General features: G+C 41.9%; 46 protein-coding genes (2 of these 46 cut by a window edge). 22 read left to right on the top strand and 24 right to left on the bottom strand.

Annotation, left to right across the window (positions count from 1 at the left end; all coding sequences use genetic code 11):
• The 3 genes from rbsB to I1A42_RS22565 all read left to right on the top strand — a co-directional run.
• Positions 1-575 carry the 3' portion of a ribose ABC transporter substrate-binding protein RbsB gene (gene rbsB, locus I1A42_RS22575; RefSeq protein WP_196125158.1) on the top strand. The gene continues 304 nt to the left of window position 1, outside the view, so the window shows 575 of its 879 coding nt (coding positions 305-879); its start codon lies off the left edge, out of view; it ends in the stop codon at positions 573-575.
• Positions 576-724: 149 nt separating this feature from the next.
• Positions 725-1648, top strand: a complete 924-nt coding sequence (rbsK, locus tag I1A42_RS22570) for a ribokinase (RefSeq protein WP_196125156.1) — start codon at positions 725-727, stop codon at positions 1646-1648.
• Positions 1649-1663: 15 nt separating this feature from the next.
• Complete coding sequence (locus tag I1A42_RS22565) at positions 1664-2668, top strand: substrate-binding domain-containing protein (protein ID WP_196125154.1); 1005 nt, start codon at positions 1664-1666, stop codon at positions 2666-2668.
• 129 nt (positions 2669-2797) lie between these two features.
• On the opposite strand, the gene I1A42_RS22560 is transcribed toward I1A42_RS22565, so the two are convergent.
• Together I1A42_RS22560 and I1A42_RS22555 are read right to left on the bottom strand one after the other, a co-directional pair.
• A complete protein-coding gene (locus tag I1A42_RS22560; protein ID WP_196125152.1) occupies positions 2798-4690 on the bottom strand; it encodes a putative bifunctional diguanylate cyclase/phosphodiesterase in 1893 nt (630 codons plus the stop codon).
• Positions 4691-5063: 373 nt separating this feature from the next.
• The gene (locus I1A42_RS22555; protein WP_196125150.1) at positions 5064-5963 is read right to left on the bottom strand and encodes a LysR substrate-binding domain-containing protein; all 900 of its coding nucleotides are present in this window, start codon (positions 5961-5963) and stop codon (positions 5064-5066) included.
• A gap of 209 nt (positions 5964-6172) precedes the next feature.
• Here I1A42_RS22555 and xapA point away from each other — a divergent pair, with 209 nt between their 5' ends.
• Positions 6173-7000 (top strand): xanthosine phosphorylase, encoded by an 828-nt coding sequence (gene xapA, locus I1A42_RS22550; RefSeq protein WP_161153298.1) that lies wholly within the window; start codon positions 6173-6175, stop codon positions 6998-7000.
• A gap of 177 nt (positions 7001-7177) precedes the next feature.
• Here the strand turns inward: xapA and I1A42_RS22545 are convergent, their stop codons facing one another.
• Positions 7178-8512: a diguanylate cyclase domain-containing protein gene (locus tag I1A42_RS22545; RefSeq protein ID WP_196125148.1), complete on the bottom strand. Its 1335-nt coding sequence runs from the start codon at positions 8510-8512 to the stop codon at positions 7178-7180.
• Between the two features lie 406 nt (positions 8513-8918).
• On the opposite strand from I1A42_RS22545, the gene I1A42_RS22540 reads away from it, so the two are divergent.
• Entirely contained in the window at positions 8919-10460 is a 1542-nt protein-coding gene (locus tag I1A42_RS22540; protein ID WP_161153296.1) for a methyl-accepting chemotaxis protein, read from the top strand.
• 104 nt (positions 10461-10564) lie between these two features.
• Here the strand turns inward: I1A42_RS22540 and I1A42_RS22535 are convergent, their stop codons facing one another.
• From I1A42_RS22535 to I1A42_RS22525, 3 genes are all read right to left on the bottom strand, one after another.
• Positions 10565-10921: a DUF3316 domain-containing protein gene (locus I1A42_RS22535; RefSeq protein WP_161153295.1), complete on the bottom strand. Its 357-nt coding sequence runs from the start codon at positions 10919-10921 to the stop codon at positions 10565-10567.
• A 480-nt stretch (positions 10922-11401) separates the two neighbouring features.
• The gene (locus tag I1A42_RS22530; RefSeq protein WP_196125146.1) at positions 11402-13021 is read right to left on the bottom strand and encodes an ABC transporter ATP-binding protein; all 1620 of its coding nucleotides are present in this window, start codon (positions 13019-13021) and stop codon (positions 11402-11404) included.
• 13 nt (positions 13022-13034) lie between these two features.
• Positions 13035-13529, bottom strand: coding sequence for a hypothetical protein (locus I1A42_RS22525; protein WP_161153293.1), 495 nt, complete (start codon positions 13527-13529; stop codon positions 13035-13037).
• A gap of 203 nt (positions 13530-13732) precedes the next feature.
• Between I1A42_RS22525 and I1A42_RS22520 the strand changes: the two genes are divergently transcribed.
• Together I1A42_RS22520 and I1A42_RS22515 are read left to right on the top strand one after the other, a co-directional pair.
• Positions 13733-16093 (top strand): Lon protease family protein, encoded by a 2361-nt coding sequence (locus tag I1A42_RS22520; protein WP_161153292.1) that lies wholly within the window; start codon positions 13733-13735, stop codon positions 16091-16093.
• Positions 16094-16195: 102 nt separating this feature from the next.
• Complete coding sequence (locus tag I1A42_RS22515) at positions 16196-17458, top strand: MDR family MFS transporter (protein ID WP_161153291.1); 1263 nt, start codon at positions 16196-16198, stop codon at positions 17456-17458.
• Positions 17459-17537: 79 nt separating this feature from the next.
• Here the strand turns inward: I1A42_RS22515 and cfa are convergent, their stop codons facing one another.
• The 3 genes from cfa to I1A42_RS22500 form a co-directional block, all read right to left on the bottom strand.
• Positions 17538-18707, bottom strand: coding sequence for a cyclopropane fatty acyl phospholipid synthase (cfa, locus tag I1A42_RS22510; protein WP_161153290.1), 1170 nt, complete (start codon positions 18705-18707; stop codon positions 17538-17540).
• 289 nt (positions 18708-18996) lie between these two features.
• Complete coding sequence (alr, locus tag I1A42_RS22505; RefSeq protein ID WP_161153289.1) at positions 18997-20073, bottom strand: alanine racemase; 1077 nt, start codon at positions 20071-20073, stop codon at positions 18997-18999.
• 74 nt (positions 20074-20147) lie between these two features.
• Positions 20148-21530, bottom strand: coding sequence for an alanine/glycine:cation symporter family protein (locus I1A42_RS22500; RefSeq protein WP_161153288.1), 1383 nt, complete (start codon positions 21528-21530; stop codon positions 20148-20150).
• A gap of 901 nt (positions 21531-22431) precedes the next feature.
• On the opposite strand from I1A42_RS22500, the gene dgcN reads away from it, so the two are divergent.
• The 3 genes from dgcN to I1A42_RS22485 are packed head-to-tail and all read left to right on the top strand — an operon-like array spanning position 22432 to position 25278.
• The gene (gene dgcN / locus I1A42_RS22495; protein ID WP_161153287.1) at positions 22432-23436 is read left to right on the top strand and encodes an N-acetyltransferase DgcN; all 1005 of its coding nucleotides are present in this window, start codon (positions 22432-22434) and stop codon (positions 23434-23436) included.
• Positions 23436-24410, top strand: coding sequence for an N-acetyl-D-Glu racemase DgcA (gene dgcA / locus I1A42_RS22490; RefSeq protein WP_161153286.1), 975 nt, complete (start codon positions 23436-23438; stop codon positions 24408-24410). The genes dgcN and dgcA overlap by 1 nt, the downstream gene beginning before the upstream one ends.
• Positions 24411-24420: 10 nt before the next feature.
• Complete coding sequence (locus I1A42_RS22485; protein ID WP_196125144.1) at positions 24421-25278, top strand: D-amino-acid transaminase; 858 nt, start codon at positions 24421-24423, stop codon at positions 25276-25278.
• A gap of 63 nt (positions 25279-25341) precedes the next feature.
• Here the strand turns inward: I1A42_RS22485 and I1A42_RS22480 are convergent, their stop codons facing one another.
• Positions 25342-26442, bottom strand: coding sequence for a mechanosensitive ion channel family protein (locus tag I1A42_RS22480; protein ID WP_196125141.1), 1101 nt, complete (start codon positions 26440-26442; stop codon positions 25342-25344).
• A 299-nt stretch (positions 26443-26741) separates the two neighbouring features.
• Here I1A42_RS22480 and I1A42_RS22475 point away from each other — a divergent pair, with 299 nt between their 5' ends.
• Both I1A42_RS22475 and I1A42_RS22470 read left to right on the top strand, forming a co-directional pair.
• Positions 26742-27404 carry a potassium channel family protein gene (locus I1A42_RS22475; protein ID WP_161153283.1) on the top strand — a complete coding sequence of 221 codons (663 nt, stop codon included), beginning with the start codon at positions 26742-26744 and terminating at the stop codon, positions 27402-27404.
• A complete protein-coding gene (locus I1A42_RS22470; protein ID WP_196125139.1) occupies positions 27401-28768 on the top strand; it encodes a TrkH family potassium uptake protein in 1368 nt (455 codons plus the stop codon). Before I1A42_RS22475 ends, I1A42_RS22470 begins: the two co-directional genes overlap by 4 nt.
• A gap of 87 nt (positions 28769-28855) precedes the next feature.
• Here I1A42_RS22470 and I1A42_RS22465 read toward each other — a convergent pair whose 3' ends face one another.
• Positions 28856-29356: a DUF2850 domain-containing protein gene (locus I1A42_RS22465; RefSeq protein ID WP_196125137.1), complete on the bottom strand. Its 501-nt coding sequence runs from the start codon at positions 29354-29356 to the stop codon at positions 28856-28858.
• A 590-nt stretch (positions 29357-29946) separates the two neighbouring features.
• A complete protein-coding gene (locus I1A42_RS22460; protein WP_196125135.1) occupies positions 29947-30795 on the bottom strand; it encodes a pirin family protein in 849 nt (282 codons plus the stop codon).
• A 203-nt stretch (positions 30796-30998) separates the two neighbouring features.
• On the opposite strand from I1A42_RS22460, the gene I1A42_RS22455 reads away from it, so the two are divergent.
• Positions 30999-31298 carry a hypothetical protein gene (locus I1A42_RS22455; RefSeq protein ID WP_161153279.1) on the top strand — a complete coding sequence of 100 codons (300 nt, stop codon included), beginning with the start codon at positions 30999-31001 and terminating at the stop codon, positions 31296-31298.
• Between the two features lie 2 nt (positions 31299-31300).
• Here I1A42_RS22455 and I1A42_RS22450 read toward each other — a convergent pair whose 3' ends face one another.
• A complete protein-coding gene (locus I1A42_RS22450; RefSeq protein WP_161153278.1) occupies positions 31301-32194 on the bottom strand; it encodes a LysR substrate-binding domain-containing protein in 894 nt (297 codons plus the stop codon).
• Between the two features lie 93 nt (positions 32195-32287).
• Between I1A42_RS22450 and I1A42_RS22445 the strand changes: the two genes are divergently transcribed.
• Positions 32288-33205: a DMT family transporter gene (locus tag I1A42_RS22445; protein ID WP_196125133.1), complete on the top strand. Its 918-nt coding sequence runs from the start codon at positions 32288-32290 to the stop codon at positions 33203-33205.
• Positions 33206-33359: 154 nt separating this feature from the next.
• Here the strand turns inward: I1A42_RS22445 and I1A42_RS22440 are convergent, their stop codons facing one another.
• Together I1A42_RS22440 and I1A42_RS22435 are read right to left on the bottom strand one after the other, a co-directional pair.
• Positions 33360-33953, bottom strand: a complete 594-nt coding sequence (locus tag I1A42_RS22440; protein WP_196125131.1) for an alpha-ketoglutarate-dependent dioxygenase AlkB family protein — start codon at positions 33951-33953, stop codon at positions 33360-33362.
• 575 nt (positions 33954-34528) lie between these two features.
• Positions 34529-36049 carry a DUF3612 domain-containing protein gene (locus I1A42_RS22435; RefSeq protein ID WP_196125129.1) on the bottom strand — a complete coding sequence of 507 codons (1521 nt, stop codon included), beginning with the start codon at positions 36047-36049 and terminating at the stop codon, positions 34529-34531.
• Positions 36050-36249: 200 nt separating this feature from the next.
• On the opposite strand from I1A42_RS22435, the gene I1A42_RS22430 reads away from it, so the two are divergent.
• On the top strand, positions 36250-36807 hold the full coding sequence (locus tag I1A42_RS22430; protein ID WP_161153274.1) for an aldolase/citrate lyase/malate synthase family protein: 558 nt from the start codon (positions 36250-36252) through the stop codon (positions 36805-36807).
• Between the two features lie 91 nt (positions 36808-36898).
• Here the strand turns inward: I1A42_RS22430 and I1A42_RS22425 are convergent, their stop codons facing one another.
• A complete protein-coding gene (locus I1A42_RS22425) occupies positions 36899-37912 on the bottom strand; it encodes a GGDEF domain-containing protein (protein ID WP_161153273.1) in 1014 nt (337 codons plus the stop codon).
• 203 nt (positions 37913-38115) lie between these two features.
• Between I1A42_RS22425 and I1A42_RS22420 the strand changes: the two genes are divergently transcribed.
• Positions 38116-39666 (top strand): cryptochrome/photolyase family protein, encoded by a 1551-nt coding sequence (locus tag I1A42_RS22420; protein WP_196125127.1) that lies wholly within the window; start codon positions 38116-38118, stop codon positions 39664-39666.
• On the opposite strand, the gene I1A42_RS22415 is transcribed toward I1A42_RS22420, so the two are convergent.
• Positions 39663-40568: a DMT family transporter gene (locus tag I1A42_RS22415; protein WP_196125125.1), complete on the bottom strand. Its 906-nt coding sequence runs from the start codon at positions 40566-40568 to the stop codon at positions 39663-39665. The two genes, I1A42_RS22420 and I1A42_RS22415, sit on opposite strands and share 4 nt — an antisense overlap.
• 116 nt (positions 40569-40684) lie before the next feature.
• Here I1A42_RS22415 and I1A42_RS22410 point away from each other — a divergent pair, with 116 nt between their 5' ends.
• Positions 40685-41167, top strand: coding sequence for a MarR family transcriptional regulator (locus I1A42_RS22410; RefSeq protein WP_161153270.1), 483 nt, complete (start codon positions 40685-40687; stop codon positions 41165-41167).
• Positions 41168-41241: 74 nt separating this feature from the next.
• On the opposite strand, the gene I1A42_RS22405 is transcribed toward I1A42_RS22410, so the two are convergent.
• Positions 41242-42174 (bottom strand): chemotaxis protein, encoded by a 933-nt coding sequence (locus tag I1A42_RS22405; RefSeq protein WP_161153269.1) that lies wholly within the window; start codon positions 42172-42174, stop codon positions 41242-41244.
• Positions 42175-42600: 426 nt separating this feature from the next.
• Here I1A42_RS22405 and I1A42_RS22400 point away from each other — a divergent pair, with 426 nt between their 5' ends.
• Positions 42601-42879, top strand: a complete 279-nt coding sequence (locus tag I1A42_RS22400) for a peptidylprolyl isomerase (protein ID WP_161153268.1) — start codon at positions 42601-42603, stop codon at positions 42877-42879.
• A gap of 71 nt (positions 42880-42950) precedes the next feature.
• Here I1A42_RS22400 and I1A42_RS22395 read toward each other — a convergent pair whose 3' ends face one another.
• From I1A42_RS22395 to I1A42_RS22385, 3 genes are all read right to left on the bottom strand, one after another.
• Positions 42951-44114: an oligogalacturonate lyase family protein gene (locus I1A42_RS22395; RefSeq protein ID WP_196125123.1), complete on the bottom strand. Its 1164-nt coding sequence runs from the start codon at positions 44112-44114 to the stop codon at positions 42951-42953.
• Positions 44115-44251: 137 nt separating this feature from the next.
• Positions 44252-46018, bottom strand: coding sequence for a sodium:solute symporter family protein (locus I1A42_RS22390; RefSeq protein ID WP_161153266.1), 1767 nt, complete (start codon positions 46016-46018; stop codon positions 44252-44254).
• Positions 46019-46349: 331 nt separating this feature from the next.
• Positions 46350-47807, bottom strand: a complete 1458-nt coding sequence (locus tag I1A42_RS22385; protein ID WP_230389700.1) for an EmmdR/YeeO family multidrug/toxin efflux MATE transporter — start codon at positions 47805-47807, stop codon at positions 46350-46352.
• A 398-nt stretch (positions 47808-48205) separates the two neighbouring features.
• On the opposite strand from I1A42_RS22385, the gene I1A42_RS22380 reads away from it, so the two are divergent.
• The 3 genes from I1A42_RS22380 to I1A42_RS22370 all read left to right on the top strand — a co-directional run bounded on the left by I1A42_RS22380 (position 48206) and on the right by I1A42_RS22370 (position 53976).
• On the top strand, positions 48206-48949 hold the full coding sequence (locus tag I1A42_RS22380) for an oligogalacturonate-specific porin KdgM family protein (protein ID WP_196125121.1): 744 nt from the start codon (positions 48206-48208) through the stop codon (positions 48947-48949).
• A 99-nt stretch (positions 48950-49048) separates the two neighbouring features.
• Positions 49049-51280, top strand: coding sequence for a right-handed parallel beta-helix repeat-containing protein (locus I1A42_RS22375; RefSeq protein WP_196125119.1), 2232 nt, complete (start codon positions 49049-49051; stop codon positions 51278-51280).
• A gap of 110 nt (positions 51281-51390) precedes the next feature.
• Positions 51391-53976: a pectinesterase family protein gene (locus I1A42_RS22370; RefSeq protein ID WP_196125117.1), complete on the top strand. Its 2586-nt coding sequence runs from the start codon at positions 51391-51393 to the stop codon at positions 53974-53976.
• A gap of 288 nt (positions 53977-54264) precedes the next feature.
• Here the strand turns inward: I1A42_RS22370 and I1A42_RS22365 are convergent, their stop codons facing one another.
• Positions 54265-54888 (bottom strand): bifunctional 4-hydroxy-2-oxoglutarate aldolase/2-dehydro-3-deoxy-phosphogluconate aldolase, encoded by a 624-nt coding sequence (locus I1A42_RS22365; RefSeq protein ID WP_161153261.1) that lies wholly within the window; start codon positions 54886-54888, stop codon positions 54265-54267.
• A gap of 12 nt (positions 54889-54900) precedes the next feature.
• The gene (kdgK, locus tag I1A42_RS22360; protein WP_196125720.1) at positions 54901-55827 is read right to left on the bottom strand and encodes a 2-dehydro-3-deoxygluconokinase; all 927 of its coding nucleotides are present in this window, start codon (positions 55825-55827) and stop codon (positions 54901-54903) included.
• Positions 55828-56096: 269 nt separating this feature from the next.
• Here kdgK and I1A42_RS22355 point away from each other — a divergent pair, with 269 nt between their 5' ends.
• Positions 56097-57284 carry a sugar efflux transporter gene (locus tag I1A42_RS22355; RefSeq protein WP_196125115.1) on the top strand — a complete coding sequence of 396 codons (1188 nt, stop codon included), beginning with the start codon at positions 56097-56099 and terminating at the stop codon, positions 57282-57284.
• Between the two features lie 18 nt (positions 57285-57302).
• On the opposite strand, the gene I1A42_RS22350 is transcribed toward I1A42_RS22355, so the two are convergent.
• Positions 57303-57671, bottom strand: partial view of an alpha/beta hydrolase gene (locus I1A42_RS22350; protein ID WP_196125113.1) — the 3' end only. 546 nt of this gene lie beyond the right edge of the window; only the last 369 of its 915 coding nucleotides appear in the window; the start codon falls outside the window, past its right edge — the gene reads right to left on this strand; its stop codon occupies positions 57303-57305.

Genomic DNA, 57671 nt, shown 5'->3' with positions numbered 1-57671 from the left:
ATCGCTCTAATATCCCAGTACTGACGCTAGATCGCGGTGCTAGTCACGGCAAAGTTGTTTCACATATTGCTTCTGATAACGTCGCTGGTGGTGAAATGGCAGGAAAATTCATCATGGAGAAAATGGGTCAAAAAGCCAAAGTCATCCAACTTGAAGGTATTGCAGGAACATCTGCTGCTCGCGAACGTGGCAAAGGGTTTATGCAGTCAGTTAAAAACAGTTCGATGCAACTACTCGCAAGTCAACCTGCTGATTTTGACCGCACCAAAGGATTGAATGTGATGGAAAACCTGATCGCAGCTCATCCAGACGTCCAAGCTGTTTTCGCACAGAATGATGAAATGGCATTAGGTGCATTACGCGCTGTACAGGCATCGGGCAAGAAAGTCTTAATTGTGGGTTTTGATGGTACCAAAGACGGCATTGCGGCGGTAAAACGTGGCAAATTGGGCGCAACGATCGCTCAGCAGCCTGATCTAATTGGTGCGCTAGGTATCGAAACGGCAGATAAGGTATTAAAAGGTCAAAAAGTGCCGACTTCTATCCCTGTACCACTAAAAATTGTGACTAAGTAAAGGGATATTCTCTTCCAGCTTGGCTGGCACCGATTTCTCTTGAAATGGGTGTCTACCAAGCTGGAATGAAAGCTGTGAACTTTGACTGGTACATAGAGACTGATTCAGAGTTTAGAGCTTTCATTGAGCTACATACGAAGGATAAATTTATGAGCCAATTGGTCGTACTCGGTAGTGTCAATGCCGATCATGTCTTACAAATTCCCCGTTTTCCTAAACCAGGCGAAACTTTGCATGGCAAGATGTATCAAGTGATTCCGGGTGGTAAGGGAGCGAACCAAGCGGTTGCTGCTGCGCGTCTCAATGCTGATATTTCGTTTATTGCTTGTGTTGGTGATGATGCTTTTGGTCAACATATTCGTCAGCAATTTAACCAAGATGGGATGTCAATTGATGCGGTTCGTGTCGAACAAAATACGCCAACTGGGGTTGCGCTGATTCAAGTGTCTGCGCAAGGGGAAAATACGATTTGTATTTCACCAGAAGCCAACGCACATCTTACCGAGCAAGTGGTGGAAGAATACACCGCAACCATTCAACAAGCTCAGTATCTGCTAATGCAACTTGAAACACCGTTGGAAGGGGTGATTAAGGCGGCACACATTGCCAAACAAGCTGGCACTCAAGTGATTCTAAATCCTGCTCCAGCCCGCGCTCTGCCCGAAGAGTTATTAGCGAATATCGATATCATTACTCCTAATGAAACGGAAGCGCAGGAACTGACCGGAATTGCGGTTATTGATGAAGCAAGTGCAGCCGAAGCATCTGCAGCGTTACATGCAAAAGGCATTCAAACGGTTATGATCACTCTGGGCGCAAAAGGCGTGTGGGTGAGCCAGCAAGGTGAAATGGGATTCATTGTGCCCGGGTTTTCGGTCAGAGCAACGGATACGACTGCTGCTGGTGATACATTTAATGGTGCTTTTGTTACTGGTTTACTGGAACAAATGCCTTTAGAATCAGCGATCAAATTTGCGCATGCCGCCGCAGCAATCTCAGTAACTCGTTTCGGTGCGCAAACGTCGATCCCTTCAAGAGATGACGTTGAGGTGTTTCTCGCAGAACAGAAATAACAAGGAGTACGATCTGTGGCGACCATGAAAGATATCGCGAAGCTCGCTGGGGTTTCTACCTCAACAGTAAGCCATGTGATCAATAAAACTCGCTTTGTCAGTGAAGATATTTCAGCTCGGGTTAATGCAGCGGCTAAAGAGCTCAATTATGCGCCTTCTGCTTTAGCTCGTAGCTTAAAAATGAATCGGACTAAAACTATCGGTATGTTAGTGACCACCTCTACTAACCCATTCTTTGGTGAGGTAGTAAAAGGAGTTGAACGCAGCTGTTATCACCAAGGTTACAGTTTGATTTTATGTAATACGGAAGGGGATACGGAACGTATGCGAGCATCCATTGATACGTTATTACAAAAGCGTGTGGATGGTTTGATGTTAATGTGTACGACGATGGAAGGCGAACCGCTGACGGAATTTGAACGTTATCCCGATATACCTGTTGTCGTGATGGATTGGGGGCCGACTGTCAATGCGAGCGATAAAATCTTAGATAACTCTTATCAAGGTGGGTACATGGCAACCAAGCACCTGATTGATTTGGGACATACCGAGATTGGTTGTATCACAGGTCCACTCCATCAACATCAAGCGCAAAATCGATTCTCCGCCTTTAAACAAGCACTGGCAGACCACAAGATACCGTTGAATGACCAATGGGTGATTGAATCTAACTTCGAGTGTGAAGGTGGCTTTTCTGCGATGACACAGCTCATTGAAGCGAAGACAATGCCGAGTGCTTTATTCATCTGTAATGACATGATGGCTATGGGGGCGATTAATGCGGCGACAGAGCATGGCATCGGTGTACCTAACGATCTCTCAATCGTTGGCTACGATGATATTCGTATCGCTCAGTTTATGTCACCAGCACTGACGACAATCCATCAACCTAAGTATCGTTTAGGTAAGGCAGCTGTAGAAGCTCTGCTTGCTAAACTGCAAGGTTTAAATAATACACCACAAGTTATTCAGTTAGAGCCCACTTTAATGGCAAGAAAAAGCACTAAAGCCAAGCATTAGCCGACTAGGTTATTGATGAAGCTCTGGGTTCTGCATATTGAGGCCATTTGGGTATATTTAATTCAATATTTCTTAGGCAGCTAATATATTGCAATCATAATCATTAAATTTAGACTAATTAGTCTAAATTTAATGATTGTGTTGGTTGAGTAGGGCTAAAACTTGATCTTTTTTAACGGGTTTACTGAACAAGTAGCCTTGATATAAATCGATGTTGCTTTCTTTGAGTAAAGCAAGTTGATCGGGATATTCAACGCCTTCAACAATTACCTTACTATCGATAGAGTGTGCCATTTTTACTACAGCCGAAACAATACTGTGATCCTTTTCGTTGCTACAAATATTATCTACATATGATTTGTCGACTTTGATGTAATCGATACGAAGGTTTTTAAGCACCAAAATAGATGAGAATCCAGTTCCAAAGTCATCAACTGATATCATGACACCTATTTCTTTCACTTGTTTAATAATACGCGTCAATTTATCAAGATTGGTAATCATTGCTGTTTCTGTAATTTCTAAATGGATATTAGCCGGCTGAACAGCATATTGTGCAATAAGAAATTGTAAGTATTCGAGGAAGTTTTCATCTTCGAATTGAATTGCTGACACATTAATAGACATGGATACTCTAGGATTATCAACATTGATATCATGTAGGGTTTCAATGGCCATTTTAAGTACTAACTTGCCGATATCGATAATGAAACCATGCTCTTCGGCGATAGAGATAAACTCTTCTGGAGACACAAGTTCACCGTTAAGGTTCCAGCGTATAAGCGCTTCAAAAGAATGAACTTTATCTAGTTCACTATCGACAATAGGTTGGTAATTCATAAAGAAATCTTGCATTTCGAGCGCTTCTACCATCGCATGGCGTAGGTAAGATTTTCGTTCGTTACTTGCTTGTATTTTTTGGTCAAAGCAGCAAATATGTTGATTACTTCGTTTTCCCTCACTGACTGCTAAGTAGGAATTTTTAATGGCTTTATCTATTGGGTAATAGTTGTCTGTACAGTAGTAATAACCAATATGGTAAGACGGTGTTACTCGAATATTTTTTGATTGAATAGGCCGCGATAAATTACCAATAACTTGATTGATAAAATCATTAATCGCTCGTTCGGAGTGACAGCTTATATAGATGATAAATTCATCGCTTCCCCATCTAGAAGATACAGAGTTAAAAAATGTATCTATTTTAGATAATCTCTGACCGATTTCGTTTAACATATAATCGCCATACTCATGACCGTAAGTATTATTAATTATATGGAACTTCTCGATATCAATATGAATAAAGCTATCTATTGATTCTGATTTATTATTTTTTTCTTGGCGTAATATCTCAACTTTGGAAAAGAAACTATTTCGGTTAAATAAACCTGTCAGCATATCTTTCTGTTCTAATTTTAATATACGTTTAGTTCTTTTTTCTACTTCTGATTCTAAATTAATGACAAGTCTTTTTACTTTTGCCTGACTTGCGATTGAAGTAATAATAAATTTTGAACTACGAGTAGCACTTAAACATAGCGCAACAGCGTACCCGAGCCCCATGATTCCTATCGACCGTTCATCACCACCTCCACGAGTGATCATGACATAACAATACGGAATAACGGTAATCAAAGTAAATGCAAATGCAGAGCGCAGATCGGCAGAGAGCAGAGTAATGCTACCTCCAGACATACCACAGAAGATGATCAAACAAATCATCTCCTCTTTGATACTAAAGGTTTGCTGGAATAAGTATGGGTAACATGCCCATCCTATGCCCGCAAGAACGACGCCCCAAAAATGATAATCGAGCTTTCGAGGATTCTCTTCATTGATACAATAGTGGACAAGTAATCGAATACATGAAATAGCGTAGATGGTTAGTAGCCAAATTATTTTATTTGTATTTACTTTATCGTAGATACCACTGGCAACTAATATGGTTGAAATTCCAATATTAACACTAACCAAAAAGGGTAGGTTTGATGAAAAAACTTTTAGGCGCTCGGACTTGTACACGTAAAAACCTATAAGAATCAAATAGACCAAAGAGTCAATCAGAAACAAAAGAACAAGAAACTAGATTTAAGTGACTATATTATTTATTAATAATATATAAATGTCACTCACATTTTTTCACAAGGTAAACTAAGTGTAAGTAAAAACGGGTAAAGATAATCAGAATATGCTGATGATTGCATCAGTTGAAAAAGTAATCTCAAAAATAAAACAGTTATATATGCAAACGGTTCTACAGATAAGCCATTATCTCAAATTAGGGACTAAATGTTCTCATTTGCCCTTGACTATGTGTATCTCATAGCTACGAAATATATCAAATTGAGATAGATAACAGCATATTGAATACGCGATACGATATATCACAGGGTGTTCATGTAAACGAGCGTTTTAAATGTTGTAGACACTGATTTATCAATGGGGTTTCTGCTTGATAAGTAAGAACACAAATATCCGCGGGAATTTGCTCTTGCAGCGGGATAAAATGTACATGCGGCCATGCCATCGCCGCATAACTTTTAGGTACGATAGAAAGAACTTTTCGTGTAGAAATGACAGCGAGTAGAGTATTCGGTTCTATCACTTGTTGTACGATGTCAGGATAAAATCCTGCTTGTTGACAATGTTCGATTATCCATTGAGTTGAGGCTGAATTGTCTTTACTTAACATCACAAACCGCTCTTTTTGGAGTGTTGCCAAACTGATCGCCGATTGCTTGGCGAGTACATGCTCAAAAGGAACGGCAACCACCATTTCTTCGGCAAATAATGGAACGGTAATTAACGAATCCGTATTGATGGTGTCGGCGTAGCGAACTAATCCCAACTCGATTTTCCCATCAATTAATGCTTGTTTCTGCTGGTGTGGCGACATCTCGATGAGATTGAACTGCGCCGCGGGGAAATCAGTTTGTAGTGAGTGCAGAGCATCACCAAAGCCCGCCCAGAATATAGAAATCATCAAGCCAATATTTAAAGTTTGACTGTCGTCGCGATGCTGTTGTTGTACACGGTCAAGTGCGTGACTCACTACATCAAATATCGTTTGGCATTCATTAGCGAGCTGTTTTCCAGCGATCGTTAATTCAACATGACGTGTATTACGGACAAACAGCTCTACACCGAGTAATTGTTCTAGTTCTTTAATTTGTGTGCTCAATGGAGATTTTGTGATGTTCAATTGCTCAGCAGCGCGACTAAAATTTTGTGTTTTAGAAACCTGATAGAAGTAGCGCAACATCTTTAAGGTCACTTTTTGATGATCGATATTCATTGTTTACGCACTTCTTTGTTTTCGTTTTCGGAACAATTGTCATCAATATACTGATTTTACCGATATAGTAAATCCGTTAGAGTGATAGTTATACCCAAATGACTTGACGAATCAGGCTTGTTGATGAGATCCCAAAGAGCGAATACATTCTCGCTAACGCAGCATCTTGAGGTGACTTGGGTATACACCAATATAGGAAGAGTAATTATATGAGTGATCCAGTTAATAAAGCATTAGAGACGATTTACGCGCATAAACCCGATTTTAAACCTAAAGCTGGGTTTATTCTTGGATCTGGCCTTGGCGTGATTGCTGATGCTTTAGAAGAAAAAGTAGTGATTCCTTACCAAGATCTTGCAGGTTTTCCTGTCAGTACTGTAGAAGGACATTCAGGCGAACTTGTTTTAGGTAAACTATTTGGCATTGAAGTCGCATGCATGAAAGGACGTGGGCATTATTACGAACATCAAACGATGAAAGTAATGACCAACCCTGTACGCACTTTTAAACGTTTAGGCTGTGAATTTATGTTGGTGACTAATGCTGCAGGTTCATTGCGTCCTGACCGCATTGATGTTGGTTCTCTGGTGGTATTTAATGATCATATTAATACGATGCCAGAATCACCAATGACGGGGCCGAATGATGAAGCATATGGTCCACGTTTCTTTAGTTTGGCTAATGCTTACGATAAGACGTTACGAACCGAAATATTATCTGTTGCAAACAATGAGAACATTCACCTCAATCAAGGGGTCTTTGTTTCTTACACCGGGCCTAATTTTGAAACAGCTGCGGAAATTAGAATGATGCAGGTGATTGGTGGTGATGTGGTCGGTATGTCGGTGGTGCCTGAGGTGATTTCTGCTGCCCATTGCGGCTTACCTGTTGTTGCTGTTTGTGCCATTACGAACATGGCCGAAGGTCTAAGTGATGTTGTGCTGTCTCATGAACAAACGCTCAAGTGTGCCAAATTGGCAGAGAAAGATTTCATCGCATTAATTAATGCCTTTATCCGCCATCATTTTGCTGTGTAACGTTAATCTCAATATACCCCCCAATGACCTCAAGGTGTAGGATTAATCAACTAGCTTAAGGTCAAGCTTAATCATGGAAGGAATGGTCATATTCTTCAACGTGCATTGTCTTTCAACGTAAGTGATCGCTACAGCAGCATCTTGAGGTTACTGGGAATAGACCCTTTATAAAAGGGTCTATTCAATCGATTCTTGCTGGAATGACTCATTAAGGTCTGCAATATCCCATGTGGGCTCAATATTATACCCACCTTTTCCATGACGTTTTACCTTATACATCGCACTGTCTGCGATTGCCAACCAACGCTCTTCATCAAAGCCTATGTGAGTATCAATAATGGTTGCGCCGATACTACAGCTACAAGGAATATCAAAGCCTTCAATATTCATCGTTGCTGGCAATGCACCTTGGATGCGCTGGCATACCTCTTCTAAATCATGAGTGGGATTTGATAAATTCGCTATTAGGATGGTGAATTCGTCACCAGCTAAGCGTGACACAATATCTTGTGGTCTTAATGTGTGTTTCAGAATGTCCGCAAAGCGTTTTAGAAGTTCATCACCACTATCGTGACCATAATTATCGTTAGCGATTTTTAATCCATCTAAGTCTATGAACAGTAAGCCTGTATTTTGCTGGTTACGACTTAAAATACCGTTGAGCGATTTAATAAAGAAAGTTCGGTTAGTCAGGCCGGTTAAGGAGTCATGGTAAGCTTGAAACTCTAATTTTTTTTGAAACGAACGTAATTCTGTCACGTCTTGTGCAAAGATATAGTAATCTTCCTGTCCGCTTTCTCCCGGTACGAGTTTTAGTTGCAGTTGACGAATATCGTCATCAACGAAAAAAGTATGATCAAAGATGACACTGTGACCTTGCTTTACGCGCTGTATATACGTTTTGCGTTCAGCGTAAGCATCGCTACCAATCAAATTTTCTACACTGTTATCAATGACGTTTTCTAGCGGACAATTAAAAAATGTTTCATAAGTACGATTGGCAAAAAGGTAACGATCTTGTTGATCTACGTGAGCAATCAATACCGGTAAATGATCAACAATAGTTTCTAATTTAATATTGACTCTTAAATGATTGATGATCGTTGACGTTAAACTCTCAACCAGAAACAACAACATTATCTCATCGTTATAAACAATTTTGCTCACCCTCAAAATGATCCAATCTGATTGATCTGAGCTTTTTGTTTCTACGAGATGTAGCGAAGTTTCAGTATCAACTCGATCTAAAATATCGTCGATAGAGATGTCATTAAAAGTGTTAATAAAAAATTGTTGCACATAACTTTCGGGCGACAAATTGTAACGGGTTTTAAATTGTTGATTACCATAAATGATTTTCCCATTAACATCACAGACACTTATTCCAGATGAGCATTGATTGACTATTTCGGCTAATAATAAAGGCGCTAAATTGGGTAAGGAATCTCTTGTATCCTCCTTTGTGGGCATTGCTGAATTGGCTTCTTTATGTCGCTTTATTCTTTTTGTCATGATTACCTTGTACTAACAGAGTGTTAACTGAGAGACTTAACACTAAATGTTCATTCCAGTTTTTCAGCATCAGATGATAAAAAAGTATATTGTTTGTGTATTTTTAATAAATTGAACAGATTTCCATTCTCTAATTGAGAGAAAAACAATTCTTTTAAAGACTAAAACGCTTTATTTTTAACGAGTGTACTGAATTCATTATGATGATCTTCTGATAAGATAGTTACACTGATATTCATTATGTTTCAAGCAGATTATGCAATTAGTTTTAATGCTCTAGTGTGCTTTATATTGCAAGAAAGTTGTAAATGGTTTTGATTAGTGTCAATAATGTGACTTCAGTCCCATGATATTAATTGCGTTTACATCGAACTCTTCGATTTCCTAATTGAGCTTTTGGCTATTTATGAAAACAACAAATAAGAGCTATTCGGATAATATCAGTTTTATATCCACGACAGATTGCGCTAGTCATATCACATATGCGAATGATGTATTTTGTGATATTGCTGAATATTCCGCGCAAGAATTACAGGGTAAACCACATAATGTGGTTCGCCATCCTGATATGCCTAAAGCGGCATTTGCCCAAATGTGGAGTTACCTAAAACAGGGTAATAGCTGGATGGGTATTGTTAAAAACCGGTGTAAAGGACCCCGTCATTATTGGGTCTCTGCATTTGTTACGCCGATCAAAAATGAGCAGGGAGAAACCATTGAATACCAGTCGGTTCGCACTAAGCCAACGGAAGAGCAAATTCATCGTGCGGAACTTTTGTACAAAAAGCTCAACGATCGGCCGACAGCAAAACAGCGTAGAATTTCTGGTGTTTTTTTACTGCAAAGTCTATTGGCGATCTCGACTGCTCTTGGGATTGCATCGGCGGTGACGTCAGAGTCTTGGTATTTAGGTGCTGCAATGACCGCATGCTCTCTATTAGCGTGCGTTGTTGGAAGCATCAATCGTTCACGAGTAAAACGTATTAATCAACTTGCTAAAGAAGCCTACGACAATATTTTGATGGAGAAAGTGTACACCGGCTATAACGATGATTTCTCAGCAATAGAATTAGCATTAATGATGAGAAAAGCAGAGTTAAGAGCCGTGGTCGCCCGCAGTGCTGAAACGTCACAAAGAATTCTCGCTGATGCGAATACTGAACTAGCCAACATGCAAAGAGCAGAACAAAGGCTAAATGCTCAGCAAATGGAAACTGAAAAAGTAGCCACTGCAGTTGAAGAATTGACTTATGCGATAAAAGACATTGCAGATAATGCGGCTGCAAGTTCTCAGTTAACCGAAATCGCCCAGCAGGACTCGGTTGAGGGCTTAACTAAGCTTGATGATACCATTGCCCATATCGCTGATTTAGATAACGCATTACAGCAAGCTAAACAAGTGCTCTCTGATTTGGCAAAACAAGCCAAAAGTGTCGAAACCGTATTGGATGTCATTAACACCATTTCTGAACAAACCAATTTATTGGCATTAAATGCGGCCATTGAGGCTGCGAGAGCGGGAGAATCTGGGAGAGGCTTTGCTGTGGTTGCAGATGAAGTTCGCCAGCTCGCAGCTAAGACGGCATCGTCGACGCATGAGGTACAAGAAACGATTATTCAGTTACAGTCACTCGCAAGTGGCGCAGCGAACAGTATGGAAAATGGTTCAGAGCTGTCTTCATTGTGTCGAGCAAAAGCGGATGAAACGGGGAGTGTCATTCGTGATATTTCTAATAGACTAGCCAACATCACTGATAAGAGTCAGCAAACCGCTGTGGCCGTTGAACAACAGGCGATTGCTACGAAAGAAATATCAGCCAATACAAATTCGATCAAAATGCTGACGGATAAAACATCCACCTCGGCAGCGGATACCGTTGTACGAACTCAAGATCTCGTTAATCATATAGGTGAGTTGTCACGTTTAATTCAGCAGTTTAGAGCATAGAGTTTCTATTTTTGGAGAGGGTGGTATGTATCATGGCATTCCTTTGCCATGTTTATATCATTCCTGTGGGGCGGTAGCAGTGGATTATCGCCACCCCCTACAGGTTAGCCATTTTTAGTTTCATGGACTTTGTAGTGGTAATTGACGTCAACTAATGAACGGTACTGAGTTTTACCTTGTTCATTCTTAAATGGTTCAACGGTTACTTCCATATCACGCAGACGCATACTGTTGTAAACCATACCTGGATTATAAACTGTCAGTTCGCTTTTGAGTTTGCGGCCCGGCAGTTGTTGTAGGTCATGAATTTTATCTAAGCCTGCTTGATAGGCTTGTTGACGTGACTGGTAAACGCCAGAGTTCACCACTTTTTCTCCGACATTTAAGTGGCTGTGCGTAGCGGCAAAAGCACCAGTGCTTGCTGTTAATGTAGCGGCTAGGATAAAGATCGTCTTTTTCATGCGATGTCTCCTCGTGGTCGTCATTATCGTTTTCTTAATGTTTTTTGAATATGTATTTATCCTATCAATGCCAATGTTAGGAGTCTGTCAGGCACTGTAAGTCTTAGGATAGAAAACATTTGGGATTTATCGTTTTTTGGACGTTATTGATGGTTTTTCTGACAAAGTAAGTGTGCGGTTAAGATTCTTTATCGGGTGTTCATTTGGTATTCATATTATCAATGTGTTAGGGAGGCTGTTGTATCAGAATACAGGCCCCCGTTCTGTCGAGATACGTGCATCACATTTCTTCCGTTTTCGGGCTTAATGTGTACTTGTTAAGGATGCTCTTAATCGAGCATATTGAGGTTGGTTGGGTATGGTATTTATAAAATCAATAATAAGACTTAACGCAGAGTTTACAGCGACGATGTAAAAATATGTTGGGGGAAATAAAAAGAGTCCGCCAAAAAAGCGGACTCCCTAACAACATAATGAAGTTTATGCAGCTGCGTCGTCATCCACATCAAACGATGCGGCAATCAATTTCTTGGTGTAATCATTTTGTGGCCGATGGAAGATGTCGTTGGCTGTGCCTTCTTCCATTACCACCCCTTTTTGCATAACGAGTACGCGATCCGACAGTGCCTTGACTACGCTTAAGTCGTGACTGATAAACAAGAAACCGATATTACGGCGTTTCTGGATATCTTTTAGCAGATCAATCACCGTCAGTTGTACTGAGCGATCTAATGCCGACGTTGGTTCATCGAGTAGTATAAATGAAGGCTCTAAGATTAACGCTCGTGCAATGGCGATACGTTGCCTTTGGCCGCCAGAGAATTCATGTGGGTAACGGTTGAGTGCATTTGCTTCTAGACGAACTTCTTCTAACGCTTGGCGTGCTCGATGCATCCGCTCCATTTTAGTCATTTCTGGTCGATGGACGGTTAACCCCTCGGTGATGATTTCCCCTACTGTCATGCGGGGGGATAAAGAACCATATGGGTCTTGGAAGACCATCTGAATATCTTTCTTCAGATCTAACTTCTGTCTCGTAGAAAGTGCACGATAATCTTGCCCTTTGAATTCGATAGAGCCCGTTGAGGGGAGTAAGCCAATTAGAGCTCGCCCCAATGTTGATTTACCGCTTCCTGACTCTCCAACAATACCTAACGTTTCCCCTTGTTTAAGTTCAAGCGAGATGCCTTTAACGGCTTCAAAATATTGGTTTTTGCTGGCAATAAAATGCGATTTAACGAGAAACTTAACCCGAATATCTTGCGCTTTTAGAAGCGATTCGGCATTGTCGGTGATAGGATCTTTTTGGCCACGCGGGATCGCATTGATCAACATTCGTGTGTAATCATTTTGTGGGTTATCGAAAATAGTCTCCGTTGGACCTTCTTCAATCACATCACCGGTACACATGACGAGAACGCGATCTGCGACATGTTTGACGACACCGAGGTCATGGGTAATAAATAGTATCGCCATACCCATTTTGTTTTGGATATCTTTGATGAGGTTTAACACTTCTGCTTGAACGGTGACGTCTAGCGCTGTTGTTGGTTCGTCAGCGATTAAGATATCAGGTTCATTAATCAGGGCCATGGCGATCATAATGCGTTGTAACTGACCGCCAGAAAATTCGTGAGGATATTTTGTGTAAGCTTGATTTGGGTTAGGCAACTGAACGAGCTCGAATAGTTCAATAACGCGCTGTTTAGCCTGTGAACGACTGATAGATTGATGACACATTACCGCTTCAGCGACTTGAATTCCCACACGCATGTAGGGATTCAATGACGTCATGGGTTCCTGAAAGATCATGCCGATGCGATTGCCACGAATGCGGCGCATGTCTGAATCTGATTGATTAAGCAGTGAACGGCTTTCAAACAGAATCTGTGCATCAGAGTTCACGATGGCATTTTTGGGAAGAAGCTGCATAACGGCATTGGTGGATACTGATTTACCGCTGCCTGATTCGCCCACAATAGCGAGTGTTTCGCCTTTATAAAGGTCAAAGTTAACATTATGCACGGCATCAACAATACCGTCGTTGGTGGTGAAACTCACCGACAAGTTACGTACCTGTAAAAGTGGTGTCTGTGACATTAAGACTTCCTAATTAATTCATTACAACCGCATTAGGCTGTAAATCATTTAAACGTTTCAATTGTGAAAAATGGTGATGCGCCTTTTCAACTTGTTCATATTCTAATTGCCATTGCGCGTTTCTTTGCGCGTGACAGAACGCACCCATGTGATGCAAAAGATCTTCACTGTGCTTTTCTAGCACTTTAGAGACACTTCTGATCAAGTCTGAATCTTCAATAGAGAGAAATTGCAGTAAAGCATAGGACTGGTTTAATGCTTCAAAAGCACGTTGTTGTTGCCCCATGTTGTTGAGGATTTCTGATTGATAAACAGTGGTATCTCTCAACCCCGCGATCAAGCATGAAAACTGACATGGCTTGGTATGATCATCGGTTGCTGCTTGGTTAATATGGCCAGGCAGGTCATGTAATATATCCTCAAGTAAATAATGAGCTTGTGGCCAGTGGCCATCTTGCAGTAATTGTTCAGCTTTAAGGAAGCTCGACCAGCATTGTTGTAGATCCATATTCAGTACTCCACGAAATCAGACTGTCTTTATTTAAATGCAATTAGTTCTCAATTGCAAATGATAGTTATTGTTATAAGGAGTCGAATTGGTTAAACATTGTCCGTTTGAACAAGCGTAGGGGGTAAGTCACTAAATAATCGATGCTTTTGTCCTAAAATTAGACTACAACAATAATCATAACAACATAAGGAGGGGGTGCGATGGCTATTCGGGCTCTGCAAGCTGAGCAGCTCTATCAGGTCGCTGACCTAGAAATGCTGCCGTGTAAATCAACCAAAGAATTGCCGCCAATCGATGAAATCGTTGGCCAAGAACGTGCGCAAAAAGCGGTTGAATTTGCCATGTCTATCCGTGAAAAAGGCTACAACATTTATGCGATAGGGCGTAACGGTTTAGGTAAACGTACCATGATTTTACGTTACTTAAATCGTAATAAGCACAACAGTGAAGCGTTGTATGATTGGTGTTATGTCGCCAACTTTGATGACATTCGTATTCCGAAAGTATTGCGCTTGCCTTGTGGTGTTGGCACCAAGCTGCGTCAAGATATTGAGAAACTGATAACACGCCTAGTGAAAGCGATCCCTCTCGCTTTTGATAATGAAATTTACTATAGCCGTTCGGAAAAACTGAAAAATCAGTTAGCTGAAAAACAAGAAAGCGAATTAGCTGCTGTGACTCAACTGGCTAAAGAAAAAGGAGTGAGCCTGACGATTACACCGCAAGGAGACTATCAATTTGTCGCCATGAACGGTGAGGAAATGCACACTGAAGAAACCTTTAACGCCTTGAGTGAAAAAGAGCAGCTGTACTTCAGTGATACGATTGATGGTTTGGAAGTCGAATTGCGTAATGTGGTGCGTAAACTGACCGAATGGGAAGAAGACTTTAGTGAAAAGAACAAAAAACTGAATGATGAAGTCACTCAAGGTGTGATCGGGCATTTTATTAAAGAGCTCAAAAAAGAGTACAGCAAACATACGGAAATAAAGACGTACCTTAGCGACTTACAAAAAGACATCATCGAAAATGTCGATATCTTTTTGGAAGAAAGTAATGAACAATCTGAACTCTCATCCGCGTCGTTAGATAAGCGTATGCCGCGTCGTTACAAAGTTAACGTATTGGTAAGCCGTCATTCTGATGATTTCCCTATTGTTGTAGAAGAGAACCCAAACTACCACTCGCTATTTGGCTATATTGAAACAGCAACATATAAAGGAACGGTCTTTACCGATTTTTCATTGATACGAGCCGGCAGTTTGCACAAAGCCAACGGTGGTGTGTTATTGATGGATGCGGTGAAAGTGCTTGAGCAGCCTTATGTGTGGGATGGCCTTAAACGTGCGTTGCGTGCCCGACAGCTCAGTTTCACCTCATTGGAAAAAGAGGTGACGTTAACAGGCGCCGTGTCATTAGATCCCGAACCCATCCCTCTGAACGTTAAAATCATCTTGTTTGGTGACTATCGTACCTATGAACTGCTCACCCATTACGACCCAGAGTTCGGTGAACTGTTCCGTGTTACGGCGGACTTTGAAGATGAAATGAAACGTACCTCAGATTCAGAACTGCACTACGCTCGTTTAATTTCAAGCATGGTGCACGATAACAGTTTGTTGCATTGCGACCGTAAAGCGATTGGTCGCATCATTGAACACAGTTCTCGTATTACGGGGAGCCAGAATAAACTCTCATTGCATGCGGCGCACATTGCGAATTTGTTGCGAGAAGCGAACTATGTCGCCAAACAGGCAAACTCGAATATGATTCGGCAAAGCCATGTTGATGAAGCGTTGCATAATCAAGAGCTGCGGGTAAATCGCATTCAAGAAGAAGTGATGGAGACCTTCCTTAACGGTACTACATTGATACAAACCGAAGGGGAAGCGGTCGGCCAAGTCAATGCACTATCGGTATTAGCGACTAGCGATTATGCGTTTGGTGCGCCAAACCGCATTACGGCAACGACCTCTTATGGAGATGGGGACATTATCGATATTGAACGCAGTGTCGATCTCGGTGGTAGTTTGCACTCGAAAGGGGTGATGATTCTATCTGCTTACCTTAATTCCGTATTTGGCCGTACAGCCCGCGTTCCATTAACCACAACCATTACGTTTGAACAGTCTTACGGTGGTGTGGATGGTGATAGTGCAACCATGGCTGAGTTTTGTGCCATAGTGTCGGCGTTCTCCAAACATCCTAATCGTCAGGATATTGCCGTCACTGGCTCTATGAATCAGTTTGGTGAGTCACAGCCAATTGGTGGCGTGAATGAAAAAATTGAAGGTTTCTTCAACGTCTGTACTATTAAAGGTCGCCATGATAAACAAGGCGTGATCATTCCCCGTGCGAACCAGCATAACCTCATGTTGCGTGCTGACATTGTCAAAGCCGTAGAAAAAGGTGAATTTCACATTTGGGCTGTGGATCATGTTATTGAAGCGATCGAAATTTTCACGGGCAAAGAAGCTGGCGTGGCGACTCAAGATGGCAGTTATCCAGTGGATACTATCTTTGGTTTAGCCCAAGCAAAATTGAATGCTTTGAGAAAATAAGCTTACTTAATCACTCATTCCTAAGCATATTATCTATACCCAGCAGTGCCGCTGCTGGGTTTTTTACGCCCAAGTGGTTACTGGGCAGTTAGCGGAGAAGTCATGTCAGTCGGTTCAGAGTCACTATTTAAGTGGCATAGGGTACAACGATTTTCAAAACCAGTATGGGCAGTATTAGTAGGAACACTACTAACTCGAACAACCTTTTTTATGTCTTGGCCTTTTTTAATTGTCATTCTCTATCAAGACTTTCATGCCAGTGAAATTACAATTGGTATTATGCTCGCTGCAAGTACCATTACTGGTACGTTATGGGGATTGTATATCGGATACCTTTCGGACTGCTTTGGTCGAAAATGGGTAATGGTGGCTGGCTCAGTATGTGCCATGCTGTCTTATGGCGGCATTGGTATTGCCACAGAACTATGGCAGTTTGGGTTATTAATCGTGGGGGTTGGGATTGCGCGTCCCATGATTGAATCACCTGCTAAATCGGTGATTAGTGACCATCTCGAGAATAAAAAAGACTGTGAACTCGGGTTAAATCTCAGATATTTCTTGATAAACGCTGGCGGAGCGATTGGCCCATTAATTGGCATTACTGCTGCTCTATCGCATCCGCAGGGCTTGTTTTTACTGACCAGCATCACGTATCTGGGATATGGGGCTGTGTTATTTTTGACTCTGCCTTCTCAACGTCATTCAAGTGCGTTTATTGATGAACAGCTTCCTAATTTCAAAGCAACGTTATCCGTTATTTCACGTGATGGACTGTTTGTGAAGATGATGGTGGCGAACTTTTTTTTGATGTTTGTCTATGGGCAGGTCGACAGTTCACTGCAACAGGTCATCGTACGTTCTGGCCTTCCTGATGCAGCCAAGTTGGTGGCGGGCTTGGTGATGGTTAATACCATTACCGTTATTGTCTTTCAGTTTCCATTACTGAAATTAATGGAGCGTGTCCCACTTTTTGCTCGCACTCGATTAGGCATGGTGCTGGTGGCAGTATCTCAAATAGGATTTCTATTTTCGTCTGCTGAGTGGCCGATGGGGTGGTATTTGTCAGCCTTTATTTTGGCGCTGGGTGAAGTCATTACCTTCCCAACATTAAGTGTACAAATTGATAGATTAGCGCCAGCACATTTACGTGGTTCCTACTTTGGCGCAGCGGCTTTATATTCACTCGGATTTGCGGCCGCACCGCTTGTCGGAGGGTTTTTGATTCATCTGGGAAGTGCTCAAGCCTTGTATGGTTTGTGTTTCGTCTTTTGCTTAATGATGATTGGTTTGTATTGGATTGCGGAACATCAACCGGATCCACGTAACCGAAATGAAGTGGATGATGAATGGGCTTTGGACGAATAATCCATCTTGAGGTTACTTGGGTATACTACTAAAAAGAGGCCATTTACTGGCCTCTTTGCGTTTTAGATACAGGTAAACATTATGATTGACGAATGTAGTGGGGTTGGCTTAAACATTCGTGTGTCAGAACAAACTGCCAAACATTGATGTTTCTAGAGCGAAACGCACCCGCGCAGCTTAATAAATAGTAACGCCACATTCTCTTGAAGCGTTCACCATATTTTTCAGCAAGTTGGGGCCAGCCTTTCTCAAAGTTTTCGCACCAAGCCACCAGTGTTTTGTCGTAGCTTTCACCAATGTTATGTACATCTTCAACAACAAACTTATTTTCGACGGCTTGTGCTAATTGAGCGAAGGAAGGGCATACGCCGTTAGGGAAAATATACTTATCAATCCAAGGGTCAGTTTTATCAGAAGATTCTTTACCACCAATGGTATGTAAAACAAAAATACCATCGTCTTTCATCACGCGTTTGGCACAGGTAAAGTATTCGTCATAGTTACTTGGACCCACGTGTTCGATCATCCCGACAGAGACAATTCGATCGTATTTTTCTTTTGGATGGTATTCACGGTAATCTTGGAGAAGAAAGTTCACCGCTAAGCCTTTTTCGTCGGCAATTTGCTGGCCTAATTCGGCTTGCTCGTGCGATAAAGTTAAGCCATCACAAATGACGCCATACTTTTCTGCAGCATAGTTCATAAAACTGCCCCAACCGCAGCCGATATCAAGAACACGCATACCTGGTTTTAGGCCGGCTTTACGGCAAATGAGGTCAAGTTTAGCTTCTTGTGCTTCATCGAGGTTTTCTGCGTGGTTCCAATACCCACAGGTATAGGTCATTCGCTTATCGAGCATTAATTTAAACAGATCATTACCCAAATCGTAATGTGATGATACGTCATGTTTAGCTCGAGAAATACTTTGAGGATTTACCAGATCTTTCAATTTGCTCCCTGCGACGTTCAAACCGATTTTAAATTTCGCTTTGTTGTCGAGGTGGGCTTCTAGGTCGTGGCGTAACACGCGATTAATCATTTCATCGATTTGTTCGCATTCCCACATACCATCCATATAACTTTCGCCTAAGCCAAGTGAGCCTTGACTAAATACTAGGGAATAAAAGCGATCATCGAGAACTTTTACATCCCAAGGGCGAGAGCCATTGATTTTTATGTCAGCATCAACAAGTAGTGATTCGAACAAAGACTGCAAGTTATGCTGTTCAATGGGGTTAGATAGTATCATCTGTGATCTCTCCATTTTCGTACAGAATTTTCTGTGATTCAGCGAGCAGAAAGCATGTCACTTTAGACTCGTAAGCCGATTCACAACTTACTTAACGAAGATAGGTCGGATTCAGAGGCAAAGTTTGTACTTGTACGAACTATTCGTACAGACATTCTTTTTGAGAGTGGCGTTCATATGACGGAACTACTTGACATAAGAGCAGGGAAAAGGGCTGAAGCTTTTCCCTGAGAATTCTGAGGGTAATGCCCATCATAATCATTTGAATGTCGAATGATTATGATTGGTATTACTTAATAAAACGCTTATCTACACGTTTGGTTAACTTAATCATCAGCTCATATGGGATGGTACCAATATGTGCTGCGACTTCCTCAACCGGTAGATTATTACCCCAAAATTCTACGTCATCTCCCACTTTGTCCTGAGAGTTAGGACCTAAGTCAACGGTTATCATATCCATGGATACACGTCCTGATATAGGAACTTTGCGTCCATTTATATACACAGGTGTTCCCTGTGGTGCGGTGCGGGGGAACCCGTCACCATAGCCCATCGCGATAACACCCATGATGGTATCACGAGGTGAAGTCCAAGTTTGGCTATAACCAACGGGTTGATTCGCTTGATGATGGCGAACCGCTATCAACTTAGACTTCAGGCTCATTACAGGTTTTAAGCCGTATTTTGCGCCTGTTTCTCCTTCACATGGAGAGACGCCATAAATGGCGATACCGCCGCGGCAAACCTGAAAATATGCGTCTTGCCAGAGGAGTATTCCAGCTGAGTTTGCTAATGTTTTCGGACCAGCATACTGCTTTGTGGCTTTTTTGAACAGTTCTATTTGCTGTTTTGTTGCAGGTGAGTTGAGATCATCAGCACAGCTAAAGTGACTCATAAAGCCAACATGACCAGCAATTTTACCGGTTCGTTCGATTTTGCTTACGTAGTCTGAAACTTCGTGAGGTTGTACGCCAATACGGTGCATGCCCGTATCTACTTTTAGCCAGACAGAAATAGGCTTGGAAAGTTCGGCACTCTCAAGATCGCGGAGTGTTTCCTGACAATGGATGGCAGTATGTAACTCCAATTCTGCCGCAGTTTCAAGATCTTCTTTGCAGAAACATCCTTCTAAAAGCAAAATTGGCTGTGGAATACCAGCATTGCGCAGCTCTACGGCTTCTTCGATACGAGATACGGCGAACATATCTGCTTGAGGAAGTGCTTTGGCAACTTCTATGGCGTTATGTCCATAGGCATCACCTTTTACAACAGCAACCAATTTCTGGTTGTCTAACCGACCTTTTAGGTTGGCATAATTGTGTTGTAGAGCGCCTAAATCAATGATGGCTTGTGCTGTAATCATAATCTTTCCTGATTCTTCTCGATGACTTCCCTACCAACCTGATAGGGAAGGATCCTTGGGTATATGCTAATTTTCTAGTTATTCGTTGACAGTGGCTCTTCAGCTTTCTCGTCTCTATCAGCAGTAAAGTAACCTCTGGTTAGCTTAATCACGACGGGGCTTAAAACAGCCAAAGCAATTAAGTTCGGAATGGCCATCATGGCGTTCAGAGTGTCTCCAAGTAACCAAACGAAATCGAGAGACATGGTGGCGCCAACAGGCAGAGCCAAAACGAAGATAATACGGAATGGCAAAATCGCTTTGTGACCAAATAAATAAGTGGCGCAACGTTCGCCATAAACAGACCAACCGACAATAGTGGTAAAGGCAAAAATAGCGAGAGCAATTGCGACGAGATATCCGCCAATGCCAGGTAAAATTTGATTGAATGCTGCAGAGGTTAATGCTGCTCCTGATTCACCAGAAGTCCATTGACCTGAAATAATGATAACCAAGCCAGTGATTGAACAAATCAAAATTGTGTCAATAAAGGTGCCAAGCATTGCAATCAGGCCTTGACGGACTGGGTCGTCAGTGTGTGCGCTAGCATGTGCTATTGGCGCAGAGCCTAAGCCTGCCTCATTTGAAAATACGCCCCGTGCAACCCCATAGCGAATAGCCATCCAAACGGTTGCGCCGGCAAAACCGCCTTGAGCTGAACTAGGAGTAAACGCTTCACTGATCACGGTGCCAATAGCGGGTAAGATCATATCAACATGTGATAACAAGATAACAATACCACCGGTGACATAAGCGACAGCCATAAATGGTACTAAAGCACCTGCGAAAGCTCCAATGCGTTTAATGCCACCTAATAATACGGCGCCAGCTAAAATCATAACAACGATGCCAACAATCAGTGGTGAGGCGTCAAAATTGGTATTTAGAACTTGAGCGATGGAGTTTATTTGTACGCCATTACCAATGCCAAAGCAGGCGACGGTGCCAAAAATGGCAAATAGCGTTCCGAGCCACTTCCATTTTTCGCCCATGCCGTTTTTGATGTAATACATCGGCCCGCCAACGTATGAACCATTTTTATCTTTTTCTCGAAAATGCACAGCTAGAACGGCTTCAGAAAATTTGGTCGCCATGCCGAGAAGGGCTGTCATCCACATCCAAAATAGAGCACCAGGACCGCCAATAAAGACAGCTGTTGCAACCCCAGCGATGTTGCCTGTCCCTACGGTTGCTGACATTGCGGTCATTAATGCTTGGAACGGGGGAATTTCACCTTTACCGTTAGCGGACTTTGTACGACCACCCCACATTAATTTGAACGCTCGTCCAATATTAAATATCGGCATGAATTTTAAGCCGAAATTGAGATAAATACCTACACCCAGAATCATGACGAGCATAGGCACGCCCCAAACTATTCCATCAATCGTTCCTACGAACGCTGTTATCGTTTCCATCCCTGTCCCTCTTTAGGAGTTATTGTATTCATCGTTTAGAAGTAAGCCGTTGCAGAATGTTGCCAACACATAGTGAACGGCTCACTTGAACATGTTGGAACAGTTGGACTGTATTCTGCATGGTTAACGATGAGATTTGCATTTCTGCTCCTTAGAAACTGCAATTTATAGACCAAAAGGATGTGGTCTGTATCTGTATATATAGTTGAGCGATCTAATACTGCTCTTTATGCAACTGTGGTGCGAGATATTCTATTAGAGAGACCTAATAACAGTGAAATGATTTTTATAAAATTCCATATAAATTTATTATTGCAGTGTTTTAAACTGTTATTTTGTTCGGTTGTAAATTACTTAATAATGATTCATGTTACTTTTCGTGTTAATGATGCTTTTAGTCAGTTTGGTAATTAAACTTGCATAAATGCACCATATTGGTGATTAATTTTGCATAAAATGTCATTTTTGGTGCGAAATTAGAATATCACTATAATCGTTAAATATGTTGGGTTATTTAATAAATGTGATTAATGTCTAAGTTTTAATAATAATAAAGGTGTTGGAGAAATGGCGTATTTAACTATTTAAGTGCTTTAGTTACAAAATTATATAAATTGGCTAAAAAATGGATATCAACCATTAATTCTAAATTTTTAACACTGTTCTTTTTTAATAATCTATAAAATATCTAATATTTAGAATAAAACACCTTTCTATTGTTTAGGGTTTAAGTGAATATTTATGCAGTTAATTATGCAAATAAAGAGTATATATGCATTAAATTGCTTTTTTGGCTATTAATTAATGCTATTTACACATTTTAATTGTCATGTATTTTGCACTGTATGTAATCGAGATTAACAACATTAATCACCAGTAATTTCTTTGCGGAGATAAAAAGATGGAACTTAAACAACCTTATTTGCTTTTTCTTGGCGACGCTGCAGATCAACTAGCTGCAAAAGTAGCTCAGGGTATTAAAACTTGGCGTCCCGAGGCATGCCTTGGTCAATTTCGTTTAGAAAACTGTCACGCCGATATTGGCTTGGACGATGTGACTATCGCCGAAGCGGCAAAAGCTGGCGCAAAAACATTGGTTATTGGCGTTGCCAACCGCGGTGGTATTATCTCTAAAGAGTGGGTCAGTGTTTTGGTTGAAGCAATTGAATCAGGTATGGACATTGCTGCTGGCCTGCATAATCGACTAAACGATATCCCTGAGCTTGTCGCGGCAGCGGAAAAACATGGCTGTAAGCTATTTGATGTTCGCTTCCCAACTCAAACCTACCCTGTAGCAAGTGGTAAAAAACGTGCAGGTAAACGCGTACTCACAGTAGGTACAGACTGCTCAGTAGGTAAAATGTACACCTCGCTTGCTATTGAAAAAGAACTTAAAGAACGTAGTGTTGATGCTGATTTTAGAGCAACAGGTCAAACGGGTATTCTAATTTCTGGCGCTGGTGTTAGTGCTGATGCTGTCGTTGCCGATTTTATCTCTGGGGCAATTGAAACAATTTCACCTGAAAACAGTGATGGCCACTGGGATGTGATTGAAGGCCAAGGCTCTCTATTCCATGCATCATTTGCCGGTGTAACGACTGGTCTTATTCACGGTTCTCAACCTGATGCACTTGTTCTATGTCACGAACCTACTCGTAAACACATGCGTGGCCTTCCAGGTTATGCATTACCTGGTTTGAAAGAATGCATGGAACGTAACCTAGCAACGGCAAGCTTAACCAATCCAAAAGTTCAATTCGTTGGTGTTTCTGTTAACACGTCTGCTTTAGATGAGAAAGAAGCGCTTGCTTACATGGATAAAGTAGAATCTGAACTTGGCCTACCAGTGGTAGACCCATTCCGCCAAGGTGTTGCTCGCATCGTTGATCGTTTATTGGAGCTGTAATGAAGGTCTCTGTTGATACTGAAACCTGGCCAATACGTGGTAGTTTTACGATCTCTCGCGGTTCAAAAACTCAAGCGGAAACCATCATTGTAACCTTGGAACAAGATGGTGTTATCGGACGGGGAGAATGTGTTCCATATGCTCGTTATGATGAGTCGCGCGAAAGCGTCATGGCTGAAATTCAAGGGGTTGTGCCTGCTCTGGAAGCAGGGATGACCCGCGAAGAATTGCAACAGGCATTGCATTCAGGTGCTGCACGAAATGCTGTCGATTGTGCGATGTGGGATCTGGAATGTAAGTTAGCGGGCCAGACTATTTGGCAACGTGTTGATGTCACTCCTGAAGCTTTGATTACGGCCTTTACATTATCGCTTGATACGCCTGAAAAAATGGAGCAAGCCGCAGTAGATAACGCTTTTCGTCCACTGTTGAAACTGAAATTAGGTGGCCCAGAAGATCTGGATAGAGTAAAAGCGGTACGCCGTGGTGCACCTAATGCCAAGATTGTATTAGATGCTAATGAAGCATGGACACCTGATGTGTATCAAGCCTTGATACCTGAATTGATTAAATTGGATGTGGCAATGATTGAACAGCCTTTCCATGCGGATCAAGATGCCGTGCTTGATGAGTTAGAGCGACCTATTCCTATTTGTGCTGATGAATCATGTCATGACCGAGCTAGCTTGGCGAAAGTGATTGGTCGCTACGATATGATCAATATTAAAACCGACAAAACGGGTGGGTTGACTGAAGCTCTTGCCTTGAAACAGGCGGCACTCGATGCGGGTCTTGAAGTGATGGTGGGATGCATGCTGTCTTCCTCATTAAGCATGGCGCCAGCGTTTGTCGTGGCACAAGGCGCAGAGGTTGTTGACCTTGATGGACCCTTATTATTGAGTGAAGACATCGATAACGGGTTTGAATTTGAACAGAACACAATGAAGCCTTTTACAACCGTGTTGTGGGGCTAAGGGGAAAACGATGGAACGTACAGTTTATTTAAACGGCGAATATGTTGCCGAATCTAAAGCCCACATCTCGATTTTTGACCGTGGCTTTTTGTTTGCTGATGCAGTCTATGAAGTGACTGCGGTATTAAACGGCAAATTGATTGACAATGCTGGCCACTTAGCTCGTTTGGAACGCTCTTGCAAAGAATTAGGTCTTAAGCTTCCTGTTACTGGCGAAGAACTAACCGGTATTCAAAAAGCGTTAATAGAGAAAAACAACCTTGTTGAAGGGGGGATTTATCTTCAGTTAACTCGTGGAGATGAAGGCGATCGTGATTTCTCTTACAGCGAAGACATTAAGCCAACGTTAGTCTTGTTTACTCAGTCTCGTTCGTTGATCGACAGTCCGAAGAAAGACACAGGTATCCGCGTTATCTCTATTGATGATATTCGCTGGCGTCGTCGCGATATTAAAACAACTCAGTTGCTACCTGCGTGTTTAGCTAAACATATGGCACATGCAGCCAATGCTGATGATGTTTGGTTGATTGAAAATGGCTTAGTGACCGAAGGTGGTTCAAGTAACGCGTATATTGTGACCGATGACAATACGATTGTTACAAGGCCACTTAGCAATGATATTTTGCATGGTATAACACGTGCATCTTTGATGAAATTGACGGATGATTTTGATTTCAAAATTGAAGAACGCCACTTCACCATTGAAGAAGCCTATGCAGCAAAAGAAGCGTTTATTAGCTCAGCGACGACGTTTGTATGGCCGGTTGTCGCTATTGATGACAAGCCAATCGGAAATGGTAAACCTGGTGAAGTCGCACTTAAATTGCGCGAAGTTTACATAAATACAGCCCTAGAAATGGCTGAGTAACGACGTTATTCCTTAACGCTGCCAAGCAAAAAATAGCCCTTCATCTGTGAAGGGCTATTTTTATTATTGCTGTTGTACTGGTGGTTGATTAGCTATATCTGCTTGCGAGTTAGGCTCAACAAATAGCGTACGAGTCGGAAAAGCAATATCAGCATCGTTTTCTTTGATGATATTGATCACTTGTAATAGTACGTCTTGTTTGATTTCGTGATAGCGAATCCAGTTCACTGTTTTGGTAAATGTGTAGATAAAGAAATCCAACGACGATGGACCAAACGAGCTGAAGTTAACAATCATCGTTTGATGTGCATCGATCTCGGGGTGATTTTCTAGCATCAACTTAATTTGATCGATGATATTAGGAATTTTATCGCTGTCTTGATAACGCAAACCAATAGTTTCATAAATACGACGATTGAGCATACGCGATGGATTTTCAACCACGATATTACTGAATACTGAGTTAGGTATATAAAGAGGACGTTTGTCGAATGTACGGATGATGGTCATGCGCCCGCCAATTCTTTCGACGGTCCCTTCTATTTCGCGATCTGGTGATCGAATCCACTCGCCAACTTTAAATGGGCGATCAAAGTAAATCATCATGCCGCCAAAAAAGTTCGATAGTAAGTCTTTAGCCGCAAGACCGACAATTAAACCGCCGACGCCACCAAAAGTTAATAACCCAGATAAACTCAGCCCAAAAGCCTGCATAAATGAGAGCAGTCCGATCACCACGAAACATAAGCGGGCGACTTTCGCAATCGCCTGCACTGTGGTTTCATCCCGTTTTTTATCCCTAAGAAACTGCTGTTCGACTTCATTAATCAGTCGGATGAAAATCCAGACGAAGATCGTAATTAGCATCAAGTGCTTTAAAGTTGTTAGCCAATTGAATTCTGCTTTTATTTGGTCTTCCAAAATTAGACCAAGTGAAATTGTCGCCGGCCAACACCAAATGAGTGTACTGATGGGGGTTTTTAATGCGTGTAGAAGTAAATCATCCCAGTGGAATGCTGTTCGTTCTGATAGGTTGAGTAAACGACTATATACAAAGCGCCAAACGCCCCAAGTAATTAAGCTCGCCAACGTGATGAAAAGGACGCTATTGTCCAAGTTTTTTAAATAGTCTGACTTTTGTAATATTTGTAATAATTCGTTCATACTGCTTAATTAGGCTCCACAAAATAACGCATTCAAACCTATCAGAAAATGGGGGAGTTCTCTACATACGGGGAGTAAGAATTTATACTCATGTAGCCTCAAGGTGCTCTTTCTGTGTGAATGAATTTGTTCTTAGGCAAAGCACTAATCATTATTGAGTAGACAATCCATCTGGCTGCCGAGTAGCGAATTGCACTCGCCTTTTGGGGATATTGAAATTTGAATGTCATACAGTATTGCCATGTGCTGGCAATTTAGGCATAAATACTGCGGTTAAAATAACAAATATAAGGCGAATTATGAATTTTGAGGATAAGCAATTTGCAGTTGTTGGTCTGGGAAGATTTGGTTTAGCAGTCTGTCAAGAGTTAGTCGATTCAGGTGCTCAAGTGCTAGCTGTTGATGTAGATGAAGAGTTGGTAAAAATGGCTGCCAATATTGCTACGCAAGCGATTGTAGCGAATTGTACTCATGAAGAAACGGTGAAAGAGCTTAAGCTCAACGAATATGACATGGTGATGGTATCGATTGGCGAAAACGTCAATGCTTCTATGTTAGCTACTCTGGTAATTAAAGATTCAGGGGCCAAATCTGTGTGGGTTAAAGCTAACGACAAAGCGCACATTAGAATTTTGCAGAAGATTGGAGCCGACCATATCATTATGCCTGAACGTGATATGGGTGCTAGAGTCGCGAGAAAGATGCTCGATAAAAGAGTACTGGAGTTTCAAGAATTGGGTAGTGGTTTAGCCATGACAGAAATCGTTATTGGCTCCCGTTGGATGGGATCACAAATTGGTCAACTGCCATTTAGCCAAGACAAAGAAATTATGATTTTGGGCTTTAAGCGCGGTGCTCAAATTACCCCGACACCGGCATCTGATATTCAATTGGAAATTGGTGATTTATTGATCGTTGTAGGGCCACAAAAAGAGCTGACTAAAAGGTTAAAAGCGCTATGATGCCGAAGTCATACGGCGGCCATTTCTATTCTTTTAAAAATAATAAGAAATCGAAAAAGGCTAACGAACCACGCATTATATTTTTGAGTTTTCTGGCGGTTCTTATCCCAGCTGCATTACTTCTCATGTTGCCGGTATTTTCTATTCAAGGACTAGGATTTCTAGATGCTCTGTTTACCGCAACTTCTGCCATCAGTGTTACTGGTCTAGGTGTGGTGGATACCGGAACTCACTTTACGCGGGCTGGTCAAGTACTGTTATTGTTGCTGATGCAAATTGGCGGCTTGGGGCAGATGACATTATCAGCCGTATTACTTTATCTTTTTGGCGTTCGTCTGAGTTTGAAACAGCAGTCCTTAGCGAAAGAGGCATTAGGACAAGAAGGGGGGGTAAATTTACGTTCTCTAGTTAAGAAGATTATTATCTTCTCGCATATCAGTGAGTTGATTGGCATGGCTTTTCTCGCCTATCGTTGGGTGCCTGAAATGGGCTGGAAAGAGGGGCTTTTTTATTCCCTATTTCATGCCGTTTCAGCCTTTAATAATGCGGGTTTTTCTCTTTTTTCTAATAGTCTAACCAGTTATGTCGATGACCCTGTCGTTATTTTTACTCTTGCCGCTTTATTTATTCTAGGCGGATTAGGTTTCACCGTGATTGGTGACATTTGGTCAAATGGATTTCGGGGATGGAATCGCTTACGTTTACATAGCAAAATTATGTTAACGGCGACTCCTGCGCTATTGTTTTTCGGTATGGTGATGTTTTGGTTGTTAGAGCATCATAACCCAAATACGATGGCCAACCTTCCTATTGGAGCTCAATGGTTAGCCGCATTTTTCCAATCAGCAAGTGCTCGCACCGCGGGCTTTAACAGTGTGGATATCGCGTCGTTCACCGAACCGGCCTTGCTGGTTATGCTCTTGCTGATGTTAATTGGGGCAGGGGCGACCTCCACTGGGGGAGGTATTAAAGTATCAACCTTCATTGTTGCCTTTATGGCTACTTGGGCTTTTCTGCGTCAGAAGCACGATGTAGTGATGTTTCGTCGTAGTGTGAGTTGGCCAACGGTCACTAAAGCGTTAGCGATTATTGTGGTGAGTGGCGCTTTGCTGACTATCGCAATGTTTTTGTTAATGGTGACAGAAAAAGCTACGTTTGTGCAGGTGGTGTTTGAAACGATCTCCGCTTTTGCAACCGTAGGGCTAACGGCAGGGTTGACCGAACATCTCTCTGAGCCAGGCAAATGCATCTTAATTATCGTTATGATTATTGGCCGCTTGGGGCCTTTGACTCTTGCTTATATGTTGGCTCGTCCAGAACCAACACTTCTTCGATATCCTGAAGATAATGTTCTCACGGGTTAAGTACGAAATAAAAAAGCTCGAAGATGAATTCGAGCTTTTGGTTTTATGACCTGTTTATTTTCTCATAATGCCACGTTTAGCTTGCCATTATTTCCCTTCTTTAAAATGTTCAGAGAGGATTAAGCGTCGCTCTTGAGAGCCACTTTGCTGCTTGTGTTTCAGTTCTGCTTCATAACCATGTTTAACGAACGCTTGAGTTGGCGATCCGGGTTTGATTCGTTTTAATTGTGGCGCATCTTCAGAGCCATCCAATTCGTATTTTGTTGTACCACCCCCGGTACGGACTGTGACAGTGCTTCCGCTGAACTGAAATGAAGTGCTGATCAGGTGGTTGTTTTTATACACCCCTTTTTCAGACAAAGTTAATATTTCTTTATTATAGTTTGGGCCACCAATCTCTACCCATTTGCCGTATACGTGTTCTGGATTTATGTAAGCTTTGTATGCGTCATAACCCAAAATACTGCAACTAACGACGATTACGATGGAGAATGCCATAAATATTAATTTAAATGCTTTCTCATTTAGTAACAGATTGCTCATTTTAAATGGTCTCTGTGTTTGACTCCGGTTGGTTGATACTGACATCGTAATTCCTCGCCTAGCCATTATATTTTAGTCAACGAAAACCTAAATGGTCATTATTATATTTTGTTTGAGGCAAGATTGAAGAAAGGTTATTTTTTAATCAATTTGTTTTTTAAGAAAATTTGACCGTTCGCTCAATTTTAACTAACTAATGTTCTAATAGGTTCATATGATAATGCGTCATAAATACTTATTTAGAGTTAGTGACCACAACTGGTTTGAGCAGATCGTAACTGATTATAAAAAATAAAGAAATAGCTCGTAAGTAGTAGGTATTTGTACTATTCCGTTTTAGTTTTTATTAACTTTTCGCGGCATAGTTTCACATTTTTTTGTGTTTTTGGATAGCAATTTACTATTAAAAAATAGTAATAAGAAAGGAGATATTAGAGTATTTATTTAATAAGTATAGATCGAATTGTTGATTATTAAATAGAAATAAACTTTCGACCAAAGTTATTAAAAATAAAAAAACCACACAGAGTAGAGCCTACTGTGTGGTCGAAAAACAAACAAATTGGCATGGATATTTGTTGATGTTTTCTAAACTTTACATTCGAACGCAAGTGCTAATCTGCGTGCGAAATCAATCAATATGTTTCAAATACGCCTGAGTTATAGTCGTTGACTGCTTGATGTATTTCTTCAACAGTGTTCATCACAAATGGTCCGTAATGGACAACCGGTTCATTGATTGGTTGCCCTACAAAAATCAAAGCGCCACCACCATTTGGGGCTGATAACTCAATGTTTTCGCCTTGCGACAAAATCGCCATTTGTCCCTGTTTAACCGTACGTTCACCGATGGTTAAGTCATTTTTATAGGCGTATATCATTACGTTGTGTGAATCGTTGGTGGTAAGAGTCATCTGTGAGCCTGCTGTAGCTCGCCAATCCGCAACGGTTGCTGGTGTTCCAGTCGCAGTGAGTGGGCCAGTTAACGTTTCGCCATCGACAACGATTTGTCCTGCCATCACACGCATTAATCCAACAGACTCTGTTTGATATTCTGTGATGGTTTCTGGTTGATAATCGTGATAACGAGCGGGAGACATTTTGTCTTTCGCTGGTTGATTGATCCAAATTTGGAAGCCGTGTAATTGACCACCTTGCATGATTGGCATTTCGCTATGGATCACTCCGCGACCAGCTGCCATCCACTGCGCTCCACCCGTGCGTAGTTCACCTACATTACCCATATGATCGCGATGCTGAAAATGACCTTCCAACATATAAGTTAGGGTTTCGATTCCACGGTGTGGATGTGGAGGGAAGCCACCGACGTAATCTTTACGATCGTCAGATTTCAATTCATCGACCATCAAAAATGGAGACAGATTTGCATTATTGAAACCAGCGATTCGGCGAATCTTAACTCCGTCACCATCAGATGTATCTTGTGCGGGAATAATTTGACGAATTTCTCTGTATTGGCTCATAACTGCCTCCTATTTGATTACCCTGATATTTTAGAGTGCTCTGAAACAAATGAAGAGCCACTGTTTTTGAGAAACATGTTCGAAAATTTTGAATATGTTTTGGTGAGGTATATTATGATTTCTATCAAAAGTAAGACTTAGGTGGAACTGTCGATGCTTATTGGGATCTAAAATAATGGAGAGTGTTGTTCGGGAGGTGATTTATGCCCAATATTAAAAACCGTGCCCCAAAACCGCATGTGTATAATCCGGACGAGGATCTAACCAATGAACAGCTCCATCGGTTTATGGAAACCGCAAAAAAGGCGGAGAAAAGACATGAACTTGAGCATATGGTTCATGAACAAGAAGAAAGACTATCTTCTCTAGAGCAAGCCGAACATCATCCTATGGCGCCGATTTCTCCACAAGAGGTGGAAAGGAGAACTCGCTCTTATCTCTGGCGGTTCGTGGGCTGGTTTGTGGTTTTTTGTGTGCTCTGCGTTGTTTTCGTTACTATGTAATATTAATGATTGAATTCGTGCCGCAACCAGCTTCTTAAAGTAAGCACACTTTCTAGTTTTAACTTTTCCGGCAAGCAGGTGAAATAAAATCCTTGTGTTGGATGTTTGACCGCACTCCCTAAGGATATAAGTCCTCCTTGTTCTAAATCTTCTTGAACAAATATTTTGTGGGTTACAAACATACCTAATTGACGGTAGGTCGCTTGTATTGCCTGTGCAGACGTAACAAAACTGAGGTTATTTTTCTGTTTTGGTGGGGGGACGTCATTGGCTTTACACCAGTTGGGCCAGTCATTAATCCTTCTTTTACCGGTGACAACAATGGTTGGATATTTAGCTAATAACTGACTTACCTCAAGTTCTGTATCCTCACTAATTAAATCAGGGTTGCATACTAGGACTAATTGGTCATCACTGAGTTTTTCACAATAATAATCCTGCCAATCATCTAATACTCCATGAATAATGGCGGCATCCACGCCTTCTGCTTCCAAAGAAAATTGCCCAGGTAAGTTTGACATACGAATATCGATTGTTGGGGCAAACTGTTGAAATTTTGGAACTCGTGGAATCCACCAGTGCAATGCTAATGAATTAATCATGTTGACTGTCAGTCGATTGGTATTCGGTTGAATCAACATCGCTTCGGTCGCATCCACAATTTGCTCTAAAGCGGGCGCTATTTTTTTGTAATAGCGGTAGCCAGCATTGTTCAGTTCAACGTTGCGCCCGACTCGACTAAATAAGGTTTGATTAAGTTGCGACTCTATCGACTTAATAGCCTGACTGACCGCTGAGTGGCTAACATTCAATACCTCTGCTGCCTTAGACATACTGCCTGTTTCGGCTACTGCAACGAAGGTATAGAGTGATTTTAACGGAAGTAATTTTCTCATAGTTAAGTTTTTCTTACAGGTTTGTTCACTATTACTCGTTATTTATTTACCGTTGGGATTCTTATAATAGCTCCAGTTTTACGAGGAGTTATTATGCAAAGTACGCCATTGGCTGTGAGCTTTATGCTTGTTTCAACATTAAGTTTATCTTTATCTGGCTTAATTACGAAATATTTGTCAGTCGATATTTCTGCACAATGGCTAACATTTTTACGATTTTTTCTTCCCGGTTTAATGTTGTTTATCGTTATGGCGGTAACTCAATGTCGTTTACCCGTGGCAAGTATGCGAAAACCGCTAGTATTACGAGCATTTTGCATGGCGGGTTGCCAGCTATGTTTTATTTTTTCGCTACAAACACTCTCTTTAGTTGAAAGTGTGGTTCTGTTTAGTACCGGTCCACTATTTATTCCTCTGTTAGAGAAGCTCTTTTTTAGAGTGAAGTTACAGGGGCTGACTCTGGTTGGACTCGCTATGACGTTTCTCGGAGTGCTGTTGCTAGCTGGCGACGTATCAGGGATTCGTTGGAGACCTGAACTACTCATTGGAGTATTAGCCGGACTTTTTAATGCGGGTTCTCAATTATGTTTGTACCGTGCGACTAAAAGTGACATGCGTACAATAGAAATAAATGCATGGAGTTTTGGGATGGCTTCACTAGTGCTGTTACCACTGTTAATCACTTCACCAATTTCGTTCTCCCCAGCAGGTGACAAAACGGGTTATGGTGCATTAATAGTCGGCGCTGTGTTAGCCATCGCTTTTTTAGTCATCAACACCCAAGTATTTCGCGCCAAAGCCTACCGGATTGCTAATTCTGGATCCCAGTTGGCACCGTTAATTTTTACCAACTTGATGTACTCCGCGATATGGCAAATGTTGTTTTTTGATGTGTCGTACAGCAGTAAGCAAATAATTGGTTTGGCACTGATTGTTGTGGCAACAGTCATCACTGGTTTACTGCCTAAGATGCTTGCGACTTGGCATCACGCAAAATTAAAATCCGCATAAGGCGATTGATGATAGCAAGGGCTTGATAGGGTATATCAAGCCCTCTGTCTGTTTATACCCAAATGACATCAAGATGCAGGGGGCAGAGCTTCATCAACGGGACTAGATCAAGCTCAATCACGGCAGGAATGGTCATTCCCTTTCAACGTATAGATTAATATACAGTGCGGAACGTCAAGTTGATTCGTCCGTGCTTTGCTCGCTTAGTTTTCGGTATGCCATGTTGCCAAAAATGTTGAGTTGTCCCCGCCATGATGAGTAAGGAGCCAGAGGTAAGTTCCAGTTCATATTTAGATTTACAATGTAAATGTTTGAGCACAAAACGGCGGGTTTCTCCAAGTGAGATAGAGGCGATTATCGGGTTTAATCCGAGTTCTGTTTCATTATCCTGATGCCACCCCATTGAATCGTTGCCATCTCGATAGTAATTGGCTAATACCGAGTTAAACGAGGTTTGAGCAACGAGTTCACAACGTTGCTTTAAGTCGAGCAGAGGGGAAATCCAAGGTTCAGGTGACATCGTCAAACCTGAATAGGAGTAGGTTTTATCACCATACCAAGCTTGTAGCCTTGGTTGTAAGACGGTGCGACCAAACATACTTATAGGCTCTTGCCGCCAAGGAACAGCGGCTGAAAGCTGATTATAAAAGCGTTGTGACTCATCAGCCGTCAAAAATTCAGGTAACCATAATAGCTGCCCATCCTGAATAGGTATCCATTCAGGTTCATTAAACAAAGACCTGGTCATTATCGGCACCGACTTTTTTATATTGAATGAAAACTCTACCTGATTACTTGATGGGACTTCAAGTAAATACGTAATCAGGCGCACGGTAAACTTATCCAAATACTTTGCTGTTTAAATGGAAAGCAAATGTGATTCACTCTATACATTAAAAAGAGATCTTTTACGCAATGTGCCATTGCATTTTGCGACGATATTTGCAAAATGCAATGGCGATATGAAATAGATGGATTACTCTGATGTTGTAAATAGACCATTATTTGCCCCTTTAGGGGTAAAAATCAGGTTTTTTAATCGCTTTAAAAAGTTGGCACGCTAACTGCATATGTTTAAGCGACCCTTATTAAGCCGAGGGTCACCTAGCCAACTGACGTTGTTAGTGAACCAAATTGTTCACACATATCTACAGCCAACCGCAAGTATTGCGATTGGCTTTTTTTTTTGCCTGTGGTAATGCCCAACGTCATCACTTTAGTTGTGTAGTGTCGTCATCAACAACCGCGTTATAACTGGGGCACCTAGTGTCAGCAAAATCAGCCTGTTCCGTTTCCCTGTTGGCAGTCATGTTGCGTGGTCTTCTACTGAGAATCACATTTGCCATAGCAGCTTGGATTTCTTGGACAAACTGCCCCGCGTGAACAGATCAATCGAGCATCACTTTCTATTCCTCGCTCAATCCAATTAATGTTAAGGATTTTTGCAATGGTGCGGAGATCTTTTTTAATCAGTGCCGGAATGGGGGTTGTCCCGCCTTTTGTTACACAAGACGCTTGCAGCTCTGCTGCAACAGTCAATGCATCGCCACCTTGAGCGTTGATCGCTGGATTTAAATCGATGCCCGCACAGAGAACGCGATTATTGCCTGCTGCGTCGGTAATATTAATCGATTCACAACAATAGATACGCGGTTCGTTGGCGACGTTTAAGATTGAAATTTGAGCTGAACTTTGAGCTTGCGGTGCACTAAGGCGACGAAATACTGCCCAATGTTGACATGGATCGTTAACGGTTCTCATGTTTCCCCAGGGAAGTGGTATCCCATTGCCGCGGTAAACGGCTTTTAATTTACCTTCTCCATAGGCATCAAAATAATGCCAATGTGGATATGGCGAGACAACCGTCATCCGACGCATGGCAACAGATGGGGAAACCCCTGCTTTTTCGTGCGCCCTAATTTCATAACCGTTGCGATCAAGCAATTGTCGAAAAGGAACTTTGGGACAAAGTAATGCTCCAGCGAAAAAACTTGATTCAAAATCACGCCATGCTTGCAAAATATCCTGAGAATTAAGCTCTGTCGAACTTGGGGCGTGAGGCGTTTCTTCCCAACTGTTGGTATGTCCAATCGTTAACACACTTTTCAGGCCATCTTTGCTGTGTAATACGATATTGCCAATATAGACCGCCAGATCGTACTTAAGGCGGGTAGGATATGCCCTTAGCATTTCGTTAAGGTATACGTGGCCTGGTGGTTCAAAGAAAGATGTCACAAGCTGTTTGGCACTGATGCCTAATTCATCGACCACTTGTTGTGGAGGACGTTTCATCCAGTGAATGGTCAACCCGACATGCTGCGCTAGATCGAGCAGATCATCGACATCGAGATTAAGTCGTTTTGTACCAAGGTCCTCGGCTGCGCGTTCTAAATCAGGAAAATGGTTCTGTAAACTTTCTTGATGGGCTCGAATCAGCAAGTGGGCAAACTGTCTTCCTGTAATACCTGTTTGTGAAAGCATTTCTGGAATAGCAATTTGCAGAATGTCATTGGAAAACAAAAAGCTGGGTTCTAACGCCATGCCATTGATACCACCACGATTTCCTTTATTTGGTGTGATATCAGCATATGCGGGTTCATCGTCAAGAAACCAAGAGATCGGCTTTTGAAAAACTTCTGCGATGACTTCGAGCATTTCTGCGCTCGGTACTCGTTTACCTCTCTCGATCATCGAGAGGTAAGAAACCGAAGGGGCGTATTCTGGATTGATTCTCACGCAGCGAGCTGAGAGATCTTCCATTGTTAAGTGATTACGTTTCCGCAAGTTACGCACTTTTGTCCCTAAAAAGTGCGATTGTCTAATCAAACTTTTTGACACGGCCATTTTGTAAAATTCACATTGTAAAATTTTTGTTGTGAAATTGTAGTGATAAATCTATTACTCTTCCATGTAGGCGCAAAAAAAAGAGCCAAGCATTATCACAAATGCCACTGTAATTGAGGATGAAAAACGACCTCACCGTGGTGTAACAGAACAGCAAAAGCCGCCACAGGCGGAACATGAAACATAACGAGGAAACAAGGATGAACATGCTGACTTTGGATAATCAAGAGAGCGAACAATATCAACATGACTTTATCGTTGAGCAAGTTGTAGCAGTAGAAACAACGAAGCAGAGTCAGCAAGAAGAAATACAAGTGAAAGCAAAACAGTTACTTGATAGGTTATTCCCATTAGAGATGGGATCACATCAAGACGTAACGAGCTATCAAATTGATTATCACCATTTGTTAGCGTATTTCGCCGATGGAAGCCATAGCGGTTTACGCAACAATCGCCAATTCGTTGCATTTATTGGGCAACCAGAGAGTCCAGACTCCATTTTATTTCGCGATGGTACGGGAAGTCATATTGAATTGTTTATCGCGCGTAGCCAAGGTGACGGTACAGTGACGCTTTCTGCTATCAAAGATATACAAATTGAAACGCATACCATGTTTACGCAAAAGTCGGGAATGCGTCACTGGATTAGTCTTGTTCAAGGTGATGAGCAGGGCAGACCTCATGCGAGTAGCGAAGATAAAGAGTATCGTAGTAAGTGTGGTGGAGACTACCTATTGACATACCAACTTAAGTTGTAGCCTATTGCTCTTTGTAAAAACGATGAATTTGATGGTGCTTGCTGCCCCTGTGTGCGGCAAGCGTCTTTATTATTGCCTGCTCGTGCTGCACTCAAAGAGGCATGACACGGTTTCGACCTAATTTCTTCGCATCGTAAAGCATTTTGTCCGCACGTTCTAACAGTGATACTGCCGTGTCAGATTCTACCCGTTCAGCGACACCAAAGGAGACGGTTACATTACTGACTTGCTGGCCTGAGCGACGATCTTTGATGGATAATTTTTCGATTGAGCGGCGTAGGCTTTCTGCAAACTGACGGCCAATTCTCAATGATTTTTGTGGCACTAAAAGAACAAACTCTTCCCCGCCAAACCGGTAGGCAGTGATGCCTTCTCGGCAGCCATTTTGCATACGCTTTGAAATAGATCTGATGACAGCATCGCCAAATAAATGCCCATAGGTGTCGTTGAGCGACTTAAAGTGGTCAATATCAGCCACAATGAGGCTAAATGGCTGTTCTACACTAAATAAGGCGTGTATATCTCGGTCAAAGGCGCGCCGATTGTAAAGAGACGTGAGACTATCAAATAAGGCATCTTTTTGTACTTCTGCCAGCTGATTTTTTAAGCGGGTTATCTCATTTGTTGCGGTATTTAATTGATTGTGTAAAAACGTCGTTGAATGACGAATTTCCCGAGAGTCGGCAATCAGCTTACGGATAATCGACATGACTTCATCAAGCGATAAGCTATCTCTTTCTACGCGTTCCAAATCGGAAAAGCTTTTATCAATCAGTGATGAAAATAGGCTGGTATCGGTCAATGTGTCCGTCATGGAGCTACTTATCTCACCAACCAAAACTTCTAAGTTGGTCTTTAAATCATTAATGCTTGTTTCAGCCTTTGATGCGATAAATTGCTGATAAAGTTGATCGTTAGTTGATGGTGGACAAAGGCCGTTTTGTTGCACGATATCATCTATCTGCTGGTTCATTTCGGGAAATGTATTATCGACATACGTATACCAAAGCGCGTAATTAGCGGGAGTCGTCGCTACTTGGTTTTTCATCATCAGCGGAACCGCTTTTTTGAGGTTATCTGTCGATTTTTTAAATTCGTCAGTCATAAGTCACTTAGAGCAGGGTTGTGCGGCATCAATGGGGCACAACAATCAAATTGAGTTACCCTTTACTGGGTAAGCATAAGTAGCAAGCACCGAGCGCTGGCTATCTGATAATTATAACAGTCTTGGTTACAGTATCCTCCTCCCTAAGTGATCTTTAACCGAAGGAGTAACGTATTTGAGACAGTTAAAATAGGAGATTGTATATGCAATACAGGGCTATAAGATTGGTTTTAGGGGATCAATTGAATATAAATCATGCATGGTTTCAACGTGTTGAGCCTGATGTCTTGTATGTGATAGCCGAGCTCCATCAAGAAACTCGTTATGTTAAGCACCATATTCAAAAAGTGTGTGCATTTTTCATGGCAATGGAATCATTTGCGCATCAGTTAAGTGAAGAGGGTCATCAGGTATTGCATCTAACGTTAGATGATACTGCACAATTCCAAGATTTACCTGATCTGCTAGAAGACCTATGGCGACGCTACCAATGTGAAGAGTTTCATTATCAACGGCCTGATGAACATCGTTTGCTAACACAATTACGGGCTCTTGATCCCTTAGAAGTACAAATCATCGAATACGATACCGGCCATTTTTTCCTACCATTTGACGAAATTTCTGACTATTTTACCGCGGGTAAACATGTGCTGATGGAAAATTTCTATCGCAAAATGCGCAAAAGGTTCAACGTACTAATGACCGATTCAAGTCAGCCTATGGGCGGACAATGGAATTATGATAGTGATAATCGTCATTCCTTAAAGAAGTCAGACCTTGATGCTGTGCCCTCACCACTCTGTTTTGATAATAATGTTAGCGAGGTGATCGAGCGATTGAATCGACATAATGTGGTGACATTTGGTCATGTTGGAACACACTTACTATGGAGTATTAATCGAGCTCAAACACTTAATCTGTTGGCTTTTTTTTGCGAGTATTGCCTCGTGAATTTTGGCCGATTTCAAGATGCGATGACCGATCAAATAACCTCTAAATGGTCGCTCTATCATAGTCGAATCTCCTTCGCACTGAATACTAAACTACTCTCACCTCGTGAAGTAGTGACTACTGTTATTGACTATTACGAGCAGAATAAAAAGACCATCACCTTGGCACAAGTTGAAGGGTTTGTGAGACAGATTTTGGGTTGGCGCGAATATGTAAGGGGCGTTTACTGGGCCAATATGCCCAATTATCAGCAATATAACCAACTTAATGCCAAGCGTTCGTTGCCTCATTATTTTTGGAGTGGGGATACAAAAATGAATTGTGTGGCACAAGCGATATCTCAATCACTGACACAGGCTTATGCTCACCATATTCAACGTTTGATGGTAACAGGAAACTTTGCGTTATTAGCGGGTATCTCGCCTGATGAAGTCGATGCTTGGTATTTGGGAATATATATTGATGCCATTGAATGGGTTGAGATGCCTAATACAAGGGGAATGGCTCTATTTGCTGATGGCGGTATTGTTGCGACAAAACCCTATATCGCCAGCGGAGCTTATATCAATAAAATGAGTGACTATTGCCGAACATGCCATTACCAAGTGAAAGAAAAGTTGGGTGCAAAGGCTTGCCCATTTAACTCCTTGTATTGGGCTTTTCTCTCTTTGCATCGAGGACATTTGGCGAATAATCACCGTTTAAAAATGATGTACAGCGTGTGGGACAAAATGGCTGCTGAGCAGCAGCAAGCGATATTAGATACTGCTCAAAACCATCTGATTCATATTGAATCTCTTTAATGACTCGTTGCCGCATGATGGGGTAGATTGCTATGTTTTTGTTTTCGTAGCTCTAACCATTGCGGCAACAAAGACAAGATAATCATCGCACCCATCAGTAAATACTGATAAGGGGCGTACACTTCATGCATTAATCCATATCCACACAAGATGCCTGCAATGGGATTAGCGATGCCGCCAAATGTAAAATCGACCACTGACATGCGCTGCAGTAACCAGACATATAATCCGTAAGCAAATGCTGTGTTTAGGATACAAATCCAAAGTAATCCCAACATATTCATCGAACTCATATTGTGAATGGCCGAGAGATAAGATTGTGGTTGGTGTAAGGCTTGCCAAAAGATTATAGGAATCAAGACCGTTCCACCTAATATCAATTGCCAGCTAAGAACACTCCACCAGTCAAGGGATGTGCCAAGCTTTTTAGTTAATAGCGATCCGCTAATCATGCATGCAATCGCTGTCACCATAGCAATCAGCCCCGTATGACTTAACGCAAGTGAACTTGGGGAAAATAGCTGCCACGCACAAGCAATCAGTAATAAACCGCATAGTAATTTAGATGCAGTGGGGTGTTGTTTATACATGACCCATTGAATCAACATTGCGATCACCGGAACTGACATCATACCAACCCCAGAAATTGTTGCAGGTAAAGTGTGTGCCATGACAAAAATTAAGCAAAAGAAAGCTCCTATATTGATGGTTCCAAGCAGCAATAAACGAGGGATATAGTCTTTGCTCGGTAAGCTTGGTTTTACGATCCATAGCAAAATACCAGCAGGTAATGCTCGAAGCAGACCAAGCAGCAATGGCGGCCAATCAGGCAATGTATATTGAGTTACGGCATAAGTGGTTCCCCAAAAGAAAGCGGGAATCATAGCAAGTAGTATATTCATATAAAGTATCTTTACATTAAAATAGTTTGTGTAAAGATAACGAACGGATTGTCATTTGTAAAGAATGTTAATGTTAAAGTAATATGGCTTTATAAACGTTAAGTGATGGATTTTTAATGGCAGCAATTGATAGCATCAGACAGCAATGGGCAGAGGAATGCCCGAATCTTAATACTTTACCCATGGGGATCTTGGGTCGCATGCGTCGGCTAACTAAGTATTTAGAAACACAGGTCGCACAGTGGTTAAAAGAGCAGGGATTATTAATGGGCGAATTTGATGTATTGATGACATTAAAACGTTCAGGTGCGCCTTACCGGCTGACTCCATCCTTACTGTTGGAGTCTATGATGCTCACTTCAGGGGCGATGACAAATCGGCTCGATAAGTTAGAACAGAAAGCGTTGATTTCTCGAGAGCACAGCGTTGAAGATAGAAGAAGTGTTGAAGTTCAACTCACAGAGAAAGGATTGGCTTTAGTCAGTGGAATCTTGGATGAATATGTTCATCAGCAGGAACAATTAATCTCAAGTTTGGATAGTAATCAACAGCAGCAGTTAGACTTGCTATTGTCACATTGGTTAACTGAATTTGAATAGCTAATGGACACTAATATAGGAAACGCTTTACTCCAGGAGTAAAGCGTTGGTTAAAAGCTTTAAAAGCCGTAAGGTTACGCCAATGTTTTGGTCTTTTGACGATTATAATCGTCGAGCTTCTTCGCCCCTCGCAGCATGGCTTCGATAAGCTCTGTCGCATTGAATTTTTCTAACGCTTCATGGGCACCGACTTGATGAGCTCGATCAACACATATTTCACTCGATAAAGAGGTATGAAGAATAATATAAGCGTGGTTTAGGTTATTTTCATTTTGCACTTCAAATGCCAATTCATAACCATCAAGACCTGGCATCTCTATATCGCTGACTAACAAATCAATCGCGCGGCCTTGTTCTGCTTCTTGGCGCATCAACTCAATGGCTTCGATGCCGTTTTTACAGACTTGATAGGAAATATTAATTCTATCTAATGCATCAGCTAATTGTTTACGAGCGATGGATGAATCGTCGACTAGCAGAATGTTAAGTGCGCGTAGCCGCTCTCGCTCAATATCTGTTAGCATTGGCACTTTGACTGACTCATATTGCGGATAAATTTTGGATAACAAAAGTTCCACGTCAAGAAGCTGAACAATATTCTTTTCATGGCGAGTAATGCCGGTTACAAAGACATTTTTCCCTGCAGTTTGTGGTGCGGGCTCTATTTCTCGCCAGTTACATTCGATGATCTTTTCAATACTTCTTACCATGAATGCCACAACTGTTCTTAGGCAATCTGTAACAATAAGGTAGCAATTATTATATTCGCTAGGGTCAATACGACGAAAGCCTACAGCCGCTGCCATATCGATGACGGGCACTGTCATATTTCGAAAATTCACTGTTCCCACTACATCGTGATGTGAATAAGGAATTTGCGTCATTGGCATGTAAGGAATAATTTCTCTTACTTTTAGCGTACCAATCGCAAACAATTGTTTTTGCATGTTAAGAGTGAACATTAACATCCCTTGCGACTGATTTGCTTTACTGATCGTTTTGGCCATAGCTACTTTCATTGTCTAATGATTACACGTATTGACATCTATATTAACGAAATTCCATATTACGGCAATGGTCATAGTGGACTTTTTCGTTATTTAGTCAGTTATTCTTTGTTTTACATGACTAAAAGGCATCAATATAACTCGATTTTATATACCTAAGTGATTTCAAGCTGTTGTTTTAGCGAGAATGTATTTACGCTTAGTCAAGGCGCTGACCCCTGCATCTTGCAGTCATTTGGGCATAACCATTATGTATATTGCTCAATAATGTGTGCGAGTACAACATGTCCTAGTTACAGTCTAGCTGTCTTCATAAATTTTGGTGGATTGAATTTACAGAAAGAGGATGACGAAAAGATGCATTTCAGGTTTGGTTTGGTTAGACTAGCGCGCTTTTAAAAACCGAGACCATCAATAGGGGGGGATATGGCATCAACAGCGGCAGCACTGCATATTTTGGTGAAACATAAAAACCAAGCGGAAGATATTATTCTGCAGTTGAAAAAAGGCGCTAAATTTCAAACTCTCGCGCGAAAATATTCCTTATGTCCTTCAGGTAAAAAAGGAGGAGATTTAGGGGAGTTTCGTCGTGGTCAGATGGTGCCCCAATTTGATAAAGCGTGTTTTAACGGGGAAGTATTAAAGCCACAACTCGTAAAAACTAAATTTGGTTGGCATGTGGTGAAGGTATTGTACCGAACTTAATCATTGACACGGTTTGGATAAAAAGCGCCCTTAGTCGGGTCACTAAGGGCGAAAAGATAGACTGAACAGTACTATCGGAGTTCTTGTGGTACCTCTGCAATATAAAGCGCAGGGACACCTTCAAAATCACTAGTAAATAACACACCGCAGTCATCGGGGGTAAATGAAGGGTGAGGGTGAGTGATTTGTCTGTCACCATCTAATACTTCCCAAGAGGTATTATGTTTGGCAAGTTTTGCATAGTGCTTAGTTTTGGTATTGAGCACATATAAAAATGGGTCATTTTCGATGCTGTAAGCATCGTTATCTGCCACATCAACAGGCGTATCACAGCCATCTCCAACCATCAGTGAACCATCGTAATTACTCATTAGATGAGAACATGGTGGCATTTCCATCACTTCTTCATTTTCTAAAGTATCAGGGTTTACTTTATAAATGACTCGGCTTGCTTGGCCTTTGAAATAAGAAACATAAGCCATTGCACTGCCGTCTGGAATCCAAAATTCATGTGTGCAAGATTCACCTGGTGCGTGGGTTTTAACTTTACGCACATTGTTACCTTGCTCGTCAGTTAACCACATTCTCGCATCGACTAAATCGTGCGGGCCTTCGTGGCAAAAACCAATCGTAGAGTCGTCAAATGGGCGATAAATAGGGTGACCCAGCCAAGCATCCTCTTGGTGAACAACATCAAGTTTTCCGGTATTAATATCTACTTTAATCAATCGACATGTTGGGTTGGTAAAGTAAAATTCATGGAATTTTTTCCAATCAGAGAGTGGCTGCCAGCACGTTTTTAGTATTTCAATTCCCACTAATTTTGTGCAGTCAGTATTCGCAACCCAAGTACCGTAACCCTTCCATTCTGGGTCTACTGTATAGATTACTGTCTCTTCAAGGTTCTCTAGATCAACCTTCATAAGGTTAAGGCCATTTTTGACATAGAAAAGATATTGTTCATTGGTTGAAAGAAATCCACCAAAGGTATTATCACCTTCCCCTTCCGTTAGTTGGCGTGCCTTGTGAGTCTCTAAGTTCAATAAGTAATAGTTACGATTACCATCAAAATCGCCAGCAAAAAGAAGTTGCTTGCCATCTTGAGTGAAACATTTTTGATAAAAATAGTTACGGTGACAAATGACATCTTTAGGGGTTAAGCGAGTCACTTTTACTTGTGTGTCGCTGTCGATAAAGGTCTCAAAATGTAACTGTACAACGTCACCCTTGGCCATAATTTGTCTCCTCATCAAAGCGCTGCTGGTGGCAACGCATAGGTAGTGTTCAGTATTAATAGCGGTTTAAAGAGAGTTTGAATAAGTCACCGCTTAAAGTAGCCCAAACCCTTTGGAGGTTTGGGCAATGGTTTTTATCAGTTTGTTGCAATATGTTTTTGTTCAACCGTTCCTGCAGTCGCGCTGCGTTTTAACGCATAGCCGACAATGAAGACTGCGGCTGAGCAGGCTAAGAAGAGTAAACGTCCCCATAATGGGTTTGGAATCAATATCATCAATACCAAACCAGCAGCCATACACATTACCAAAGTACCCAGTTTATGACGTTGTTGGCGGTCAACCACATCTTGTCCTTCTTCTTCAATACATTTAGTGTCGACATCTTTGAAGAATTCCAAGGTTTGCTCTTTGTAGATATCTTTTTCTTCTTTGTAGAAGAAGGTGGTGCATAAGAAGAACCCAATAGTTAACACTAAGTGAGCACAGATAGTGGTCATGATTTTCAAATCGCTAGACTCACGACCTGTCAGGTTTTCCATACCAAACCAACCACCAACAACATCAGGAGTCCAAACTTTCACAACCATTAGAGATACACATAGACCAAAGATGACGGTTGCCCATGGTGCCCATTTTGGTGTTTTGCGAATCAAAATAGCTAAGAATAGAGGAACTAAGATTGGTGATTGCAGTAGTGTTGCAACTTGCATCATTAAATCAAACAAGCTTAAACCGCGTAGAGAGACGTAGAACTGAGCACATAGGATAACTAAGATACCGTTTACGATGCTGGCAATCATACCCATGCGTAGCTGTTCTTTGTCGGTAGCTTTACCACGGCGCATGATAGGCGCGTAGAAGCTACGTACAAAAATACCAGAGTTACGGTTTAATGCTGAGTCCATTGATGACATGGTTGCGGCAAATAAACCAGCCATTAATAGACCGACAGTACCTGTAGGCATGTAGTCACGAGCGAACACTAGATAAACCGCATCGCCTGCTTTTTTACCTAAGTTGGAATAAGCCATAGCTGCATTTGGATCTAGAATGCGTAGTGCCCATGGTGGGATAAACCAAATCATCGCACCGATAAACATCATACCTAAAGCTAGCAACGCTGCACGAGACGCATTTTTGGAATCTTTAGCGTTTAGGAAACGGTAAGACTCCTGCATGTTGTTGATACTTTGCAATTGCTTAACGATGAAGAACAAGAATGAACCAACAATTAATAGTGGGTAATTCATGTCTGGGCCGACAAGGAAGCCGCCAGGGAATTTATCAATGATTTCCACGGGGCCGCCAATCACAAACAAGGCAACACAAGCACAAGCAATCGAAATAACGGCGACAACCAGTGATTGAATAAAGTCAGACGCTACTACACCCCATGCACCACTAATTAAAGAAACAAGCAGTACTGCGGCACCTGTTACCCAAATAGTGAGGTTGATGTCGGTGTTAAATACCGCAGAGGCAAACACACCAAGACCGTTTAGCCAAACCCCGGCATTCAATACACTGAGCGGGATAATCACCCATGTGAAGAACTGTTCATTACCATTACCAAAGCGACGACGAACAGCTTCAGTTGGTGTGTCTACACGCATTTGACGGAAGCGACGAGAGAAGTAGAAGAAAGCGAACGCATACGCCACCATGTTGCCGACAAATACACCTAAGATTTCAAAACCTGAACTGAACGCTTTACCTGCGGCACCGGTAAATGTCCAAGCAGAAAATTGGGTCATAAAGGCTGTTGCACCCACCATCCACCAAAGCATTTTACCGCCCCCACGAAAGTAATCGCTGGTGCTTTTGCTCGCCATCTTTTTGAATAGAAGGCTAATCCCAACCATTAGGATGAAATAGCCAACAATGACTAGATAATCATATTCCATATCTGAACCTCAAAACACTGTTTTAATTTATTTGAATCGAAGTATATTTTTATGGCTCTGTTTTGAATGTGACGAAAATCGAAACAACGGTTCATTTTTTAAATTTTATATAATATTGTGATTGCTTTCACGGATTAGTCCCTAATGAAACGAAGGTGAGTAAATAGAATGTTTTATTTCTAACAGATAGGTAATAACTTTATAAAAGTGAAATTAAAGATTGCTTGTCTGTATACCCAAGTGACCTCAAGGTGCTGAATCCTTTAGTTTGAGGTCATTTGGGTATAATCATTCTGCCTTATCAGTTCGGAGAATACATAAAGGAAGGGAATTAGCGTGATTGTTCTAACACTTTATTTTTTCGATAAATATCGAGCCATTTATCATTAATCATACGATAAAAATAGAGTCCAGCTCGAATCCACCAATCGGCGAACATTCCTAGCCAGATACCGTAAACACTCATATTCAATAGAATACCTAAGGAGTAACCGATCACTACACGACATCCCCACATGCTTGCTATGGCGGTCCACATGCTAAAACGGACATCTTTAGCGCCTTTAAATGCAGCCGGTAACACAAATGAAGATGCCCATACTGGCATCATGAGAGCGTTGAGATAGATAAGGTTGACGACCACGTTAACCACTTGTGGGTCACTAGTGTAAATGTGCGCAATGTGGTGCGCTAAAGGTACAGAGATAATGCCCATGGTGACTAACAGCACCGTAGCACTGGTTAAAATTAAACGCATCTCTAAACGAGCGAGACGAGTTTGATCTTGGCCTAAACGTTTACCGATTAATACCGTTGCGGCCATTCCTAGCGAATTACCTGGTATATTTACGAACAAGAGCACAGAAAAAGTGATCACGTTGCCCGCCATGACAACTGTCCCCATGCCAGCTACCATGATTTGAGTAATAAGCTTACCGACATTAAACATTAATTGTTCTACGCTGGCTGGAACGCCGATCCCCATAATCTCCAGCATAATGCTCCGTTGAAAACGCTGTTTAAACGAGCCAAGACTAAGGCGTAGCGTACTGTTATGGGTGAGTATCGCGAGAATAAATCCTGCGCCAACCCAGCGAGCTGCAGTGACACCGATCCCCGCACCTAACAAGCCAAAGCCATCCCATCCGAACCATGAGCAACCATATATCAGTGGGTAACTAAATACGATATTTAGAATGTTCATCAAAATGTTACTGATGGCGGGAGCGCGAGAATTACCAATGGCACGTAATACTCCGCTACCCGCGAAAATAATCGCCAGTGCGGGATAGCTAAAAGCGATCGTTTTCAAGTACAGCTCAGAAAGCTCGATCACATGTCGCTGTGCGCCCATTGCTATCACATTAAGAATTCGCTCAATAAATAGGTAAATGAGGACGTTGGTAACAATACTGACGAGAATATTTAGGTTAATAGCTTGAACTGCCGCCGTTTTGGCTTTATCACGTAATCTCCGGCCAAAGGCTTGAGCAATGACGACGGAACCGCCTAGCTCCGTTGCTGTGAGCAATGAAATAATTAAAAAAGTAATACTATCACTGATACCTACCGCCGCTGTTTCTGCACTGCCAATATGGCTCACTAAGATTGTGCTCACAATGCCCATCAGCACAACGCAGGTTAGTTCGACAACGATAGGCCAAGTAAAAGGGATAATACTGCGCTTTAAAAGTACTTTAGAGCGGTAATTGAGTTTTAAATTTTGCCGGCTAAATAACCTATTTTGAATGACTTTGGAAAATAAATGGTGAGGAAGCAGGGGTTTCAAGAGGTTTCTCCAAAGGCACACAAAAGGAAAGTCGATAACATGTTAATCAGTATTAATAAGCGGCCTAAATCATATGAAAAAATTTCTTTGTGATTCAGATCTTATATCGACCAAAATAATTTAAATATTCAATATGGATAACGATAGTTATCGAACTATCTCATTGTTATTTTTACTCTCTTTTAGTTATTTAATAAAGACGGTTTTGAGCTACTAATAGGTGTTTATATATATAAATACCATTAGATAGCCAGCATTATTACCGATCACATAAACTAATATACATAAATGAAACATCGTTTCATAGATCACAAAACGTTAGATTTAGGGTTTTTTATACTTTTCGTTAGCAGTAATTTAGCGCTAATGAAAAAAATAAAACAAAACGGTGTTTCAAAATGAAATTTAGAATCTTAACTGCTGCTATCGCTGTAGCCTTGACCAGCCTTGCTGCTCAAGCTACAACCATTAATATTCGGCATGAAATGGTTCCTCGCTATGACGGCCAATCCGCTGCCCATAAAGATCGTCTTTCTGTAGGAAATCGCTTTGCCAATGGTGTCGGGTTTGAAGTTGAAGCAAAATGGAAGAGCCAAAATGAAGATGCTTACGGTACCGAGACAGGGAATGGTCAACAGGCCAATATCAGCTATCTGTATCACATTAACGATCAATGGAGTCTAAAGCCGCAATATAAGTGGGAGTCATCATCGAGTAAAGTTGGGCATCAATTTAACTTAACCTTGGGCTATAAAGTGAACGACGATTGGAGTGTGGCTTTCCGTCATCGTTATCACTATTCAAACTTACAAAAGACAAGTAATAATACAAATTCATCTAATCATCATTACAATCGCTGGACCTTTTCTACCAGTTATGGCGGTATCCAAGATTGGAAGTTTGGCGCAAGCGTTGACTACACCTTTAACCAAGAATCTCAAGGTCCTCGTTGGAAATCTCACCAAGATTGGTTCTCTGAAGTGAACTTTACCGGTGAATACAAAGGCTTTGATAGTGGTTGGCACCCCTTCACTGAAATTGGCTTTATTCCTTACAAATCTGGACACGCAACTTATGACGGCAGTGATGCCTATGACAGATGGCGTCCACGTGTGCGTGTCGGCGTGAAATATAGCTTCTAATTCCCCCATTTATACCAAGTTCCCATTTGGTATCGGTTCGTCCACAAAGGCTTATTGGTTGTGCTGTCGATATAAGCCTTTTTTCAAGGATTAAGAAAAATGAAAAAGAATCGTTTAGCGTTAAGTATTGCTGCCGTTTTGGCCGTTGGTGGCTGTGCATCTCAATCTGCAGATATGATGAGTGATAGCCAAAACCTGACTTGGCAGGCCATCACTTTTGGTCAATCGACAGACCTTAATTTTGGTTCGACTATTTTGCCAAATAAGGTTGGCACTAACCAAGTAACCGTAGATGGTAAATTGGTGCAACCTGGACCGGTGGCTAAGAAATTTACCGTTGAAAGCCGAGGCGGTAAGCTAGCCAACTCCCACGAAGGCGGCACCTTTTACTACACGAAACTCCCTACCAACGTGAATTTCATCTTGTCTGCTGATGTGCAGTTAGATCAGCTAGGTCCTGAAACAGGGTCGACACCAAACCGCCAAGAAGGTGCTGGGATTATGGTGCGCGATATCATCGGTAAAGCGCGGATGAATCCACAGCCTGAAGGGCAGGAAGAATTCCCTGCGGCATCAAATATGGTGATGAACATTTTCCGTGCGCATAAAAAAGGTGTGAAAGGGCTGATTAATGTGGATGCGAACTTCCGTGAAGGTATTTACAAACCTTGGGGTACCGCAGGTAACCGCATGAGTCGTGATGAATATGTTAAAGGGATCACCTATGGCCCTGATAAAACTTATCACATGACATTAACGCGTAATGATAAAGGTTATGTTGTCAGTTATAGCAATGGGACGATGACAAAAACTGTTCCACTGGCTGGAGCACATGCCAATATTGTTGAGATGCAAGACCCTGATCATCAATATGTCGGATTTTTTGCATCACGTAATGCCAAAATGACAGTCAGTAATGTTCAGTTGACGCTTTCCCCTGCTCATACTGAAAATGCGCCACGCTATCATGCCAAATTGGTCGCGCCAGTTTTGCAACAGGCTTCCCCTGATATGACGCCTGTTGATGACTACACCGTGCAAGCTAGAGCTAACTACACCGGTAAATTTGGTGTGCAACAAAATGGCAAATGGTTAGTGAAAGACCAACTGGTTTCTGCGGGCGAAATGTTTGATTACAACACCTCATTGACAGCAGCTAAAGCCAAATTCGATGTGAGTTTTACTCCAATTGAAGGGCCAGATCTCAAAACCATGAGTTATCACTATACCGTGACTAAGAAACCATTGTCTGGTCCACATACGCTGGTGGTGAATCCTAAAGGCACTCATGGACACTTAACGTTGCAACAAGCGGTGAATATTCTGCCTCCTGGTGGAACGATTTTATTAGAGGATGGGGATTACCCAGCTCTGACTATTCCTGTCTCTGCTAGCGGTACGCCAGAACATGTGAAGACCTTGAAAGCAAAAGGTAATCACGTCCGTTTTGTTGGCACTTACTTACATGATGCTAACTACTGGAAAGTCTCGCACATTGAAGTAGCAGGCGCTCGTACGATTGTGAGCGGCAGCCATAATGAGTTTGAATACATGCGTACTCATAATGCCCCAGATTCAGGCTTCCAGATCTCTTCACCGAGTGATGTCGGCCGAGCATTATGGGCAAGTTACAACACAGTGACAGACAGCGAAAGTTATAACAACATGGATAAATCGCAAATTAACGCTGATGGATTTGCTGTGAAAATGCGAGTTGGTGATGGTAACACTCTGATTCGTTGCGTTTCTCACCATAATATCGACGATGGTTTCGACTTATTCAATAAAGTGGAAGATGGCCCTGATGGTGCTGTGACTATTTTGGATTCTGTTGCTTACATGAATGGCGAAACAACGACAGTAAAAGCCAAAGGGGGAACTCGCGGTAATGGATTCAAATTGGGTGGTGAAGGTTTGCCTGTGGCCCATATCGTGAAAAACAGCTTAGCGTTCCACAACAATATGGATGGGTTTACCGATAACTTTAACCCAGGTTCATTAGTGGTTGAAAATAATGTGTCTATCGATAACAAACGTTTCAACTATCTGTTCCGCAAGAGTCCATACACCAGCAGTGTCAAACAAGGGACGTTTGAACATGATCAGTCCTATCGCTTTTATGTACCAAGTAAATACAGCGATGTGGTCAATGGTGAACATTTTGCTGACAACCGCTTCGTCAAAGGAGGGGTGACTTTAGATGCACAAGGTCATCCAGTGACTGGCGCTTGGGTACAACGACTGAAAAAAGCAGCGCGTGTGAATCCGAAAGCCGCTGTCCCTGGTCAACAAGCTGTTCAAGATATTCGTGAATTTATTTATCACGATTAACATCTAAAGGTGGCAGAGTAACTGCTTTGCCACCTTGTCGATTTTTATTCTTGTATCTGATGATGGTGAGGTCTATGGCTCACCATCTCTTTGATTATAGGAAGTGAAAGATGAAATTAAATCGAGTCACCTTGGCATGTTGCAGCTCAGCTTTATTTTACTTTTCTTCTGCAAACGCCCTCCCTCTTTACAATGTGTCTGTCGCTGCCGATGGCAGTGCTGACTATTCTTCAATTCAAGCCGCATTAGATAACGCACCAAACGATCAATCAGACTATGTGGTTTATATTCACGATGGTGTTTATCACGAGAAGCTTAATATCACGCGTCCTAATACGTATTTGATCGGACAAAATCGAGATAAAACCATTATTACCGCGACGACGGCCAACGGAATGCTTCAGCCTAATGGCAAAAAGTTTGGCACGTTTGGTAGTCGAACGGTTGCCATTGATGCTGATGGAGTGAAAATTCGTTCGCTAACAATAGCAAATGGATTTGATTTTAATGCTAACCAAGCTAAATCTGACCAAGACCAGAGCAAAGTAAAGAATACCCAAGCGGTTGCGCTTTTGGTCTCTAACCATGCTGATAAAGCAGAATTGAAAGACGTTAATCTTGTTGGTTATCAGGATACGCTCTATCTGCGTGCCGGGCGTAGTTTTATCGATCAATCGCAAATCTCAGGCAATATTGATTTTATCTTTGGTTTAGGGACCGCTCTCATTAAAGACAGCAACATTGTGGCGCGTAATCGTAATGATGTCGCTGCTGGAGAGCCGTATGGGTATATTACGGCGCCTGCGACCAACATTAATGATCCGTTTGGTATTGTGTTTAAACATTGTCGATTAACCAAAGAGTCAGGTGTGCCAGCGAACAGTTATGGGCTAGGACGGCCTTGGCACCCAACTACGACCTTTAAAGACGGTCGTTATGCAGATCCTAATGCGGTAGGTAATACGACCTTTATCAATTGTGATATGGATGATCATATCTACGGTTGGGATAAGATGAGTGGGCATGATAAAAATAATCACACCATTTGGTTTTATCCGCAGCAATCGCGTTTTTGGGAATTTGGTAATCGCGGCCCAGGGGCTAAAGTGGCCACTGCTCGCCCACAATTGACCACGCGGCAAGCTAAAGCATACTCTGACGAACAAGTATTATCGGGTTGGCAACCTGACATTTCTTTGGCTCGTCATAGCCTGTTGCAAGGTGAAGTGCTGCATCGTTCAATGGTCTTTCCGGCTCAAGTAACAGTGAAAGATTCACTAGGTAAAACCATCACCACGACAACAGATCAAAAAGGGCATTATCGAGTTTCAGTGAAGGGCATGACGGCGCCACTTTTGGTGAATGTTGATGATCATAGTGGTGAATCATGTTTAACCAGTGTCAAACGTCGTTCGATGTGTGTGGCTGCTTTAGTGGTTAAGGCAAAAAATGGCGGGACAACGACTGGTAACGTGAATCCATTTTCTGATTTGATTGTATCGGTGATGGCTCACCAAGCGGGATTACTTGGTCCACAGGAACTGGTCGCAGCAAAAACAATTCCCGCTATGGCAAAAAACACGTGGGTAACGGCCAATCAACATTTTGATCATGCGTTTGCAAATATACTCGGACATTATGGACTCGATGCAAAAGAGGAATGGGATCCAGTTAGCTACTCAAGCCTTTATCATCCGCTAATGGCGGATCTCGCATCGCAAGTGCTACATAACCGAGGCTATGATACCAAAACGGGACTAGCGAAAGGGACCACACTGACTGATTTAGCGTTTAAGCCGATCATCAGTTTGGATTCAAATCCGATTTATTACCTTAGTTATAATCAACTTAGCGATACTCAGCAAGCGGTTAAGAGTAAGGATACTCGAGTGTTTATTGTGGGGGATTCTACCGCTTCATATTATGAGCCAGATGCGTTTCCTCGTACGGGGTGGGGGCAGGCTTTTCACGCTTTAGTTGGCGATAATGGCAAAGTAATGGTGGTTAATGCTGCTCGTTCAGGGCGTAGCTCTAAAGATTATATCAACGGACGCTGGCTGAGTTTGCTCGAACCGCTGGTCAAACCGGGAGATTACCTCTTTATTCAATTCAGCCATAACGATGAAAAATGCGATGGCTCTAAACCGGGGCGTGGGCCACTTGATGTCGCAAACTTGTGTACTTACCCGAACAATGCACGAGGAGAGCCGCAATTTCCTGTTGGACATCCCGAAATGTCATTGCAGCACGAGTTAGAGCAATACATTGCCTTTGCTCGTCAACATAAAATGCATCCTGTCTTTTTGACGTCGTTACCACGTGCCAAAATGGCTAATGGCCATAATGGATTACCATTAAATCCTATTCAGCATGTGACAAAGCAAAATACTCGCCATGGTTATGCGTTCGTTGGTAGTTATACGGATACCGTAAAACAAACGGCACAACGGTATGACGTCCCTTTGATTGATATTCAAAAACAAATGATTGCTATCGCCAATAAAGAAGGCAACTGGAAATCGATGTGGCTTGCGGTGAATACGGATAAATATCCTTATTACGTGGGGCGTACAGGTCGGTTCGATAAACCGGATACGACGCATTTTCAGTTACGCGGAGCGACGATGGCGGCTGAGCAAGTACTAAAAGATATTAAGCAACAACCTGAGTTGAAAGCACTAGCGATGAAGTTATAGGCGTTATGTTTATCGAATGCTGACACTAAGCGCGTTTGATTGTCTTACGGAAACTGCTACCTGATGAGGTGGCAGTTTTTTTATAACGTGTCATTGATGATTTAACAGGCAACAATGACCAACTCATTGATTACGTGTCGTAACGAGCCGATAGGGAAGTAGTGCAAGTAGAAAAGAGCCAAAAAAAAGCCCATATTTCGCGGAATATATGGGCTAATAATAACACTCATGTCGAAGTGCTAATTAAAAACAAAAGATCTTCGTTTCGATTTTCGATGACTCTATGGCTTATGCCACAACGTCAGCGACTTGTTTGACAAGTGTGGCCAATTCATCCCACTTCTCATTGTCAATTAGGTCGTTTGGTACCATCCAAGTACCGCCACAAGCAAGTACAGTTGGAAGCGCTAAGTAATCTTTTACGTTGCTCGGTTTTACACCACCAGTTGGCATAAATTTAATTGGGTATACGGCACTCATCGCTTTTAGCATGCCAACACCGCCTGATGGTTCTGCTGGAAAGAATTTCAAAGTACGTAAGCCCATTTCCATTGCCTGTTCTACCAAACTTGGGTTATTAACACCTGGAATGATGGTGACATTACGTTGTTGGCAATATTTTACAATCGTAGGATTAAAACCAGGGCTAACAATAAAATCGGCGCCCGCTTCAATTGCATTGTCGACTTGTTGTGGAGTCAACACTGTACCAGCACCGATTAACATGTCAGGAAAGGCTTCACGGATATGGCGAATAGCTTCTGCCGCCGCTTCAGTTCTGAATGTGACTTCAGCACATGGTAGGCCGTTTTCAACTAACACTTTTGCCAGTTTGACTGCTTTGTTTGCATCTTTAATGGCAATAACAGGTACGACTTTAATGTCGTTTAATTGTTCGTTAAGACTTTTCATTTCTCGTATCCTTTAAATCTGCGGCATTGCATCTTTGGGAATGATGGCGCCACGATATTGAATGACAGTACCGGCAACACGGTGAGCTAATTGTGCTGATGCTTCTGGGTCAGCGCCCAATAGACGTTTTGCTAAATAGCCTGCGCTAAATGAGTCTCCAGCGGCAGTGGTGTCGACAACATTGGCTACTTTAGTGGCAGGAATTTCAAAACGGTCTCCTGCTTTAATCGCAATGCAAGGCTCAGACCCACGTTTAATGACGATTTCCTTGATGCCCAAGCGTTCAGCTCGTTCAATCGCTTGACTCTCTTTGCTGTCACCATAAAGCATGACTTCATCATCGAAGGTCAAAAATGCGATATCAGTGATATGCATAAATTGCAGATAGGTTTTCTTTGCAATGTCTGACGATTCCCACAACGCTGGACGATAGTTGTTATCAAACGCGATTTTCACACCATCTTCGTGACATAAAAGTAGGGCATCATACAGTTTTTCTCGGCAATCAGGAGTCAAAATGGCTAAACTGATCCCGCTAAGATAAACCAATTGATATTGGGAGAGTTCTTGAGCAAGCTCTACAATAGAGCTGTCGCGGATCCAATATTTAGCAGCCGCATCATTACGCCAATAATAGAAGCTTCGTTCTCCATCTGGTGCGGTTTCTATCGCATACATTCCGGGCAATTTATCTTGCGAAATTCTGACACCAGTCGTATCAATACCCTCTTCATTCCAAGCATTGATCATGCTGTGACTAAAAGGATCTTTGCCCAAGCCAGTCAAATATGAAATTTGGATGCCGCTATTTTTTGTTAATCTAGACAAGTAGATAGCAGTATTAAGCGTATCACCACCAAAGGTCTGTTTATAGAGATCTCCAGATTTTTGTAATTCAACCATGCATTCGCCAATAATAGCGACTCGATTAGGTTTCATCATCTTCTCTCCTGTATTTTTCTAAACCGATTATGCGCCAATAAAAAGAATAAACAAATAAAATAAAACATTGGTTCATTTATTTTGTGACTTAGATCTTCAGAACCAAACAAACGGTGTTGTGACGAAAAAACTATGGTTAAAAAGGGAAGATTATTTGGAGGATAAGAAAAAGAGACTTGTTATTGCCCAAGGTTTGAGCGACATTAGGTGGGCGCATATTCGCGCTCATTTTGAATTTGTCTTCTCTCGCTTAATTAGGTTGTTTCATGAAAAGTCAGACGACGGTACTCTTTTGTACCAATGGTCTTACCGCCTTAGCTTTTGCTTTGATTTTACCTGTCATGAGTTTGTATTTGGTCAATGGTCTTCACGTTGAACCAGGACTTATTGGTGTGTATACCGTGATTACCTCGGGGATGACGGTGCTATTTAGCCAAAAAATCACCGGATTGATCGACAAAGGGGTTTCCGCGAAAAGGTTAGTGATTTTTTCGCTGTTGGGAATCGTTGGTGCTTCGGCAGGTTTTGCTCTTTCAAAAAACTTTTGGCACGTCCTAATTGTCGGATGTTTAATCATGCCTTTGGCATCGTCTTCTATCCCTGTCATCTTAACCATCATTCGTCGTTATGCGGATTCAACCGGTAAAAGTAGTACTAAATTGAATTCACAAATGCGCTCATCGGTTTCGTTGTTGTGGGTTGTTGGGCCACCGATTGCTTTCTTTTCCGTTGACCGTTTAGGGTTTCGATCTAATTTTTATCTATCGGCCGTCGTCGCGTTGGCGGTTATTGGTTTGGTTGCATTGCAATTAAAAGAACCTAAAGCACCAGACATCGATCCTTTAGATAAAGACAAGAAACTGGCTCCACCCTTACCGAGAGAAGTCTGGTTTCTAGGTGCAATCATGATGTTGGCGAATATGGCAAACAGTACTTATGTCGGTTCGATGCCTCTGTTTTTAACCCGTAATATGGGCTTATCAACGGCATATCCGGGGATATTACTGGGTATGACTGCTGCGGTAGAAATTCCAGTCATGCTGCTTGCGGCGAGCTGGTCTCAGCGTTATGGAAAACTACCGATGATGAGACTGGGGTATGTGTTTGGTATGCTTTTTTATGTCGGGATGTACTTTACCGATCACTTGGCTGTCTGTATTGCTCTTCAGCTATTGAATGGTTTGTTTTTTGGAATTTTTGTGGGCCTTGGTGTCACCATTGTGCAAGATTACGCCCCTAAAACGATTGGTAAAGCATCTGCGTTTTATACCAACTCAATGTTGTTAGGTACAATGTTGGGAACCAGTGCGATGGGAGTGATTGCGCAATATTTCGGTTTTAAAGCCCCGCTATTTTTGAGCTTATTTATGCTATTTTTATCCATGCTCGGCTTATGGTTTTTTGAGAAAAAAGTCGAACATCGCCGTCCGACTTTTGCTGAGCGACATGGCTAACTCTCTATCTCAATGGAGTTAGTTTAAGCCTAAACGCTGTTCTAGCCATTGATGCAGCCACGTTGGCCAAGCTTCAATGGTGAGACCTTTGGTATGACGAAAACCAAAACCGTGACCACCTTGTTGGACGATATGTAAATCAACGTCCACATGGTGGTTTTTTAATGCTTGCCACATCAAAATACTGTTTTCAGACGGTACTGATGGATCATCATTGGCATGTAAGATAAAACATGGCGGTGTTGCCGCTGTCACCATTGTTTCTATGGAAAATTCAGGATGCAACGGCTTGTCGGCCAAACTGCCTAATAACTGTTTGCGAGAACCCAGATGGGTGACACGCTCATCCATACTGATGACCGGATAAATGAGTGCGGTAAGATCGGG

Origin of the sequence: Vibrio nitrifigilis (assembly GCF_015686695.1) — a bacterium.
In the GTDB taxonomy this organism is placed as follows: domain Bacteria; phylum Pseudomonadota; class Gammaproteobacteria; order Enterobacterales; family Vibrionaceae; genus Vibrio; species Vibrio nitrifigilis.
The sequence above is the reverse complement of the archived record's forward strand: the minus strand, read 5'-3'. Positions and strand labels throughout refer to the sequence as shown.

Bases quoted from the DNA above. Each gene is read 5' to 3' on its own strand.
- dgcN (WP_161153287.1), top strand. From the start codon at position 22,432: ATGGAACTTAAACAACCTTATTTGCTTTTTCTTGGCGACGCTGCAGAT.
- I1A42_RS22395 (WP_196125123.1), bottom strand. From the start codon at position 44,114: ATGGCCAAGGGTGACGTTGTACAGTTACATTTTGAGACCTTTATCGAC.
- I1A42_RS22430 (WP_161153274.1), top strand. From the start codon at position 36,250: ATGAACATGCTGACTTTGGATAATCAAGAGAGCGAACAATATCAACAT.
- I1A42_RS22460 (WP_196125135.1), bottom strand. From the start codon at position 30,795: ATGAGCCAATACAGAGAAATTCGTCAAATTATTCCCGCACAAGATACA.
- I1A42_RS22555 (WP_196125150.1), bottom strand. From the start codon at position 5,963: ATGAATATCGATCATCAAAAAGTGACCTTAAAGATGTTGCGCTACTTC.
- xapA (WP_161153298.1), top strand. From the start codon at position 6,173: ATGAGTGATCCAGTTAATAAAGCATTAGAGACGATTTACGCGCATAAA.
- I1A42_RS22485 (WP_196125144.1), top strand. From the start codon at position 24,421: ATGGAACGTACAGTTTATTTAAACGGCGAATATGTTGCCGAATCTAAA.
- I1A42_RS22520 (WP_161153292.1), top strand. From the start codon at position 13,733: ATGGCTATTCGGGCTCTGCAAGCTGAGCAGCTCTATCAGGTCGCTGAC.
- I1A42_RS22375 (WP_196125119.1), top strand. From the start codon at position 49,049: ATGAAAAAGAATCGTTTAGCGTTAAGTATTGCTGCCGTTTTGGCCGTT.
- I1A42_RS22540 (WP_161153296.1), top strand. From the start codon at position 8,919: ATGAAAACAACAAATAAGAGCTATTCGGATAATATCAGTTTTATATCC.
- kdgK (WP_196125720.1), bottom strand. From the start codon at position 55,827: ATGAAACCTAATCGAGTCGCTATTATTGGCGAATGCATGGTTGAATTA.
- I1A42_RS22465 (WP_196125137.1), bottom strand. From the start codon at position 29,356: ATGTCAGTATCAACCAACCGGAGTCAAACACAGAGACCATTTAAAATG.
- I1A42_RS22400 (WP_161153268.1), top strand. From the start codon at position 42,601: ATGGCATCAACAGCGGCAGCACTGCATATTTTGGTGAAACATAAAAAC.
- I1A42_RS22455 (WP_161153279.1), top strand. From the start codon at position 30,999: ATGCCCAATATTAAAAACCGTGCCCCAAAACCGCATGTGTATAATCCG.
- I1A42_RS22425 (WP_161153273.1), bottom strand. From the start codon at position 37,912: ATGACTGACGAATTTAAAAAATCGACAGATAACCTCAAAAAAGCGGTT.
- I1A42_RS22415 (WP_196125125.1), bottom strand. From the start codon at position 40,568: ATGAATATACTACTTGCTATGATTCCCGCTTTCTTTTGGGGAACCACT.
- I1A42_RS22535 (WP_161153295.1), bottom strand. From the start codon at position 10,921: ATGAAAAAGACGATCTTTATCCTAGCCGCTACATTAACAGCAAGCACT.
- rbsK (WP_196125156.1), top strand. From the start codon at position 725: ATGAGCCAATTGGTCGTACTCGGTAGTGTCAATGCCGATCATGTCTTA.
- I1A42_RS22390 (WP_161153266.1), bottom strand. From the start codon at position 46,018: ATGGAATATGATTATCTAGTCATTGTTGGCTATTTCATCCTAATGGTT.
- I1A42_RS22405 (WP_161153269.1), bottom strand. From the start codon at position 42,174: ATGGCCAAAACGATCAGTAAAGCAAATCAGTCGCAAGGGATGTTAATG.
- dgcA (WP_161153286.1), top strand. From the start codon at position 23,436: ATGAAGGTCTCTGTTGATACTGAAACCTGGCCAATACGTGGTAGTTTT.
- I1A42_RS22480 (WP_196125141.1), bottom strand. From the start codon at position 26,442: ATGAACGAATTATTACAAATATTACAAAAGTCAGACTATTTAAAAAAC.
- I1A42_RS22420 (WP_196125127.1), top strand. From the start codon at position 38,116: ATGCAATACAGGGCTATAAGATTGGTTTTAGGGGATCAATTGAATATA.
- I1A42_RS22380 (WP_196125121.1), top strand. From the start codon at position 48,206: ATGAAATTTAGAATCTTAACTGCTGCTATCGCTGTAGCCTTGACCAGC.
- I1A42_RS22440 (WP_196125131.1), bottom strand. From the start codon at position 33,953: ATGACCAGGTCTTTGTTTAATGAACCTGAATGGATACCTATTCAGGAT.
- I1A42_RS22365 (WP_161153261.1), bottom strand. From the start codon at position 54,888: ATGAAAAGTCTTAACGAACAATTAAACGACATTAAAGTCGTACCTGTT.
- I1A42_RS22470 (WP_196125139.1), top strand. From the start codon at position 27,401: ATGATGCCGAAGTCATACGGCGGCCATTTCTATTCTTTTAAAAATAAT.
- I1A42_RS22355 (WP_196125115.1), top strand. From the start codon at position 56,097: ATGAAAAGTCAGACGACGGTACTCTTTTGTACCAATGGTCTTACCGCC.
- I1A42_RS22530 (WP_196125146.1), bottom strand. From the start codon at position 13,021: ATGTCACAGACACCACTTTTACAGGTACGTAACTTGTCGGTGAGTTTC.
- I1A42_RS22525 (WP_161153293.1), bottom strand. From the start codon at position 13,529: ATGGATCTACAACAATGCTGGTCGAGCTTCCTTAAAGCTGAACAATTA.
- I1A42_RS22450 (WP_161153278.1), bottom strand. From the start codon at position 32,194: ATGAGAAAATTACTTCCGTTAAAATCACTCTATACCTTCGTTGCAGTA.
- I1A42_RS22475 (WP_161153283.1), top strand. From the start codon at position 26,742: ATGAATTTTGAGGATAAGCAATTTGCAGTTGTTGGTCTGGGAAGATTT.
- I1A42_RS22435 (WP_196125129.1), bottom strand. From the start codon at position 36,049: ATGGCCGTGTCAAAAAGTTTGATTAGACAATCGCACTTTTTAGGGACA.
- I1A42_RS22370 (WP_196125117.1), top strand. From the start codon at position 51,391: ATGAAATTAAATCGAGTCACCTTGGCATGTTGCAGCTCAGCTTTATTT.
- I1A42_RS22500 (WP_161153288.1), bottom strand. From the start codon at position 21,530: ATGGAAACGATAACAGCGTTCGTAGGAACGATTGATGGAATAGTTTGG.
- alr (WP_161153289.1), bottom strand. From the start codon at position 20,073: ATGATTACAGCACAAGCCATCATTGATTTAGGCGCTCTACAACACAAT.
- I1A42_RS22410 (WP_161153270.1), top strand. From the start codon at position 40,685: ATGGCAGCAATTGATAGCATCAGACAGCAATGGGCAGAGGAATGCCCG.
- I1A42_RS22515 (WP_161153291.1), top strand. From the start codon at position 16,196: ATGTCAGTCGGTTCAGAGTCACTATTTAAGTGGCATAGGGTACAACGA.
- cfa (WP_161153290.1), bottom strand. From the start codon at position 18,707: ATGATACTATCTAACCCCATTGAACAGCATAACTTGCAGTCTTTGTTC.
- I1A42_RS22545 (WP_196125148.1), bottom strand. From the start codon at position 8,512: ATGACAAAAAGAATAAAGCGACATAAAGAAGCCAATTCAGCAATGCCC.
- I1A42_RS22445 (WP_196125133.1), top strand. From the start codon at position 32,288: ATGCAAAGTACGCCATTGGCTGTGAGCTTTATGCTTGTTTCAACATTA.